Source organism: Streptomyces antnestii, from assembly GCF_004005495.1.
Classification (GTDB): Bacteria; Actinomycetota; Actinomycetes; order Streptomycetales; family Streptomycetaceae; genus Streptomyces; species Streptomyces antnestii.
On record NZ_RZYA01000007.1, the window covers coordinates 338,674 to 394,954 of the forward strand.

The 56,281-nt window shown below is 70.1% G+C and carries 50 protein-coding genes, 1 rRNA gene, 3 pseudogenes and 1 riboswitch; of the genes and pseudogenes, 22 read left to right on the top strand and 32 right to left on the bottom strand.

Features of this window, described 5'->3' with window-relative positions; all coding sequences use genetic code 11:
* Positions 1-149 precede the first annotated feature (149 nt).
* Positions 150-548 (bottom strand): annotated as a pseudogene (locus EOT10_RS17910) (AMP-binding protein); the annotation flags it as partial.
* A gap of 445 nt (positions 549-993) precedes the next feature.
* On the opposite strand from EOT10_RS17910, the gene EOT10_RS17915 reads away from it, so the two are divergent.
* The 4 genes from EOT10_RS17915 to EOT10_RS17930 all read left to right on the top strand — a co-directional run bounded on the left by EOT10_RS17915 (position 994) and on the right by EOT10_RS17930 (position 6,764).
* Positions 994-1,323 (top strand): tyrosine-type recombinase/integrase, encoded by a 330-nt coding sequence (locus EOT10_RS17915; protein WP_189491698.1) that lies wholly within the window; start codon positions 994-996, stop codon positions 1,321-1,323.
* A gap of 378 nt (positions 1,324-1,701) precedes the next feature.
* Positions 1,702-3,030 carry a DUF6801 domain-containing protein gene (locus EOT10_RS17920; protein ID WP_127829222.1) on the top strand — a complete coding sequence of 443 codons (1,329 nt, stop codon included), beginning with the start codon at positions 1,702-1,704 and terminating at the stop codon, positions 3,028-3,030.
* A gap of 97 nt (positions 3,031-3,127) precedes the next feature.
* A complete protein-coding gene (locus tag EOT10_RS17925; protein WP_223281033.1) occupies positions 3,128-3,595 on the top strand; it encodes a trypco2 family protein in 468 nt (155 codons plus the stop codon).
* Position 3,596: 1 nt separating this feature from the next.
* Complete coding sequence (locus EOT10_RS17930; protein ID WP_189491701.1) at positions 3,597-6,764, top strand: NACHT domain-containing protein; 3,168 nt, start codon at positions 3,597-3,599, stop codon at positions 6,762-6,764.
* Positions 6,765-7,667: 903 nt separating this feature from the next.
* Here the strand turns inward: EOT10_RS17930 and EOT10_RS17935 are convergent.
* The 3 genes from EOT10_RS17935 to EOT10_RS17945 all read right to left on the bottom strand — a co-directional run bounded on the left by EOT10_RS17935 (position 7,668) and on the right by EOT10_RS17945 (position 10,928).
* A complete protein-coding gene (locus EOT10_RS17935; protein WP_127829224.1) occupies positions 7,668-8,435 on the bottom strand; it encodes a glucose 1-dehydrogenase in 768 nt (255 codons plus the stop codon).
* A gap of 94 nt (positions 8,436-8,529) precedes the next feature.
* Complete coding sequence (locus tag EOT10_RS17940) at positions 8,530-9,552, bottom strand: zinc-dependent alcohol dehydrogenase family protein (protein WP_223281034.1); 1,023 nt, start codon at positions 9,550-9,552, stop codon at positions 8,530-8,532.
* 140 nt (positions 9,553-9,692) lie between these two features.
* Positions 9,693-10,928 carry an MFS transporter gene (locus EOT10_RS17945; protein ID WP_127829225.1) on the bottom strand — a complete coding sequence of 412 codons (1,236 nt, stop codon included), beginning with the start codon at positions 10,926-10,928 and terminating at the stop codon, positions 9,693-9,695.
* 137 nt (positions 10,929-11,065) lie between these two features.
* On the opposite strand from EOT10_RS17945, the gene EOT10_RS17950 reads away from it, so the two are divergent.
* Complete coding sequence (locus EOT10_RS17950) at positions 11,066-12,019, top strand: helix-turn-helix domain-containing protein (RefSeq protein ID WP_127829226.1); 954 nt, start codon at positions 11,066-11,068, stop codon at positions 12,017-12,019.
* Between the two features lie 220 nt (positions 12,020-12,239).
* Here EOT10_RS17950 and EOT10_RS17955 read toward each other — a convergent pair.
* Both EOT10_RS17955 and EOT10_RS17960 read right to left on the bottom strand, forming a co-directional pair.
* Positions 12,240-13,416: pseudogene (locus tag EOT10_RS17955) on the bottom strand (Cmx/CmrA family chloramphenicol efflux MFS transporter).
* A 475-nt stretch (positions 13,417-13,891) separates the two neighbouring features.
* A complete protein-coding gene (locus EOT10_RS17960) occupies positions 13,892-14,539 on the bottom strand; it encodes an SMI1/KNR4 family protein (RefSeq protein WP_189491706.1) in 648 nt (215 codons plus the stop codon).
* Positions 14,540-14,667: 128 nt separating this feature from the next.
* On the opposite strand from EOT10_RS17960, the gene EOT10_RS17965 reads away from it, so the two are divergent.
* Entirely contained in the window at positions 14,668-15,264 is a 597-nt protein-coding gene (locus tag EOT10_RS17965; protein WP_223281035.1) for a hypothetical protein, read from the top strand.
* Positions 15,265-15,445: 181 nt separating this feature from the next.
* Here EOT10_RS17965 and EOT10_RS17970 read toward each other — a convergent pair whose 3' ends face one another.
* Together EOT10_RS17970 and EOT10_RS17980 are read right to left on the bottom strand one after the other, a co-directional pair.
* Positions 15,446-16,321 (bottom strand): glycosyltransferase family 2 protein, encoded by an 876-nt coding sequence (locus EOT10_RS17970; RefSeq protein ID WP_127829228.1) that lies wholly within the window; start codon positions 16,319-16,321, stop codon positions 15,446-15,448.
* Between the two features lie 792 nt (positions 16,322-17,113).
* On the bottom strand, positions 17,114-17,596 hold the full coding sequence (locus EOT10_RS17980; protein ID WP_127829229.1) for a GNAT family N-acetyltransferase: 483 nt from the start codon (positions 17,594-17,596) through the stop codon (positions 17,114-17,116).
* A 459-nt stretch (positions 17,597-18,055) separates the two neighbouring features.
* Here EOT10_RS17980 and EOT10_RS17985 point away from each other — a divergent pair, with 459 nt between their 5' ends.
* Complete coding sequence (locus EOT10_RS17985; protein WP_223281036.1) at positions 18,056-18,424, top strand: DUF899 family protein; 369 nt, start codon at positions 18,056-18,058, stop codon at positions 18,422-18,424.
* A gap of 37 nt (positions 18,425-18,461) precedes the next feature.
* Here the strand turns inward: EOT10_RS17985 and EOT10_RS17990 are convergent, their stop codons facing one another.
* Complete coding sequence (locus EOT10_RS17990; RefSeq protein ID WP_127829230.1) at positions 18,462-18,845, bottom strand: DUF3037 domain-containing protein; 384 nt, start codon at positions 18,843-18,845, stop codon at positions 18,462-18,464.
* Complete coding sequence (locus EOT10_RS17995) at positions 18,842-19,669, bottom strand: HipA family kinase (RefSeq protein WP_127829231.1); 828 nt, start codon at positions 19,667-19,669, stop codon at positions 18,842-18,844. Before EOT10_RS17995 ends, EOT10_RS17990 begins: the two co-directional genes overlap by 4 nt.
* Before the next feature lie 223 nt (positions 19,670-19,892).
* Between EOT10_RS17995 and EOT10_RS18005 the strand changes: the two are divergent.
* Together EOT10_RS18005 and EOT10_RS18010 are read left to right on the top strand one after the other, a co-directional pair.
* A pseudogene (locus EOT10_RS18005) lies at positions 19,893-20,867 on the top strand (ABC transporter permease); the annotation flags it as partial.
* Between the two features lie 184 nt (positions 20,868-21,051).
* Positions 21,052-21,540 carry a Rieske (2Fe-2S) protein gene (locus EOT10_RS18010; RefSeq protein WP_127829233.1) on the top strand — a complete coding sequence of 163 codons (489 nt, stop codon included), beginning with the start codon at positions 21,052-21,054 and terminating at the stop codon, positions 21,538-21,540.
* Positions 21,541-21,743: 203 nt separating this feature from the next.
* On the opposite strand, the gene EOT10_RS18020 is transcribed toward EOT10_RS18010, so the two are convergent.
* Complete coding sequence (locus tag EOT10_RS18020; RefSeq protein WP_189491709.1) at positions 21,744-22,388, bottom strand: cysteine hydrolase family protein; 645 nt, start codon at positions 22,386-22,388, stop codon at positions 21,744-21,746.
* 124 nt (positions 22,389-22,512) lie between these two features.
* On the opposite strand from EOT10_RS18020, the gene EOT10_RS18025 reads away from it, so the two are divergent.
* Positions 22,513-22,980, top strand: a complete 468-nt coding sequence (locus EOT10_RS18025; protein WP_127829235.1) for a pyridoxamine 5'-phosphate oxidase family protein — start codon at positions 22,513-22,515, stop codon at positions 22,978-22,980.
* 252 nt (positions 22,981-23,232) lie between these two features.
* On the opposite strand, the gene EOT10_RS18035 is transcribed toward EOT10_RS18025, so the two are convergent.
* Complete coding sequence (locus EOT10_RS18035; protein ID WP_127829236.1) at positions 23,233-24,150, bottom strand: LysR family transcriptional regulator; 918 nt, start codon at positions 24,148-24,150, stop codon at positions 23,233-23,235.
* 75 nt (positions 24,151-24,225) lie between these two features.
* Here EOT10_RS18035 and EOT10_RS18040 point away from each other — a divergent pair, with 75 nt between their 5' ends.
* Complete coding sequence (locus tag EOT10_RS18040) at positions 24,226-25,233, top strand: DMT family transporter (RefSeq protein ID WP_127829237.1); 1,008 nt, start codon at positions 24,226-24,228, stop codon at positions 25,231-25,233.
* Here the strand turns inward: EOT10_RS18040 and EOT10_RS18045 are convergent.
* On the bottom strand, positions 25,224-26,555 hold the full coding sequence (locus EOT10_RS18045; protein WP_127829238.1) for an aminotransferase class I/II-fold pyridoxal phosphate-dependent enzyme: 1,332 nt from the start codon (positions 26,553-26,555) through the stop codon (positions 25,224-25,226). The two genes, EOT10_RS18040 and EOT10_RS18045, sit on opposite strands and share 10 nt — an antisense overlap.
* Positions 26,556-26,590: 35 nt before the next feature.
* Here EOT10_RS18045 and EOT10_RS18050 point away from each other — a divergent pair, with 35 nt between their 5' ends.
* On the top strand, positions 26,591-27,289 hold the full coding sequence (locus EOT10_RS18050; RefSeq protein WP_223281037.1) for a pyridoxamine 5'-phosphate oxidase family protein: 699 nt from the start codon (positions 26,591-26,593) through the stop codon (positions 27,287-27,289).
* Between the two features lie 139 nt (positions 27,290-27,428).
* On the opposite strand, the gene EOT10_RS18055 is transcribed toward EOT10_RS18050, so the two are convergent.
* Positions 27,429-28,292, bottom strand: coding sequence for an ABC transporter permease (locus EOT10_RS18055; RefSeq protein ID WP_127829240.1), 864 nt, complete (start codon positions 28,290-28,292; stop codon positions 27,429-27,431).
* Positions 28,289-29,200 (bottom strand): ABC transporter ATP-binding protein, encoded by a 912-nt coding sequence (locus EOT10_RS18060; protein WP_189491712.1) that lies wholly within the window; start codon positions 29,198-29,200, stop codon positions 28,289-28,291. The genes EOT10_RS18055 and EOT10_RS18060 overlap by 4 nt, the downstream gene beginning before the upstream one ends.
* 133 nt (positions 29,201-29,333) lie before the next feature.
* Here EOT10_RS18060 and EOT10_RS18065 point away from each other — a divergent pair, with 133 nt between their 5' ends.
* Both EOT10_RS18065 and EOT10_RS18070 read left to right on the top strand, forming a co-directional pair.
* Positions 29,334-30,548, top strand: coding sequence for a sensor histidine kinase (locus tag EOT10_RS18065; RefSeq protein WP_189491714.1), 1,215 nt, complete (start codon positions 29,334-29,336; stop codon positions 30,546-30,548).
* Complete coding sequence (locus tag EOT10_RS18070; protein WP_127829242.1) at positions 30,545-31,204, top strand: response regulator; 660 nt, start codon at positions 30,545-30,547, stop codon at positions 31,202-31,204. The genes EOT10_RS18065 and EOT10_RS18070 overlap by 4 nt, the downstream gene beginning before the upstream one ends.
* Before the next feature lie 33 nt (positions 31,205-31,237).
* On the opposite strand, the gene EOT10_RS18075 is transcribed toward EOT10_RS18070, so the two are convergent.
* Both EOT10_RS18075 and EOT10_RS18080 read right to left on the bottom strand, forming a co-directional pair.
* Positions 31,238-32,266, bottom strand: a complete 1,029-nt coding sequence (locus EOT10_RS18075) for an EamA family transporter (RefSeq protein ID WP_223281038.1) — start codon at positions 32,264-32,266, stop codon at positions 31,238-31,240.
* Between the two features lie 114 nt (positions 32,267-32,380).
* The gene (locus tag EOT10_RS18080; protein WP_431313298.1) at positions 32,381-32,917 is read right to left on the bottom strand and encodes a Clp protease N-terminal domain-containing protein; all 537 of its coding nucleotides are present in this window, start codon (positions 32,915-32,917) and stop codon (positions 32,381-32,383) included.
* Positions 32,918-33,115: 198 nt separating this feature from the next.
* Here EOT10_RS18080 and EOT10_RS18085 point away from each other — a divergent pair, with 198 nt between their 5' ends.
* Positions 33,116-33,304: a hypothetical protein gene (locus tag EOT10_RS18085; RefSeq protein ID WP_127829288.1), complete on the top strand. Its 189-nt coding sequence runs from the start codon at positions 33,116-33,118 to the stop codon at positions 33,302-33,304.
* A 128-nt stretch (positions 33,305-33,432) separates the two neighbouring features.
* Complete coding sequence (locus tag EOT10_RS18090; RefSeq protein ID WP_127829244.1) at positions 33,433-33,861, top strand: type II toxin-antitoxin system Rv0910 family toxin; 429 nt, start codon at positions 33,433-33,435, stop codon at positions 33,859-33,861.
* 96 nt (positions 33,862-33,957) lie between these two features.
* Here the strand turns inward: EOT10_RS18090 and EOT10_RS18095 are convergent, their stop codons facing one another.
* Positions 33,958-34,572, bottom strand: coding sequence for a PadR family transcriptional regulator (locus EOT10_RS18095; RefSeq protein ID WP_127829245.1), 615 nt, complete (start codon positions 34,570-34,572; stop codon positions 33,958-33,960).
* A 124-nt stretch (positions 34,573-34,696) separates the two neighbouring features.
* On the opposite strand from EOT10_RS18095, the gene EOT10_RS18100 reads away from it, so the two are divergent.
* Both EOT10_RS18100 and EOT10_RS18105 read left to right on the top strand, forming a co-directional pair.
* Positions 34,697-35,125 (top strand): VOC family protein, encoded by a 429-nt coding sequence (locus EOT10_RS18100; protein ID WP_127829246.1) that lies wholly within the window; start codon positions 34,697-34,699, stop codon positions 35,123-35,125.
* Between the two features lie 74 nt (positions 35,126-35,199).
* The gene (locus EOT10_RS18105; protein WP_127829247.1) at positions 35,200-36,009 is read left to right on the top strand and encodes a PhzF family phenazine biosynthesis protein; all 810 of its coding nucleotides are present in this window, start codon (positions 35,200-35,202) and stop codon (positions 36,007-36,009) included.
* Between the two features lie 104 nt (positions 36,010-36,113).
* Here the strand turns inward: EOT10_RS18105 and EOT10_RS18110 are convergent, their stop codons facing one another.
* A complete protein-coding gene (locus tag EOT10_RS18110) occupies positions 36,114-36,914 on the bottom strand; it encodes a CPBP family intramembrane glutamic endopeptidase (protein WP_127829248.1) in 801 nt (266 codons plus the stop codon).
* A 165-nt stretch (positions 36,915-37,079) separates the two neighbouring features.
* Here EOT10_RS18110 and EOT10_RS18115 point away from each other — a divergent pair, with 165 nt between their 5' ends.
* Positions 37,080-38,852, top strand: coding sequence for a substrate-binding and VWA domain-containing protein (locus EOT10_RS18115; RefSeq protein WP_127829249.1), 1,773 nt, complete (start codon positions 37,080-37,082; stop codon positions 38,850-38,852).
* A 20-nt stretch (positions 38,853-38,872) separates the two neighbouring features.
* Here EOT10_RS18115 and EOT10_RS18120 read toward each other — a convergent pair whose 3' ends face one another.
* Positions 38,873-40,396, bottom strand: coding sequence for a glutamate-cysteine ligase family protein (locus tag EOT10_RS18120; protein WP_127829250.1), 1,524 nt, complete (start codon positions 40,394-40,396; stop codon positions 38,873-38,875).
* Positions 40,397-40,885: 489 nt separating this feature from the next.
* Here EOT10_RS18120 and EOT10_RS18125 point away from each other — a divergent pair, with 489 nt between their 5' ends.
* Both EOT10_RS18125 and EOT10_RS18130 read left to right on the top strand, forming a co-directional pair.
* The gene (locus EOT10_RS18125) at positions 40,886-41,473 is read left to right on the top strand and encodes a hypothetical protein (protein WP_127829251.1); all 588 of its coding nucleotides are present in this window, start codon (positions 40,886-40,888) and stop codon (positions 41,471-41,473) included.
* A 351-nt stretch (positions 41,474-41,824) separates the two neighbouring features.
* The gene (locus EOT10_RS18130; protein WP_127829289.1) at positions 41,825-42,022 is read left to right on the top strand and encodes a DUF5999 family protein; all 198 of its coding nucleotides are present in this window, start codon (positions 41,825-41,827) and stop codon (positions 42,020-42,022) included.
* A gap of 84 nt (positions 42,023-42,106) precedes the next feature.
* Here EOT10_RS18130 and gcvP read toward each other — a convergent pair whose 3' ends face one another.
* Positions 42,107-44,992 carry an aminomethyl-transferring glycine dehydrogenase gene (gene gcvP / locus EOT10_RS18135; RefSeq protein WP_127829252.1) on the bottom strand — a complete coding sequence of 962 codons (2,886 nt, stop codon included), beginning with the start codon at positions 44,990-44,992 and terminating at the stop codon, positions 42,107-42,109.
* Positions 44,993-45,176: 184 nt separating this feature from the next.
* A riboswitch (glycine riboswitch) is annotated at positions 45,177-45,273 on the bottom strand.
* Between the two features lie 115 nt (positions 45,274-45,388).
* Here gcvP and EOT10_RS18140 point away from each other — a divergent pair.
* Positions 45,389-45,832 carry a PRC-barrel domain-containing protein gene (locus EOT10_RS18140; RefSeq protein ID WP_189491720.1) on the top strand — a complete coding sequence of 148 codons (444 nt, stop codon included), beginning with the start codon at positions 45,389-45,391 and terminating at the stop codon, positions 45,830-45,832.
* Positions 45,833-45,836: 4 nt separating this feature from the next.
* On the opposite strand, the gene EOT10_RS18145 is transcribed toward EOT10_RS18140, so the two are convergent.
* The 11 genes from EOT10_RS18145 to rrf form a co-directional block, all read right to left on the bottom strand.
* Positions 45,837-47,258 (bottom strand): DNA polymerase IV, encoded by a 1,422-nt coding sequence (locus EOT10_RS18145; protein WP_127829253.1) that lies wholly within the window; start codon positions 47,256-47,258, stop codon positions 45,837-45,839.
* 56 nt (positions 47,259-47,314) lie between these two features.
* Positions 47,315-47,959, bottom strand: coding sequence for a MerR family transcriptional regulator (locus EOT10_RS18150; RefSeq protein WP_127829254.1), 645 nt, complete (start codon positions 47,957-47,959; stop codon positions 47,315-47,317).
* A gap of 207 nt (positions 47,960-48,166) precedes the next feature.
* On the bottom strand, positions 48,167-48,640 hold the full coding sequence (locus EOT10_RS18155) for a bifunctional nuclease family protein (RefSeq protein ID WP_006123076.1): 474 nt from the start codon (positions 48,638-48,640) through the stop codon (positions 48,167-48,169).
* A gap of 96 nt (positions 48,641-48,736) precedes the next feature.
* Positions 48,737-49,480 carry a transcriptional regulator FtsR gene (gene ftsR, locus EOT10_RS18160; RefSeq protein ID WP_127829255.1) on the bottom strand — a complete coding sequence of 248 codons (744 nt, stop codon included), beginning with the start codon at positions 49,478-49,480 and terminating at the stop codon, positions 48,737-48,739.
* Positions 49,481-49,496: 16 nt separating this feature from the next.
* Positions 49,497-50,453, bottom strand: coding sequence for an FHA domain-containing protein (locus EOT10_RS18165; protein ID WP_127829256.1), 957 nt, complete (start codon positions 50,451-50,453; stop codon positions 49,497-49,499).
* 82 nt (positions 50,454-50,535) lie between these two features.
* Positions 50,536-51,453 carry a DUF881 domain-containing protein gene (locus EOT10_RS18170; RefSeq protein WP_127829257.1) on the bottom strand — a complete coding sequence of 306 codons (918 nt, stop codon included), beginning with the start codon at positions 51,451-51,453 and terminating at the stop codon, positions 50,536-50,538.
* A gap of 5 nt (positions 51,454-51,458) precedes the next feature.
* Positions 51,459-51,791 (bottom strand): small basic family protein, encoded by a 333-nt coding sequence (locus tag EOT10_RS18175; protein ID WP_008749169.1) that lies wholly within the window; start codon positions 51,789-51,791, stop codon positions 51,459-51,461.
* Positions 51,788-52,696: a DUF881 domain-containing protein gene (locus EOT10_RS18180; RefSeq protein WP_127829258.1), complete on the bottom strand. Its 909-nt coding sequence runs from the start codon at positions 52,694-52,696 to the stop codon at positions 51,788-51,790. The genes EOT10_RS18175 and EOT10_RS18180 overlap by 4 nt, the downstream gene beginning before the upstream one ends.
* 90 nt (positions 52,697-52,786) lie before the next feature.
* Positions 52,787-55,282: a mannose-1-phosphate guanyltransferase gene (locus EOT10_RS18185; protein WP_127829259.1), complete on the bottom strand. Its 2,496-nt coding sequence runs from the start codon at positions 55,280-55,282 to the stop codon at positions 52,787-52,789.
* A gap of 115 nt (positions 55,283-55,397) precedes the next feature.
* Positions 55,398-56,006 (bottom strand): cardiolipin synthase ClsA, encoded by a 609-nt coding sequence (gene clsA / locus EOT10_RS18190; protein ID WP_127829260.1) that lies wholly within the window; start codon positions 56,004-56,006, stop codon positions 55,398-55,400.
* Between the two features lie 157 nt (positions 56,007-56,163).
* Positions 56,164-56,280, bottom strand: a 5S ribosomal RNA gene (rrf, locus tag EOT10_RS18195).
* Position 56,281: the final 1 nt, after the last annotated feature.

A 56,281-nucleotide genomic window follows, 5' to 3' on the forward strand; every position in this document is an offset into this window, starting at 1 on the left:
TAGGTGAGGCGGCCGTCCGCACCGCGCACCGCGAGGTCACCGGTGCGGTAGCGGCCGTCGGCGAAGACCCGCGCCGTGCGCCGCTCGTCGCCGACGTATCGGCGCATCAGGCCGAGCGGCCACTGCGACGACTCCAGCTCCAGGCAGATCTCGCGCGCTTCACCGTCCACGACGGCACGTCCGGTCCCGGGGTCGACCAGGGCCACCGCGTAGCCGGGCAGCGGGAACCCCATGCTGCCGGGGACCGGGGTGCGGCCCGGCGGGTTGCCGATCTGGCCGGTCGTCTCGGTCTGCCCATAACCGTCGCGCAGGTCGATGCTCCAGGCGCGGGCGACCTGTTCGATCAGCGCCGGTTCCAGTGGCTCGTCGGCGGCGGTGGCCTCCCGCAGCGCGGGCGGAGCCCAGCGCAGGCGCAGCGCCCTGACAACACCACCCGCTCGTACGCCTCGGAGTGGAAGACGTGGACGGCGTTCTGCGAACAGATGGGCGTCCCCTCCACCGCGGCCACCCGTGGCACGCTGCGGGCCTTCGTCGACTTCCTGTGGCATCGCGAGAAGCGCGCATACGCGCCACCATCGACCGCAAGCTCGCCGGCGTCTCGGTCACCCTGCGCACGCAATACGGCGTCGCCATCGATCCTGAAGCCACCAAGTCCGCACGGGAGTTGCTCAAGGATTACCGGCGTACAGCCAGGGAGAACAAGGAGCCCGAGCGCGGCCGCGGCAAAGCACCGGCCATGCGGCTCAAGGCCCTTCGCCTGATCGTGTCCAAGTGCGACGACGACATCTTCGGCATCCGTGACCAGGCCATGGTCCTGATCGGCTTCGCCATCGCCGCCCGCCGTGCGGAACTGGCTGGTCTGCTGCTGCGCAACATCCGTGAGGACCCCAAGGGGCTCCTGGTCGACGTCATGGTCTCCAAGGTGGACCCGCGCACCGTGCCCATCCCCTACGGCGCCCACCCGGCGACCTGCCCGGTGCGGGCCTGGAAGCGGTGGCAGGAAGCAGCACAAGGCACCGACCCGGACCTGCACGCCTTCCGCCGTATCCACCACACCGGCGCCGTCCAGCCGCAGGGTCTGACCCGCAGCGTGCCGGGGACGTCATCACCCCGGCATGCCTGCGAGCCGGTATCGAGGACCTGTTCACCGGCCACTCGGTGCGTTCGGGCATGGCCACCGAGGCCCGCCGGGCCGGCAAGGACCCAAAGGCCATCGCCCAGATCACCGGCCACAAGCCGAACTCCAGCGTGCTCCACGCCTACATGCAGATCGTCGACCAGTGGGACGAGAAGGACAACGCCCTGATCGGAATCGGCCTATGACTCCTTCCGCGTGGAGGTGAGAGATGGCCACGGCCATGCCTCGCATCCGCGGCACGACACCTGCCGTGCGGGTGGCAACTGCCGACGTAACCCTTGCTCAGGGAACTGATCGGTTGGCTGGAAGGCACCCACTGTCAAGGCCCTTTGGGGCGTGTGCGAGCGGTGCATCAAGTCCCTGGAACCAGAGCCGCCTGGGCCACGTCCTCCAGACAACGTCACGAGCCCCGATGGGCGAAACCCTCCGGGCGCCGCAGATCCGGCACGGGGCACGCGATCTGAGCAGCATGCTGATCCTCAGGAAATGAGAGTTGTTCCGTAATCGAGCAACTGAACAGAAACGGGGGCACGCTCATGAATACCAGGTGCGGCACGCCAAGGATGAAGATCATCCTTGGGGCCGCGACGGCTCTGGCAGCGGCAAGCGGGCTGAGCGTCATCGGAGCCGGAACGGCTGCCGCGCAACCGCTGACGCGTACATTCGGCTACACGTGCTCGTCCTCCATGATCGGCGATCAGCCCATCACAGTGAAGATCGACTCGGACGTCCCGAAATCGGTTGCGGTCGGCGAATCCAGCAAGACCATCGCCGTCGACGCGGTAGCGACGGTGGGCGCGAGTTTCACCCAGTGGCTCTCCAGGGCCGGCATGACAACCCTTGAGGGCACGGTGGAGGCGCAGGCCCATGTGGCCGCGCCACAGCATGACTTCGGCATGACGGTCCCCTTCCACATGGCCAAGACCAGCGTCCCGGCGTCCGGTCCCTTCAAAGTCCCGGCAACCGCCAGCGTGGCCACGCCCACCTTCAAGCATCCGGGCAGAGGGACGGTCACCGCCGGCAACCTCACCCTCCACCTCCTCGCGAAGAACGCGAACGGCAGCCAGTGGCTTTCGGCCGACGCGCCGTGCACCCTGAACGCCGGCCAGAGCAATGTGGTGACGTCCTTCGACATCACGACGCCGGTTGCGTCGGCCTCCCCCACTCCGAGGCCGACGACAGCCGCTCCGAGCCCGGCGACCGGATCGGCGGCCTCTCCCCCTCCGAGGCCGACGACCCGATCGACGGTCGCTGGCGTGCCGAAACCGGCGACGTCGCAGGGCACCGGGCCCACAACGGGCAGCGCGACCGCGACCGGCCATCCGAGTGCTCACGCTCCCAGCACCGCACCTCGTACGGACTCCACCCGTCCGACACCGCGGTCGACCACACCCGCGATCGTCGTCAAGTCCTCGGCCGGTGGCCAGGACACCAAGGACCTCATCCTGCTGGCCGTGGGCGTGCTCGTCGCATGCGCCGCCGCCTTCGTTCTGGGCAGGCGAGTGAAAAACCAGCGCCTCAGCGGTGACGACGGAGCGGATCAGCAGCACATCGACCCGAAGCAGGGCTTGCTCATCGAAGGTGTCAAGGACCCCATGCTTGACGTCGTTCGCCACAGCGAGGACGTGAATGCTGCTGACCCCCGGCATCGAGGCCACGGCACAGGGGTGACATCGCGCAGTAGCACGGGCAGGAGGCTCACGGACGGCCAGAACCTTCTGCTGCGGCAGCGTCACGTACTGCACCGGGTACGACATCAGAAGAGCGTCGGTGCGCGGACTTGCGGTGGCGCCGCCGATCCGAACAGCCAACCTCTGAGCTTGCCGCAAGGTGAAGACGTCCATGTCGTGATCGAGGAGCAGCCCAGCACCGGCTACGTTCGCCAGGGGTAGTGACAACCGGAAGCGTGCGCTCAGCCTGGACGGCTCGAGCGCTCCTGGAGCCGAGCGTGGCGGAAGCTGAGCACCCCGCAGACTGCCCCGTCAGTCCGTGCATGATGCCGAACGCGAGCCTGGGAAAGGCCTGTTCGCCGAGATCGAACTCGTGATGTCCTTCACCTTGCACTCGCAGCAAGTTGACATCGCCCACCGGCGCCGGCGCCATTCATTTCCGAATCTCACAGTCGACAGGGAGCAGCCATTGGCGACGATCGGGTTGGCCGCGGCCATCGAGGAACTGCGGCAAGAGCTCTACCAGGCCCAGGCCCAGGGCGCCCAGCAGCAGTTCGCCTTTCAGATCGAGGAAGCCGAGCTGGAGTTGCTGCTGGAACTACGCAATGACGGCAAGGGCGAAGGGAAGCTGCAGTTCGGGGTGGCGACCGTAGGCGGTGGCGGATCGCACTCCTCGGTCCGCGGGCACAAGTTGACACTGAAGCTACAGGTCAAGGACCGGGCCGCGGGCGGAGCCAGCCCTGAGATCAGTCGCCGGCAGCCCGGCTCCTGGGATGACGAGGGCTGAGTTGGACCGTCGAAGACTGGCCCTTGTCCGTTGTGGTGACGTCGATGGCTTCCGCCGCCTCGGGACCGGCTATCTGATTGGGCATCGCCTGGTACTGACGGCCCGGCACGTCGTCGAGGAGAGCAAAGGCACTTCGTGGGCCCGGATCAAGGTGCGTGTGGGGCACCCCCGGGACGCCGCCGTGCACCGCCGCACGGCATCGGTGTGCTGGACCGGCCCGGGAGAGCTCGATGTCGCTCTACTGCTGTTGGACCACGAGATCGAAGTGCCCGGGACGGTGCACTGGGGCCGTCCTGTCGGCAACACCCCGCTGCCCTATCAAGGTCTCGGGTACCCCTCGGCGTCCTTCAAGGACAAGCAGAACAAGGTGGAGCACCTGAGAGGGAAGTTGCCTCCTCAGGCCGGCGGTGTCGGCACCCAGGATCTGTACGTCCTGGACCAGGAGTCCGCACCGGACATGCGTACAGACGGCGAGCGGGCGTGGTCCGGGGCTTCCGGCACCGCGGTCTTCTGCCAAGACCACCTCGTTGGCGTCGTCATCAACGATGACGAGGTGTTCGCGAACCGCCGCCTGCATGCCTGCCCGGCCCGCACCTTCACCTACGACCGCGCGTTCGCCGAACTTCTGCAACGTTACGGCGATGGCCGCCCTGAGCTGGTCGACGTCGACGTCCCCACCCCGCCCAGCACCCCAGGAAGCAGCCACACCTTAAGCCGCCACGCGGCCGCGCTGGCCGAGAACCTCCATACCCTCACGCAAAGGGTCCTCATCGACCTGGGGCAGGACCAGGTTCAGCAGCGATTACTGAGCGGGCATCTGCTGCCCGTGCATTGTCGAGCGGCACCTGAGGATTTGACCGGTCGGAGGAAGGCTGCCCGGGATACCTCGGCGGCACTGGCGGGCGCTTCCCCCCTCGACCTGACAAGTCCGCTGGGCAGCATCGCGGCTGTCTACCTGAAGGAAAAGCGCAGCAAACTGCTGGTGCTGGGCCGGGCCGGTTCGGGAAAGTCCGTCCTGGTCCGGCGCTTCGCGCAGGCCCGGCTGGAGGATGATGACTGGACCGGCAAGGGACCAGTGCCGGTGATCTTCAGTCTGGGATCATGGGACCCCATCACCAGGTCGCTGCGGGGCTGGCTGATCGACCGCTTGGAGCGGGATCACCCCTTTCTGGCCAGGCGAATCCCCGACAGCGGGACATGGGCCACTGAGCTGATCGTCAATGGCCACGTGCTGGCGATCCTGGACGGGTTCGACGAGATGGCAGAGGGCCTTCACAAACCCGCGCTGCGGCAGCTCCGGGCCTTGAACCTGCCGTTGCTGCTGACCAGCCGCCGCGAAGCGCTCGAAGACGTCAAGCCCAGCGAAGGACTCTTTCCGGGGATCGAACTGACGGACCTCACCCTCGATGACTGCTCCACCCGCCTCAACTCCTCGACCGAATGGACAGACTTCCTGAACCGGGTGCGCAGCCACTCCGGCGACGCGGCCGACGCCCTGCTCGCCACCGTACTGACCACTCCCCTGATGCTCACCATGGCCGAGGCCTTTCAGGAGTCCGGCGGCACGCCTGAGTCCGTGCTGCAAATCGCCAAGTCCGGCTCCCAGGGCGCGCTGGAGAAGTACCTCCTGAACGCCTTCGTCCCCACGACGTACGAGAGCACCCTCAACGCCGACGTCCCGAAACGCCGACAGTGGAGCGCAGAGCGTGCAGGACACTGGCTCGGCTACCTCGCCACGCACCTGAAGAAGCAGAAGACGGGCGCACAGGACATCGAGTGGTGGCAGCTGGGCACGACCATGAGCCTGCCCGCGCGCATGGTCGTCTCAGGGGCCCTGTGCGGTCTCGTGTCGGCAACGGCGGTCGCACTCGTCAGCTCCGTCATCTCTAGCGACCCCCCGGCTGTGCTCCTGACCTTGTTCCTGAACGTGCTGGGAATCGGGCTGGCCTTCGGACTCATTCACGGATTCGCGTCGAAATCCGAGGCCAGCCGCGTGTTCAAGCCGTCCCGAATGGAGATCGGAATAGACCGCGGATCGTGGAAGGAGAGGTCGAGCAGAGGGCGGGAGAGCCTCCTCCCCAGAGTCGGTGGCGGGCTGGCCGGCGGACTGGTCTTCGGGATCATCTTCGGTGGCGGAGCCGCGGTCTATGCGATGCTCCTGTCCTACCCCTGGCTCTCGGTCGCCCTGTTCTTCGGGAACTGGCTCGTGGCCGGGGGCCTGCTCGGACTGGGGGCCGGGATCGTCCTTGCGCTGGTGGCCTGGCTCGAGACGGACGCCAAGCCGGAGAAAACAGTCAGCGCCACGGATCTATTGCGCAAGAACCGCACCATCGTGCTCGTCCGGGGGTCCGCGGTGGGGCTGGTCCTCGGGCTCGGATACGGAACCGCTGGCACGTATTTCAACGGCTTCGCCCTCGGCCTCCAGCTCGGGGTCGGAGGCGGACTCGCGGTCGCGGTGGGGGTCGGCACGCTGAGTGCGTGGGGCCGGTGGGTGGTCCTGGTCCGCTTCTGGCTGCCCCTGTCAGGACGCCTCCCCTGGAGGGTGAACGCCTTCCTGGACGACGCCCGCGCTCGAGGCGTACTGCGCCAGGCCGGCGCGGTCTATCAGTTCCGCCATGCACAACTGCGGGACCACCTCGCCGAGCCCCACCCGCAACACGAACCGCCGACGGAAGGCAGGAGCCCACGAGGTGGGAAAGCTATGAGCGATGACGTCCTGTCGATCATTCCGAGTGATCCGCAGTGGCAGCCGGATCGCGATGCGGTTGATCGCGTCGTCGCGCTCGTCGAGGACCTGACTCCCGGAGTTGCCGACGGCGTGGACGTGGAGATCGACGTGACGTGGCACGACGTGGTGACCGCCGTCGGCTGTGGGGAGAACCTGGAGAGGATCGGTTGCCCCTTGTGTCAGACGGCCATCGACACGGAGTGGTGGGGCGACCTCGTTGAGGCTCACTGCGACGACGGGTTCACCACGCTCGCGGTCGAGGTCCCTTGCTGTGGAGGATCAACCACTCTGGACGTGCTGGATTACGACTGGCCCTGTGGTTTCGCCCGTTTCGAGATCGCCATCTGGAACCCCGAACGCCTCTGGTTCAGCGAGGACGAGCTGACGGCGCTGGCGGACCGACTGGGCCATCCGGTGAAGCAGATCCGGGCCCACATCTGAACTTCCGCAGCTCAGCCGAGTGCCTGTTGCTCGGCACGTGCTCGGGTGGAACCGAGCGGTCCCGCCGCTGAGCAACAGACGCTCCTGAGACTCGCCAACAAAGCCAGCTGGGCGAGGCGGGTCTGATGGATGCCGTCTGCGACACCTTGTCCTGGGATGACGAATCAGGCCATGGGGATCAACCTGCAGTTGCACGACAGCCGTCCAAACTGGCCCGGCCGACGCTCGAAGCGCAAGCCGACTTCTGATCCGCCAGTCCCCCGAGCACGGCGAAGCGCTGGCTCAGCTGATCGCCAGGCTCCCCGCAAACACGTCTGGAAAACTCTGGGCGGTCGACCCGTACAACAACACCGTCCTCAACGAGCAAGAGGCCGAGGCCGCACACCGCGAGATCCCGGATCTCCTGGACCGCTGCACAGGCGACTCCCGAACCAAGGCAGTCCGCGGACTCGCCGTCTACTCGCACGACTGCGCCGCCACTCCCATGACGGGGCAATCCGGGACAGCGCAACGTATGCGATGTTCGCCTTGGAGTGGCCGGACATTCGTAAGGTCCTGGAAGCGTCCCTGCACTTCTGAGGCGGGTGCAGTTTGAAGGGAAGTGGGTTGAGTAGGCCGCTGTGCGTGGCGGGCCACGGTCACCCGCCCTCGATTCACTGGGCGAGGAAGGCACTCATTCGATTCTGGACGTGCATCGCATAGTCGAGACGACCGAGCCCTCGGACTACTTCAACCGGCTCTTGCGTGCACGCGGACCGACATCCGCGGGGGAGGCGGCAGCCCGAGCCAGGCCGATTACGGCCCAGGCTGCCGACGCCACCATGCCGACGGCGTTCGCTCCACCGTCCGCCGCATCCACCCGCTGGCTGTACCAGGCCCGCGGCTGAGCCGGCCTGAATGATCTCAGTGGGTGGTGAAGCCGCCGTCGACGGGCAGGGCGACGCCAACCACGAAGGCGGCGCCCGGGCTGCACAGCCACAGGACGGCGCCCGCGATCTCGTCGGCGGTGCCCAGGCGGCCGATGGGCTGCTGTTTCATGATCTCGGCCATGGCTTCGGCCTGGCCTTCGAGCATGTCGGCGACCATCGGGGTCTCGATGACGCCGGGGCACACGGCGTTGATGCGGATGCCCCTGGGGGCGTATTCCACGGCGGCGCTCTTGGTCAGGCCGATCACGCCGTGCTTGGAAGCGTGGTACGCGGCGCGTTCCGGGAGGCCGACCAGGCCGCCGAGAGAGGAGCAGTTGACGATCGCTCCGGAGCCTTGGTTGCGCATCTGTCGAAGTTCGTGCTTCTGGCACGTCCAGATGCCGCGGAGGTTGACGGCGTTGACGCGGTCGAAGTCCGCGGCCGTCTCGTCGGCGGCGTCGGCGGGAGGGGCCTGGATGCCGGCGTTGTTGAAGGCCATGTCCAGGCGGCCGAAGGTTTCCACGGTGCGGGCGACCATGGCGGCGGCCTGGTCCTCGTCGGCCACGTCGCAGCCGATGCCGAGGGCCTGGTGGCCGGCGTCGGTCAGCTCCTTGGCCGCACGCTCGGCGGCCTCCTGGTCGAGATCGGCGAGGACGACGGCGGCGCCGGCCCGGGCGAAGGCGCGGGCGGTGGCCAGGCCCATGCCGGAGGCGGCGCCGGTGACCAGGGCGACCTGCCCGGTGAAGTCGTAGGTGGGGTTCATCGGTGAAGGGTCCTGTTCGGGGATGGGGATGCGGATGGGGACGGGAATGGGGATGGGGATGGGTGACTGGGGTGAGCGGGGGCGCGCGGGTGGCTCAGGGGCGCAGGAGGGCCTTGATGGCGCGGCGCTCGTCCATGGCCTTGTAGGCCTCGGCGGCCTGTTCCAGCGGGAGTTCGAGGTCGAAGACCTTGCCGGGGTCGATCTTGCGGTCCCAGATGAGCTGGATGAGTTCGGGCAGGAACCGGCGGACGGGGGCGGGGCCGCCTTCCATGTGGATGCCGGCGAGGAAGAGTTCGAAGCCGGGGATGTGGACGTCGTAGTTGACGCCGACGAAGCCCATGTGGCCGCCGGGGCGGGTGGCACCGATGGCCTGCATGGTGGATTCGCGGGTGCCGACGGCCTCGACGACCGAGTGCGCGCCGAGGCCGCCCGTGAGCTCCTTGATCTTTGCCACGCCCGCGTCGCCGCGTTCCTCGATGATGTCGGTGGCGCCGTAGTAGCGGGCCAGTTTCTGCCGCTCGGGGTGGCGGGACATCGCGATGATGCGCTCGGCGCCGAGCTGCTTGGCTGCCAGGACCGCCATCAGGCCGACGGCGCCGTCGCCGACGACCGCGACGGTCTTGCCGGGGCCGGCTTCCGCGGCGACAGCGCCGTACCAGCCGGTGCCGAGTACGTCGGAGGCGGCCAGCAGCGAGGGGATCAGGTCCTCGTCCGGCTGCCCGGGGGTGGCGACGAGGGTGCCGTCCGCGTACGGGATGCGGGCCTTCTCGGCCTGGGTGCCGATCGTGCCGGCCACGAACGCGCGGTGCACGCAGCCGGACTGGTAGCCCGAGCGGCAGATCTCGCAGGTGTTGTCGGAGATGACGAACGACCCGACGACGAAGTCACCGGCCTTGACGGTCCTGACCTCGGAGCCGACCTCTTCGACGACGCCGACGTACTCGTGGCCCATGAGGGTGTGGTCGGCGGGCTCGATCCCGCGGTAGGGCCACAGGTCGGAGCCGCAGACGCAGGTCGCGGTCAGCCGGATGACCGCGTCGGTCGGCTCGATGATCTCCGGGTCGTCTCGGTCCTCGACCCGGACGTCTCCGGCGGTGTGCATGACTACTCCACGCATGTGGTGCTCCTTGCTTCGTGTTCCCGGCGCCTCGGGCGCCTGTGTGTGTGATCAGGAAGGCATGGCTTCCTGCGAAATGAAGGGAAATGTTCAGGTGTGGCGTTGTGGTGCCGCCGTTCTGCGGTCTCCCAGCTGGTGCCCTAGCCGAGGGCGGGCCTCCCACGACGCCCCTGGATGAGCGCGATGGTGATCGTGGGGACGAGGGCCAGAGCGGCCATGGCGGCGCCGACCAGGGCCGGCCCGGCGGCCCGGAAAGGCGAGTCGAGGGCCTGCCCGGCGATCCAGGAACCGGCCGCCGTGCCGAGGTTGAACGCCGACACGGTCAGGGCCGAGCCCAGGGTGGGGGCCTTGCCCGCGAAGCGGACGCCGAGGGCGATCAGGACCGGGGTGCCGAGGAAGCCGACAAGCCCGAGCAGGGCGACCAGCACCACCGTGGGGACGGCGAAGGCCGACAGGAGGCCGAGCGCCAGCAAGACCAGTGCGGCCGACGCTGCTGCCGTGATCGTGGTCGCGTACGGGCGGACGTCGCCGGCTCGGCCGCCGACGAGGAAGCCGGCCAGGGCGCCGGCACCGAATCCGACGAGGACGAGCGGCACGAGCCCTGCGGCGATTCCCGCCCGGTCGGTCAGCAGCGGAGCGATGTAGGTGTACGTGCCCAGTACGCCGGCGCTCATGGTGGCGCAGCCCGCGAGGACCAGCCATAGCCGGCCCGAGCGCAGCGCGGACAGCTCCGAGCGGATCGACACCGTCTGCCCGCCGCGGGGCTCGTTCGGGACCGAGCGCGCGATCAGCGCCATCGCGGCCACCGCCAGGACGGCGAGGATCCAGAAGGGTCCGCGCCAGCCCATCAGCTGTCCAACGAACGCGCCGAGCGGCACGCCGACGACGTTGGCGAGCATGGCTCCGGAACCGACCACTCCCACGGCGCGCGAGCTCGCGGCCGGGCCGGCCGCCCTGGTGGCCACGACGTTCGCCACCGCCCAGAACGCCCCGGTCGCCAGCGCGGTCAGGAACCGGGCGGCGAGCAGCAGCCCGAAGCCGTCGCCGACAGCGGCGATCACGTGTCCCGCGGCGAAGACGCCCAGGGCCAGCACCAGCGTCCACCGGGCGGGCAGCCGCAGGGTCAGCATCGACATCAGCGGGGCACCGATGATCATCCCGACCGCGAACACGGTGATCGCCAGACCGGCACGGGCCACGCTCACCCGCAGGTCGCCCGCGATCTCCGGCAGCAGACCCGCCACCACGAACTCGGTCGTGCCCATCAGGAACGTCCCCAGGGCGAGGACGTAGACCACGGAGGGAAGACGGCGCGAGGCAGGTGGCCGTTCCTCGATGCGTTCGTCGACGGGGGCGTGGAGGGTCGCTCCTTGCATGGTGAAGCTCCAAAGGGGTGTCACTGCGGTGTCGTGCATCCCAGAGAACCCGTATTCACGCAGGTCAGGAAGGTCGCGCTTATAGGGGGTACAAGCTCCACCTCCCTTGTCCACGCCGCGCGCCTACCGTGGAAGGCATGGACAAGCAACCCGACAACCGCTCCGACATCCGGGACTTCCTCGGCACCCGGCGCGCCAGGATCACACCGGAGCAGGCCGGGCTGCCCACCAGCGGGCGACGCCGTGTGCCCGGCCTGCGGCGCGAGGAGGTCGCCGTTCTCGCCGGCGTCAGCACCGAGTGGTACACCCGCCTGGAGAAGGGCCACATCAACGGTGTGTCCGAAGACGTCCTCGACGCGGTCGCCCGCGCACTCCACCTCGACGACGACGAACGCACCTACCTCTTCGACCTCGCCCGCGCCGCCCAGCCGGCGGGCCGCGCGCCCCGGCGCCGCAAGGCCGTCGACGTCCCGCCGCGTGTCCAGTGGCTGCTCGACTCCATGACCCTGTCCGCGGCCTTCGTCACCAACGGCCGCCTCGACATCGTCGCCGCCAACGCGCTCGCCCGTGCGGTCCTGTCACCTATGTTCGACAGCGACACCGTCGACGACCGCGGCCGCCCCAACTGTGCCCGCTTCTTCTTCCTCGACCCGGGCGCGCAGGACTTCGTCGCCGACTGGGACCAGGCCGTCGCCATCACCGCGGCCCTGCTGCGCGCCGAGGCCGGCCGCTACCCGAACGACAAGGCACTGCGGGAACTCATCGGAGAGCTGTCCACCCTGAGCACCGAGTTCCGCACCCGCTGGGCCGCCCACGACGTCCGCATCCACCACGGCGGCGTCAAGACCTTCAACCACCCCGACGCCGGCCCGCTGGAACTCACCTACCAGCCGCTGGACCTGCCCCTGTCCACCCGCGAGGCGCACTCCCTGACCATTTACACCGCCGAACCGGGCTCCCCCGACGAAGACCGGCTCAAACTCCTCGCCAGCCTGGCAGCCACCCCCGCCGTCCCCCAGTCGCAACCTTCCACTGCCACCCCCACAGACCGCCGGGACAGGGAAGGCGACACCAGCGACTCACCTCAGTAACGGCGCCGGGACCGCCAGCCGCATGCCGGCGATGCCATACACCGTGACTCCACGACCTGGTGCATCCACGCGCACGTCGCGGCCGGCACCGAGCCCTGCTGCTCTGCTGCCCTGCTACACCTCCGGCCTTGGGGACTGGTGGTCGACGATCCCGGGCGGGATCTGAGCCGGTGAGGAGTGCGGGACGCTGGAACGGTGTCCAAGGGGGCGTTCGCGTGCGTCACTGGACCACCTCGGCGCTTCGGCCGACCGCAACCACAGTGCGGAAGGGAAACGCGATGAGCAGTGCGACGGCGACGAGCAGCCCACTTGCCCACAGCGGCCCGACGTTCCCTTCCTCAGTGCTGAGGGTGGTCGCGGCGATGAGGGGGCCGACGGCGGCACCGATGTTGAGTGCCGCCGTGGCATACGAGCCGGCCATGGTGGGAGCGCCCGCGGCCTCGTAGAGGACTCGCGTGATCAGCGTGCTGCCCAGCGCGAACGACAGCGCGCCCTGCACGAACACAAGGGTGCACAGGGCGACCGGCTCGTCGGCCAGCATCGCCAGGGCCGGCCAGCCGATCAGCAGCAGGGGACCACCGATCGCGATGACCAAGCCGGGACGCTGGTCGGACAACCGGCCGGCGACGCTGACCCCGGCAAGGGCACCGGCACCGAAGAGCACCAGAACGACAGAGATCCACAGCTCGCCCAGCCCGGCGACGTCGGTGACGACAGGGGCGAGGAAGGTGAAGCTTGCGAAGGTTGCCGCGTTCACCAGCGCGCCGAGCAGCATCACCAGAATCAACGGCGGCCTTGTGAGCTGGAAGAGCTCGGCTCGCAAGGCCGGCCCGCCGGCCGTCTTCCTGCCCGCGCCCCGCCGGGATCCCCTTCAGGATGCCGAGAGCTGCGGGCAGACAGAGTGCGGCGACGACCCAGAATGTGGTCCGCCAGCCGAGCAATGTGCCGAGTGCCGACCCACCGGGGACACCGGCGATCGTGGCCACCGTGGTGCCTGACAGCAGCACGGCAAGGGCGCGGCCCTTCTTGTCCGGCGAGACCAGCGTGGCGGCAGCTGTCAGAGCGACCGCGAGGAACCCTGCGTTCGCGAGCGCGGCGACGACCCGGCCGGCGAGCAGCACCGGGAAGCTCGTGGTGAGGGCGCCCATGGCGTGGGCTGCCGCGAAAGCGAGGATGAACGCGAAAAGGCTTGAGCGCCTTGGCCAGTTGCGGGCAAGCGCGGCTACGAGGGGGGCGCCGACGACGATGCCGATGGCGAAGGCCGAGGTGAGCATGCCTGCTGCCCCGACTGTGACGTCGAGATCTGAGGCGATGTCCGGCAAGAGGCCGGCGAGCATGAACTCCGAGGTGCCCATGGCGAAGACGGCCATGGCAAGCAGGTACAGCGGGAAAGGCATCGAGTGGCTCCGAGGTGAGGAGAGGTACGAGAAAGGTCATCTCGTCACCGCGGCCGGCCCCAAGGGCACGCTCGGCCCGCCACAGAATGCGGCGCGACGGCAGAGCTACGAACTCAGTGGTTCAGGGGGCTGACGGCGTGACCGAAAGCCCCCACCTTGTCTGACTCAGGACTCGACATGGCTCGCACGCTACCGGACAGATGCCCGTCGAAACACCTCGTTTCACCGGCATTGGCCCCTGCCACCAACGTCATGGCCAGCAACACCTGGTGCTCTGGCCGTGAACGTTCGCCGGGTTCGAGATCGTCAACGGCGGCTGATCAGGCTGCAGTCGGAAGCGGGCGTCCGCCCCAGCGGATGCCCTTCTCGCTGCGGATGCGGGCGCGCTCCTTGCGTTGGGCGACCAGGACTGAACGGTGTGGTTCGGATGGCGTGGCGGGCCACGGTCACCCGCCCTCGATTCACTGAGCTTCCCTCACCGGACTTCCCTCTCGCGTTGCTCAAGCCACTCGAGGTACCAGCTGCGGAAGGTGTGACGGTTTCCGTTCGCATCGACGTACGGCTCGAAGGGCGGGTTGACCGCGCAGTCCCGGTCGCGGAGTTCCCCACGGTGCGGGCCGACGACGATGAGCCAGCCGGTCATCCCGCATCCGTTGTCGCTGATGTGGATCGCGCCCCGCCCCCGTTCCAGGACCCAGACCTCTTCGCCGGCGTCGCCGAAGACCTTGCGGTAATCGTCCAGATAGTCGTCGTCGACGTCCCGGGTGGTGGGCTCGTACCCGGCGGCGCGAAGGGTCGCTGTCTGCTGGTCGGCCCAGTCTTCGGTTTCGACGAACGGCCCACTGGGGTCCAGCAGCCAGGGCTGGTCCTCGCTCTCCCAGATCCATCCCCACTTCCCGTCGACCCGGTGCAACGACGTGAGATTGAGAGCCGGCCCGGGGCCGCCGGCCCCCACCTCTGCCAGAAACGTGCGGTACTCGTCGGGGAGCGAGACACCAAGCTGCGCTTCGACCTCGACGAGCTCGGCGGGCGTCAGGACAGGTTCGAACGTCGGGTATCCATACGGCGCACGGCCACGGGCTCGACGCTCGGCCTCCTCCACTGCGATGACGCGTTCCCGCACTCCCGACCACTGCATGTGCGTGCTCACGGCTCTCCAAATCGACGGCGGACGGCGAGCACGGACATTAGTCCCTGCCACCGACATCCGAATTGTTTTAGCGGCCGCTCGTCTCTCTCCCTCTCCCCCCCGTGACGGCGGACGAGGAGTGGCAGACGGGCTCGCTGCTCAAGGAGTTGGAAGCCCGCGAGTCAGATCGCGTGTCAGACCCAGGCTCTACCGTGAGGCCTCGCTACGTGGCAACTACAGGAAGAGGGCGGGGCATGGGTGCCAGTGGGTGGGGTTACGTCACTCCTTACAAAGGAAGCGTCGAGGCGACTCTCAAGACTCTGCACGACGAGGTCTTCCAGGAGCTGTTCGGCGACAGCGACAAGTACCGGAGCCTTGACGAGCTCTACGCCGATGAGGAGTTCATGGGCGAGGAAGGCACTCATTCGATTCTGGACGTGCATCGCATAGTCGAGACGACCGAGCCCTCGGACTACTTCACGGTCCGCCCGCTCCCCACCGCCCGACTTGCACACCACTTCGGCACGGATCGCCCCACCGTGGAGCACTACGAAGACGCGATGGACCGGGCATACGAGGCCCTGCGTACCAGGCCTCTTCGGGACAAGGACACGACTTTGCTCGGTGAACACCAGATGCGCTGGACGGGCGTCTACGTAGTCCTCTACACCGACAGCCAACCTACCCACGTCGGATTCTTCGGTTCTTCCGGGGACTGAAGATCACCACCGCGTAGAACTTCCGCTCAGGCCACTCGAGCGGCCGTGACTATACGCCCGCCGGAGCAGAGAGCGCCGACCATGCCACTCAAGAGGGCGTAGCCCGCGACACGCGATGGATCAAGCGGACCCCGAGCGCGCTGCCTGCGTGGCTGCACGCGGAAGCCGGCACGACGCGGGCCTAGATGACGGGCGGGCGGCCGAGGCGCGCCATGCGTACGACAGTGCGCCAGCGCATGGGCTGCCGTCGACCACCGGAGGTGAACACGCCCTCCCGAAAGCCGCCGAACCACGCCCGCAACCCGCCCCAGGAGCGTGTCCTGGCCAGAGTGAGAGCTGCCCAGACACTGAGGTAGACGGGAACGAGGACGGCGGGGAGATGGCGCTTGGCCAGCCACACGCGGTTCCGGGCGGTCATCCGGTAGTAGACGGCGTGCCGGGCCGGGGAAGTCTTCGGGTGCTGGAGCAGCAGCGCCGGTTCGTACACCACACGCCACCGCGCATCCAAGGCCCGCCACGCCAGATCGGTCTCTTCATGGGTGAAGAAGAACGCGTCCGGCCAGATCCCGGTCTCATCCAGCATCCGCATCGACAGTGCGTGGCCGCCGCCGAGGAACGTGGTGACCTCACCGCCCTGCATCGGGTCCTTCGCCCGCAGCCGGGGCACGTGCCGGCGCTGCGTCTCCCCGTGCTCGTCGGCGATACGGAACGACACGATGCCCAGCCGGTCGTCGGCGGCGTACATCCGGGCCAGATGGCTGAGCACATCGGCGTCCACCAGCAGGCCGTCGTCGTCCAGGTCCACCACCACGTCCACGTCGCCGAACCGGCGCAGCTCCTGGATGGCGACGTTGCGCCCGCCGGACACTCCGAGGTTCTCCTCGAGTTCCACCCCGTGCACTCCGGCGGGCAGTTCGGGCAGCGGCGCACCGTTGCCGACCACGACGACCCTCGCCGGCTCCAGATCCTGCTTGGCCACCGAATCCAGCAACGCACGCAGCTCGGCGGGCCGATTGCCCATGGTCAGGATCGCGATGCCGAAGCGCGGGTGACTCACGAGCGAACTCCATCCATACGCCGCCTGAGGCCGGCGAGCCTATCGGCTGCTCAGGGCCCGCGTCCGCACCACGCCCGGCCACGCGCCGGCAGGAGACCCCTAGGCCCGCACTACCGCTGGGTGACTACATCCGGCCCCCGCAAGACCCCGACCTCGCCCGCACCCCCTACGGAGAACTCGCCGACCGGGACCTCGCGCAATTCCTCGCCCACTGGCCCGACCTGCACGCCGACGCCCTCCAGCAGAGCCGGCACCGCATCCACCCGACAGCCCGCATCCACCCGTACGCCATCGTCGGCAACGACGTGATCGGACCTGGTCCTTCCACCCGTACTACCGCTACCGCCGGTACTGAGCTCCCCTCTCGGGGCTCTACACCCAATTCGCCCACCCAAAAGCGAAGAGATAGGCCCGTCGCCCCGCGTCCAGGCCTCGAATGCCCCGAATGAACATGACCACCAGCGCAACGAGGAACAGACCGCCAAAGGCTCCAGCCACGAGGGCCCCGGCGACTGGCCCTACGAGCAAGCTCACGATCACGCCCGCGACGATGACGATGCCCAGACCAAAGTGCGCGGTAGGTACATCCGCCCTGCTCACATCGCGCAACGCCTTGCGAACCGACCCCATCCCGGAGTCATACCGCTCCCGCGCTGCTTCCGGATCAGCAGCGGAACCCTCAGGCCACCGTTCCATCATCACCCCCCGGCTCAGCCTGAACGGAGCGTAGCGCGGAAGGAGCTGCTGACCGCCGACCCGGGCAGGCGCCCGAGGGCACCCGCCCGGGAGATGTCAGAGCTGACGGAAGTAGACGGTGAGTGGGTGGGGAGTGCACCCGAGCGCCTCGTAGAGGGCTCGTGCCGGTGCGTGGAACTGGTCGCCTCCGGTGCCGATTTCGACGACCTCGGCGCCGAGAGCTCGCATCTGTGCGAAGGCGTGCTCGCACAGTGCCGTGCCCACGCCCTGTCGTTGGTGCTGGGCCGAGACGGCGAGGATCGTCACCTCACCCTTGTTGCGGGCCGGATCGACGCTCCACGCCACGTAGCCGGCGATGCTGGCCTCGGCTTCGGCGATGGCGACGTACGCGTGCCGTTCGGGTGCGTGGAGTTCGGCGACCTGTTCGCGGTAGTCGTCGCGCCAGTTGCCGTGCTGAACGGCGAAGACGGCCTCGCCCATCACAGGGCGGAAGGAGTCTTCGTAGAACGGCCGGAAGGTGTCGATGGTCAGTTCGGTGAGTGGTGCCAGGTCGTGCTGGGTGAATGCGCGGATGAGCACGGAAGTGTGCCTCTCAGGCTGAGGGCTTGATACCCGGGGGAAAACACGGACATCGTTCGGCCCGCCACCTGCCACAGGATCGGCGGTGAGACGGGCCCCTCAGCGACGCGTACGCCAGGCGTCAAAACACTCCATGTCCCGCAGCGTAGCGCCCGGCGTGTGCTCCGAATCCTTCGATCACAGCCATCGTTGATGGCTGCGATGAGGACGGTCGCCTCCGTAGGCGCAGTTCTTGGCGGGGCGTCGAGGATGTGCCCGCATCCGGGACCCTTCCGTACAGGGGCTGGCTTTCTCGGTCCGCTCGCTGATCAGCGCAGAGCTGACCTCAGCTCAACTGTTGGCGGGCCGTGGAACCGCAATGGACCCAAAAGATCAGTTTGGGAGCTTGTGATCCGGACTGGGGACCGGGGGGGGGACGGCCACCCGAGGGGGACGGCCACCCCACCCCAGGAGGACGCGATGAGCGAGTTGTTCACCGCCAAGGACCGCCCGCTGATCATCTACCACTTCATGTACGGCAAGCTGCAGACCGACCCCTGCCCGATGTGCACCCTGTGGATCGACGGCTTCAACGGCGTCGCCCACCACATCGCCCGCAACGGCTGGCACCGGCTACGGCTGCTGAGCTGTGGCGACAGCACGTTCACGTACGACATGGGCAGCGAGAACAAGGACGGCGAACAGGACTGCGCCGTCTCCGTCTTCACCCGCGACGGAGACGGCGCGGTTCGGCACTTCTGCTCCACCCACCCACGCATGGCCGACGACAGCGACCAGCGCGGTCGCGGTATCGAGCTCCTAGCCCCCGTCTGCACCTTCTCGACCTGACACCGCTGGGCCGCGACGACTGGTGCGGTGCGCGCGGTCACCGCACGAGAAGGTCCAGAAGCCGCTCGGCCTCGGCGCCGGGGTCCGCCGTGAGGCCGGTGTGCACGGGCCCCGGCTGCACCACCGTGGAGCGCGGCGCGACGAGCCAGCGGAAGCGCCGGCCCGCATCGTCGTCCGCCGCCTGGCCCGCGGCGCCGCCCCCTCTGCAGTGGTTCTCGACGGCCGCGAGGGAGGCGCGGACGCCGGTCACGTCCGCCTCGGGGTCCAGGGCGCGCAGCCTCGCCTCGTCGAGGTGCGTGAGCGCGCGGACGTAGGACTTGGCCCGGCAGTAGACGACCACGCCGGCGTTGATCTGTTCCCCGCGCTCGACGCGCGGGACGACGCGCAGCAGCGCGTACTCGAAGACGTCTCGTGTGGTCATCGGGTGCCGCCGTTCAGGGTGGCCGTGCCCGTCAGCCAGCCCGGGGTGCGCGGAAGGCGGTCCGGATCCGGCTCGGGCAGGGTGATCCGCTCGTGGACGGTCGCCGCGCGGGGCAGCAGCACGCCCGCGTAGGCGCGGCGCACGGCGTCCGGGTCGTCGAAGCCCGGCTCGTCGGCGAGCCAGGCGTCCGGCACGTCGGCGGTGACCTCGGCGAGCAGGTCCTCGGTGAGGCGGGGCGCGAGTTCGGCGGCGGCGGCCGCGACATCGGGCGCGAACGCGGCGAGCGCGTGGTCGCCGGCGTCGTACGGCCTGGCCGCGGCGGCCCCGGCACCGCGCCAGTTGTGATGCCAGATCATGCTCGCGCCGTGGTCGATGAGCCACAGGTCGCCGTGCCAGACCAGCATGTTGGGGTTGCGCCAGGACCGGTCGACGTTGTTGATCAGGGCGTCGAACCAGACGACGCGGCCCGCCTCCACGGGGTCCACCTCGTAGGCGAGCGGGTCGAAGCCGAGCGCTCCCGAGAGGAACTCCATCCCGAGGTTCACTCCACCGCTCGACTTGAGGAGGCCCTGCACCTCCTGGTCGGGTTCGCCGAGGCCGATCACGGGGTCGAGGTCGATCCGCACGAGGCCCGGCACCCGGAACCCGAGCCGCCGCGCGAGCCCCCCGCAGATCACCTCCGCCACGAGCGTCTTGCGCCCCTGCCCCGCGCCGGTGAACTTCATGACGTACGGCGCGAGATCGTCGGCCTCGACGAGCCCGGGCAGCGAGCCGCCCTCCCTGAGAGGGGTGACGTATCGGGTCACGGTGACTTCATTCAGCAATTTCCCGGCCTCCGCAGCCCACTAGCCTTGTCTCTGGGGGATTTCGGCCCGTACCTCCATCCCCTGCCTCCGGCACGAAGTGAGCATAGTGACCAAGCGTGACGGCCGGCATCGAGGGCTTCCGGTCGGGGTCAGGCCCGGAGGTACGTTCCGGGTCAGGCCCGGAGGTACGTGAGGACGGCCAGGACCCTGCGGTGGGTCGTGTCCGTCGGAGGCAGATCCAGCCACCGAGATCCGAGGCCGGACGGCCGCCGACTTCGTGCTCACCCCGGCGAGCGACGCCGGCTTCGACGACGCGAGGCTGAAGCGGCTCCGGGCCGTGTCCGGTGCCGAGGTCTCCGCGAGCTCGTCGGGCGCCGTGTACGTCCTGGAGGACGGCATGGCGCTCATCAGGTCCGAAGCCAGGGCCGCCGACCCGGAACCTCTCGCGGCAACGGCGCATCTCCCGCTCGCCGCGGGGAAAGTGAGCGACCTGGACGACGACTCGGTCATCGTCAACGAGGAGTGGCAGAAGCACTCCGTGGGCGAGCGGGTGGACGTATGGCTCGCAGACGGTACGACGAAGTCCCTGAGGATCGCCGCGGTCATGACCATCGGCACCGGCAACAACGGCGTCTACGTCACCCCGCGCAACGCCCCCGAAGCGCCCGCCGACCGGGCCGACGTACGCCTCGCGGACGGTGCCGACACGGCCACCGTGGCCGCCGGTCTGCGTCAGGCGGTGCGAGCGTCGGGCGGGCAGGTTCTCACCAGGGACGCCTGGGTGCGAGCGACGTCCCCCGAGACCAACCGGACGACCCGGACGGGCCTCTTCCTGGTCCTCGGAATCGCCCTCCTCTGCACCCGCATCTCACTGGCCAACACGATGGTCATGGCGACCTCCGACCGGGTTCGCGACCTCGCGGTGCTGCGGCTGGCCGGCACCACCAGGTGGCAGGTGCTTCGGCTGGTGGGCGCCGAGGCGCTGATGGTGGTCATGGTCGGCGGGCTGCTGGGGGCGCTGGTCGCCGGAGTCGATCTGCTGGGCATGTGGGGCGCGCTTGGCCTGCTGTCGGTGCGGACGTCCATCGAGATCCCGTGGGCGACGCTCGCGGCAGCCACGGGCGCCTGCGCGGTACTCGCCGTGCTCTCGGTGGTCGTCCCGGCCGCCCTCTCCCTGCGCCGCGGGGCGGTGGAACTGGCGGGCATACGCGAGTGACCTCAGCGCCCGTCGGCCCGCACGCCCGTACACCCGTACGCCGGATGCGTGCGCCGTCCACGAACGGGTGCCGCCACTCGCCACACCGGCGTGACATGAAAGTCCGCCCTCCGGTTGAACGCTCCGGCCAGGCGGCCCGTACGAGACGTGGCCACCCCTCTCCAACCGAAGGGAAACACCGGTAATGACCGCTTCGCAGGAGTCCGTCCCCTCCCCCGCCCGCCGTACCGTCGTCGCGGCCGTGGGAGCCGTCGGTGTCGCCGCAGCGCTCAGCGCGTGCGGGAGTTCCGGCGACGCCTCGTCCAAGGGAAAGGGAAGTGAAGGGGGCGGGGGAGGCAAGACGGACACGGCCGGGTCCGGGGCCGCGGCCGGGAAGGAGAAGGGGAAGCCGCTGACCAGGACGGCGGACATCCCCGTAGGGGGCGGCAAGGTCTTCGGTGACGCGGGCGTGGTCGTCACCCAGCCGAAGAAGGGCGAGTTCAAGGCGTTCACGAACATCTGTACCCACCGCCAGTGCCCGGTCTCCGCCGTCGAGGGCGGCACCATCAACTGCCCTTGCCACCACAGCAAGTTCTCGATCGAGGACGGCAGCCCGCAGCCGGGCTCACCGGCCACGCAGCCGCTGGCCGCCAAGCAGATCACGGTGTCGGGCGACTCGGTCGAGCTGGCCTAGGGCGTGTCCGGCGGATCAGGGTCGGACAGGTCGCGGCATCCGGTGCGGTGCATCGCAAGGCGCCGGAGCGTCCTGACAGCGGAGCTGTCCGGACGTTTCGGCAACGCGACGAGGTGCCGTGCGAACGGGGACACCTCCCAGCGGTAGCCGGGGGAGTCGCGACCCCGGCCATGATCCGCCGGACACGCCCTAGCACCCGCCCCTCACCCCTCCCGGCGCGGGCGCTTCCAGCAGGTGAGCACGTCCTCGGTGGACGTGACCGTGGCGACGAGGGCGAGCGTGTTGCGGACCATCGCGGGGGTGTAGTCGGCCGGCACCCCCGCGATGGCGTCGGCGGGCACGGCGACGGTGTAGCCGCGGTTCACCGCGTCGAAGACGGCGTTCGGTACGGCGACGTTCGACGAGACGCCGGTCACGATCAGCGTGCGGCAGCCGAGGTTGCGCAGCAGGGCGTCGACGTCCGTGCCCGCGATGGGCGAGAGGCCGTGCAGCCGGCGTACGACGATGTCCTCGTCGGCGACCTCGACGGGCGGTGCGATCTCGACGGCCCTGGTGCCCGAGAGCTGCTGCACGGGCAGGCGTTCGGCGGCGCGGAACAGGCGGCCGTTGCGGTTGGCGCCCCGCCCGTCGGGCCTGCGCTCCGCCACCGCGTGCAGGACCTGCACACCGCTGTCGTGCGCGGCCGAGACGAGCCGCGCCACATTGCCGAGCGCCCCGGACTCCCTGGCCTCCTGGGCGAGTTGAGGCAGGGCACTGTCGGGGCCGACGACCCCCTGCTGGCACTCGACGGTCAGCAGCACCGTGGTGGCCGGGTCGAGCAGGTCGGCGAGCTCTTCGTACGACGGCACGGGGTCCCCCTGTCGCAGGCGTCCTGAGCGGCGAGAGACTAGCCACCATTGCGTCACGGCGGAAGAGACCGCATGCTTCTGATCTGACACACCGTCAGTGAGACGCCCGCGAAGGGAAGCACCCATGACCGTCACACAGCGCCGGGGCCGCCGGATCATGATGACGCCGGCCGAGCTGGACGAGTTCCTGGGCTCCCAGCGCACCTGCCGCGTCGCCACCGTCTCGCCCGAAGGTTCCCCGCACGTCAGCACCCTGTGGTTCGCCTGGGACGGCACCTCCCTGTGGCTGTACTCGATCACGCGCAGCCGCCGCTGGGCCGATCTGCGCCAGAACCCGCGGATCGCCGTCGTGATCGACGACGGCGAGGAGTACGGGGAACTGCGCGGCGCCGAGCTGTCGGGCGCGGTCGAGTTCGTCGGGGAGAGCCCGCGCACCGGCGAGCCCGTGCCCGAACTGGACGCCCCCGAACGACTGTTCGCCCACAAGAACTTCGGCCTCGACGAGATGTTCCACGACGGCCGGCACGCCTGGGCCCGGCTCACGCCGGACAAGATCGCGTCGTGGGACTTCCGGAAGCTGGCGTCGCTCTAGGGCGTGTTTCGAAAGTCCCGCCTGCCCCGCGACGTCTGGCACGCACTCCCCCACTCTCGGCTTCGCTCGAGCGGGGGGACCCCCATGCGGCGTTGCCGAAACGTCCGAGTGGCTCCGCCACTAGGACGCTCCGGCGCCTTGCGATCGCACGCACCAGACGCCGCGGGGCCCGCCCTCCGGGCGGACGACGCTACTTTCGAAACACGCCCTAGGTGAATTGGCCCGCAGGGTCAGACGCGCCCTGGACCCCTATTACCTCGCCGGTACGCCGCCGAGGCTCTCCCCCACTGCCCGCAGCGCCTTCACCGCCGCCCTGATGGACGGGCGCCGGTCGGCGTCGGCCCGCCACACGACGTAGACGTGCCGGCGTACGCGCTGCCGTACCGGCACGGTCACCACCCCGTCCGGCACCGGGTCGCGCCCGAGCAGCGGGGCCACGCACACGCCGAGCCCGGCGGCCACGAGGCCGAGCTGGGTATGGGTCTCGGCGGCGCGATGGCCGATGAGGGGTTCGACCCCCTTGGCGCGCAGCGTGAACAGCAGCCACTCATGGCAGAACTCGCCCTCGCCCCAGGTGATCCACTCGTCGCCGGCGAAGTCCTCCAGGCCCACCTCGCTGCGGCCGGCGAGGGGGTGGTCCGCCGGCATCGCGACATCGGCGGGGTCGTCGAGGATGGACGCCTTGACGAGGCCGTCGGGGAGCGGCATCGGCTTGTTGTACCAGTCGAGCACGACCGCGAGGTCGAGGTCGCCGCGCAGGACCCCGGCGATCCCCCTTTCCGGCTCCAGCTCCTGCGAGCGCAGCCTCAGCCCCGGGTGCTCCGCGCGCAGCGCCGCGAGGGCGTGGGGGAAGAGCCCGCGGGCCGCCGTCGGGAACGCCGACAGTCTCAGCTCTCCCACGACCTGCCCCCGGTGCGCCTCCAGCTCGGACTGGGCGAGCTCGACCTGGGACAGGATCCGTCCCGCGTGTTCGGCCAGCAGCCGCCCGGCGTCGGTGAGCCGCACACCCCTGCCGTTCTTGGCGAGGAGCTGCTGCCCGACCTCGCGTTCCAGCTTGGCCATCTGCTGGGAGACGGCGGACGTCGTGACGTGCAGCCCGGCGGCCGCACCACTGACGGACCCGTGGCGGGCGAGTGCGTCGAGGGTGCGCAGGCGCTCCAGGTTCAACATGTAAGTGATGCTAAGCGACACTCGGCAATAAATCTCGCTTGTGCTAAGAGGTTGCGCGACGGCATGGTTACGGCCATGAGCACCGTCGCCTCCTCGTCGTCCCGCACGACTCCGACCACCACCACTCCCGGCACGAACACTCCCGGCACCACCATTCCCGGCACCCCTACAGCCGAGCGGCCCCGCCGCATCCTCGACTGGCGTCTGCGCTTCGGCGTGCTGTCGCTCATCTGGGGCTTCAGCTTTCTCCTGATCAAGGTCGGCACGGAGGGCTACGCGCCGTTCCAGGTGACGCTCGGCCGGCTCGCCTTCGGCACGGTGGTGCTCGCCGTCGCGATGGCCGTGAAGCGTGAGCGGCTGCCGCGGGGCGTGCGGACGTGGGGCCACATCGCGGTGGCGGCGCTGCTCCTGAACTCCCTGCCGTTCTCGCTGTTCGCCTTCTCCGAGCAGACGATCCCGTCGACGCTCGCGGGCATCTGCAACGCGACGTCCCCGCTGTGGGGCATGGCCCTGTCGCTGGTGGCGCTGTCAGAGGACCGGCCCACGCGGCGCCGGGTGGCGGGGCTCGGCATCGGCTTCCTGGGCGTGCTCACGGTCCTCGGGGTGTGGCAGGGCTTCCACGGTCTCGACCTGGCCGGCACGGCGATGGCGCTGCTCGCCTCGCTCAGCTACCCGGTCGGCTGGATCTACCTGCGCCGCACCCTGGCCGGGACGGGCCACTCGAACCTGTCGCTCTCGGGCGCGCAGCTCCTGATGGCCACGCTCCAACTGGCCGTCGTCACCCCGCTGTTCACGACGCTCCCGGACCGTCTGCCGGTCGTCCCGCTGCTCGCGATCGTCGCCCTCGGCGCACTCGGCACCGGTCTCGCCTTCCTCATCCAGTACGGCCTGGTGGCGGAGGTCGGTCCGACCACGGCCCAGATGGTCACGTACTTCATCCCGGTGATCGCGACGGCCGCGGGCGTCGCCCTGCTCGGCGAGTCCCTGAGCTGGTCCACGCCGATCGGCGCGGTGGTCGTGCTTGCGGGCGCGGCGCTCACCCAGTCGAGGCCGCGGAACCCCCGGCGCAACGCTCAGCCGTAACGGCGTGCGGGGGCCGGCCCCGTGGCGGACGCGACGGCGTCGGCCACGGGGCCGATGTCGTCCTCGCCGAGCGTCGACACGGTGATCCGCACCCCGGGCGCCGCCCCCATGCGGAAGCGCGCCCCGGGCGCCACGGCCCACCCGGCGTGCAGCAGCCGGGCGACCGCGCCCGTCTCGTCCGGGACGGGCACCCACACGTTCATGCCGCTGCGCCCGTGCGCCGCGACGCCGCGCTCGGCGAGCGCCGCGATGAGGGCGTCGCGCCGCCGCCCGTACGAGGCCGCGACGGCCCGCGTGTCGACGGCGCCCTCGGACCACAGCCTGACCACGGCCCTCTGCAGGATGCGGCTGACCCAGCCGGGGCCGAGGCGCTGGCGTCCCTGGACCCGGTCGACCGTGACGGCGTCGCCGGTGAGGACGGCGATGCGCAGGTCGGGCCCGTAGGCCTTGGCGGCGGAGCGGACGAACGCCCAGTGCCGCGTCACACCGGCCAGCGGGCGCAGCGGCAGGTCGACGATCCCGTGCCCGTGGTCGTCCTCGATCAGGAGTACGTCCTTGTGGGCGGCCAGGACCTTCCGCAGGGCACGCGCGCGTGGGGCACTGACGGCGGCGCCCGTGGGGTTCTGGGCGCGGTCGGTGACGACCAGGGCCCGCGCCCCCTCGCTCAGCGCCCGCTCCACGTCGTCGGGGAGGGGGCCGTCGTCGTCCACGCCGACGGGCACCGTGCGCAGCCCGAGCGCCGGGACGAGGTCGAGCAGGCTGCCCCAGCCCGGGTCCTCGACGGCGACGGCGTCGCCCGGCTTGAGGTGTGCGGCCAGCACGCGCTCGATGGCGTCGAGGGAACCGGAGGTCACGGTGACGGGGCCCGCCGGGACGCCGTCCTTGTCGAAGGCCTCGCGCGCGCGGCGCGCCAGCTCCGGCTCCAGGGCCCCGTCTCCGTAGAGGACGGGTTCCTCGTCGCCGCGCGCGGCCGCCCAGGCGAAGGCCTCGGCGAGCGGGGGCAGGAGGGCCGTGTCCGGGTTCCCGTTCGAGACGTCGCGGACCCCGGCCGGCGCGTCGACACGGATCAGCTCGCGGGCCGTCGTGGCCGGCTTGGACCGCACGCGGCTGCCGCGCCGCCCGCCGGTCTCGATCACCCCGCGCTCACGGAGGGTGCGGTACGCGGCCGCGACCGTATTGGGATTGACCCCGAGCTGCTGGGCCAACTCCCGCATGGGAGGCAGCAGTTGCCCGGGCTGCAGGTCACCGCTGCCCACCGCGCGTTCCACGCTCGCCGAGATGTCGGCTGCGCGACGGCCTTCGATCCGATACTCTCCTAGCACAAAGCAGATTATGCACTAGTGCAATGGAGTTTGCAATGAGCGTGGCATCCGAGTCCGGCACCGTCGCTTCCGGGGAAGCCGCCGGCTCCTACCCGGCGACCGAGCGCACCGTCCCGGCCCGCATGCGTGAGCGGACGTACTACGACCGCGAGCTGGTCCACTCGATACTCGACGAGGCCTACATCTGCCATCTCGGCTTCGTCCGCGACGGCTCCCCCGTCGTGCTGCCGACCCTGTACGGCCGCGTCGGCGAGACCCTCTACGTGCACGGCTCCACGGGAGCGCGCGTCCAGCGCCTGGCGGGCGCGGCCGACCCCGGCCTCCAGGTCTGCCTGACCGTCACCCACGTCGACGGCCTGGTCCTCGCCCGCTCCGCCTTCCACCACTCGCTCAACTACCGCTCCGTGGTGGTGCACGGCCTCGCCCACCAGGTGACCGACCCCGACGAGAAGCGCACGGCGCTCGACGCGCTCGTGGACCACGTGGTGCCCGGCCGTTCCCAGGACTCGCGCCCCGGGAACGACAAGGAGCTCGCGGCGACGTCCGTGCTCCGCCTCGACCTCGCGGAGGTCTCCGCCCGCGTCCGCGCCGGCGGCCCGAACGACGACGAGGAGGACCTGGGCCTGCCCCACTGGACCGGTGTCGTCCCGCTGACCAAGGGCCACGGCACCCCGGTCCCGGCCGACGACCTCGCCCCGGGCATCGCCCTGCCGGACTACCTGACCGCGCTCTGACCCGGCCCGCACGCGTCTTACCCGGTCCGTACGTGTCTTACCCGGTCCGTACGTGTCTGGCCCGGCCCGTACGCGTCTGACCCGGCCCGCACGCGTCTGACCCGGCCCGTACGCGGGTGGCCGCCCGCCGCGCGCGCCGTCACACGTCCCGGCGGTCCACGACCACCAGTGCGACGGCGACTGCCACGAGCGGCCACAGCACGTACACCGCCCACGCCCCGCCGACCGTCGCCGGGTAGGGGACGTGTTGTGGCACGGCGTCGACTTCGGAGAGCCGCTGCCACGCACGCTGGGGCAGCGCATGACTGATCGCGGCCGACCAACGGCGGTCCTCGGAGACCATGTTGGGCAGCAGCAGGAGCACCACGGCGCTCGCCACCATCGTCGTCGCGCTGTGCCGGATCAGGGCGCCGAGGCCCAGGCCGACGAGGGCGCAGACCGGGGCGAGCAGCGCGGACGCCACGATGCCGCGCCACGCTCCGGGGTAGTCGAACGGCAGGCCGAGGTGACGCCCGGACAGGATGGCCTGGCTGACGGCGAACGACGCCGTGGAGGCGACCGCCCCGTACACCAGCGTCACCCCGGTCAGGACGATCGCCTTCGCCGCCATCACCGAGCGCCGCGCCGGGACGGCCGCGAACGTCGTGCGGATCAGGCCCGTCCCGTACTCGCCGACGACCGTGATGGCGCCGACGCTGCCCATGATCAGCATGAGCACGAGGCCCGCGTTGTTGGTGAACGTGTCGTTGTACGACCACTCCGGGACGAAGACGGCCTTGATCCTGGGGTCGTAGTGCGGCCAGTTCTGGTAGTCGGCGAGGGCCGCGTTCGCGTTGAGGGCGACGAGGCCGAGCGCCGTGAGTCCGAAGGTCCAGCGCATCGAGCGCAGGGACCACAGCTTGAGCCACTCGGCGGCGAGCAGGTCGGCGAACCGGGCGGCGCGGGGCGTGGCCGCCGGCCGGGCGGGGGCGGCGGCGGACGTCTGTGGTGTGGTCGCGGTCATCGGGTGTCTCCGGCGAGGTATTCGACGCTGTCGGCGGTGAGTTCCATGAACGCCTCCTCCAGGGAGGCGGTCCGGGTGGCCAGTTCGTGGAGCATGTGGCGGTGCCGGTGGGCGAGTTCACCGATGCGCCGGGCGCTCAGGCCGGTCACGGTGAGCCCGCCCGTCCCGTCGGGCCGCACCGACGCGCCCTCGGAGGTGAGGAGTTCGGCCAGCGCTGTGGTGTCGCGGGTGCGGACGTGCACGGTGCGCCGGGTGCCCCGGTCGGCGAACTCCGCCAGGGTCTCGTCGGCGATGAGTGTGCCCCGGCCGATCACGACGAGCCGGTCCGCGGTGTTCTCCATCTCGCGCATCAGATGGCTGGAGACGAACACGGTGCGGCCCTCGGCGGCGAGGCGGCGGAACAGTCCCCGTACCCACAACACCCCTTCCGGATCGAGCCCGTTGACAGGTTCGTCGAAGAGCAGCACGGGCGGGTCGCCGAGGAGTGCCGCCGCGATGCCGAGCCGCTGCTTCATGCCGAGCGAGAACCCGCCGATCCGGCGCCGGGCCGCGTCGGTGAGGCCGACCTCGTCGAGGACCTCGTCGACCCGGCGGCGCGCGATGGCGTTGCTGCGGGCCAGGATCGACAGATGGGCCGCCGCGGTCCGCCCGCCGTGCACGTCGCCCGCGTCGAGCAGCGCTCCCACGTGCCGCAGTCCGCGCGGATGGTCGCGGAACCGGTGTCCGTCCACGGTGACGCCGCCCGAGGTGGGCTCGTCGAGGCCGAGGGTCAGGCGCAGGGTGGTGCTCTTGCCCGCGCCGTTCGGGCCGAGGAACCCGGTGACGCAGCCGGGGCGCACGGTGAAGGTGAGGCCGTCGACCGCCATGGTGCGGCCGTATCGCTTGGTCAGTTCGCAGACTTCGATCACGCGGTCAACGCTGCCGTGCGGGCCCGCGTCCGTCATCGGACCGACGGCGGCATTCCCCGGCGCCCGGGATCGACCCAGGGTGTACACCCACGGTCCGATGCCCACGCGCCACCGCCCTGGCTACGATCACCGCATGCCCGCCGCCCCGACCCTGCCCCTGCCCCTGCCTCTGCTCAGACGCGTTCCCCCGGGTGCCTGGACGGCCCTGACCTGGTGCGCCTCCACGGTGTACGCGTGCGTGGTGCTCGTCACCACGCCGGGCGAGGGCACCGTGGTGCCCGACCACGGGCTGATGCGGCCGCCGGGCAACTGGGCCTATCTGGCCGTGGCCACGGCGTTCGCGCTCGCCGGCAGCGCGGTCCTGCGCCGGTTCCCGCTGCCGGCCGTCGGCCTGCTGCTCCTCGGCTCGCTCTGCGGGGCCATGGCACTGAATTCGATGGAGATCAACTTCCTGCAGTTCCTGGCCGTCGACGTGGCGTTGTGCGTCATCGCGGCCGGGTCCTCGCGCCGGTCCTCCCTCACCGCGCTCGCCATGGCGATCGCCCTCGTGACCGGCTACGCCGTCGTCCGGCTGCTGCTCGGCTACGGGATCGGCACGTCGACGGACATCGCCGTCTGTCTGACGGCCGTCGTCGCCTGGTTCATCGGCCACTCAGGCCACGAGGCCCGTGAGCACGCCGAACAGGTACGCGCGCAGGCGGCGGCCGCGGCCGTGAACGGTGAACGGCTGCGCATCGCGAGGGAGTTGCACGACATGGTCGCGCACAGCATCGGCATCATCGCCCTGCAGGCGGGAGCCGCCCGCCGGGTCATCGACACCCAGCCCGACCGGGCGAGGACCGCGCTGAGCGAGGTGGAGACCGCGGGCCGGGAAACGCTGTCGGGCCTTCGCCGGATGCTGGTCGCGCTGCGCGCCGCCGACTCGGACGAGCCCGGGGAAGGGGCGCCGCGGCACCCCGCGCCGGGCCTCGCGGACGTGGACCGCCTCGCCGCGGCGACGACGGCCGCCGGGGTCCGGGTGGACGTGCGGTGGCAGGGCGAACGGCGGGCGCTGCCGCCGGAGATCGACCTGTCGGCGTTCCGCATCATCCAGGAGTCCGTGACGAACGTGGTGCGGCACGCGGGCACGGCCTCGTGCCAGGTGTCGATCGCCTGCCAGGACGAGGAGTTGTCCATCGAGGTCGTCGACACGGGGCGGGGCGAGGGTGCCACCGGGGGCGGCGGGTTCGGGCTCGCGGGCATGCGCGAGCGGGTCACGCTGCTGCACGGCGACTTCTCGGCCGGCCGGCGTCCCGGGGGCGGCTTCCGCGTGGCGGCCAGGCTGCCCGTCCCGGAGGCCGTCCGATGAGCGTCCGCGTCGTCCTCGCCGACGACCAGGAACTCGTCCGTACCGCCCTGCAGATGGTCATGGCCGACACCCCCGACCTGACGGTGGTGGGCGAGGCGGGCAACGGCGTGGAGGCGGTCGAACTCGCCGGGAGCGCCGCGGCGGACGTCGTGGTGATGGACATCCGGATGCCGGGCATGGACGGCATCGAGGCCACCCGGCGGATCACCGCGGGCCCGAGCACCGCCCGCGTCCTCGTCCTGACCACGTTCGACGACGACGATTACGTGTACTCGGCACTGCGCGCGGGAGCGTCCGGATTCCTCGTCAAGGACATGGCCCTGGACGACATCCTCGCGGCGGTCCGCGTGGTGGCGGCCGGTGACGCCCTGATCGCGCCGAGCGTCACGCGCCGACTGATCGCGGAGTTCGCCGGACGCCCCGAGCCGGTGCCGGGCCCGCGCCCGGTCCAGGGCATCACCGAGCGCGAACGGGAGGTCCTGACCCTCGTCGGCCGCGGCATGTCGAACACCGAGATCGCTCAGGCCCTGTTCATCTCGGTGGCCACCGTCAAGACGTACGTGACCCGCCTGCTCGCCAAGCTCACGGCCCGCGACCGGGTCCAACTCGTGATCATGGCGTACGAGATGGGACTGGCGTCGGCCCCGCCCCGGTGAACGCCGTGGACTAGGAGGGTGTCCGACAATTCCCTAGTTCGCGCTGCCGTGGCCCGACAGGGTCCGGTCCGGTGCGGTCCGCTCCGCGGTCTGCGGGCCGCCCTCGCCGACGGCGACGACCTCGGGCTTCGCCGGGGCCGACGACTGGGCGATGAAGGCACCGACCAGGACGACCGCCCCGCCGAAGATCTGCGGGGCCGACAGGTGCTCGCCGAGGAGCACCCAGGCGAGGACGGTCGCGATGACCGCTTCGAGGCAGGCCACGACCCCGGCCACCTGGGGCGAGAGCCGGCGCACGGAGAGGACGCCGGTGACGTAGGCGACGACGGTCGCGAGCAGCACGATCCAGCAGAGCAGCAGCCAGGCCGGCACGGAGGTGCCGTTCATCGAGGCGCTGCCGCCGAGCACGGACCAGTCCATGGTCCAGGGCCGTGCCACGGCCGTCAGGACGAGGGCGCCCACGAGCAGCCCGTACGCGATCACGCCGAGCGGGTCCGGTGCCTGCTCCCCCGCGTCGCTGCCCTGGTCGGACAGGACGAAGTAGCCGACCTGGCAGCAGGCGGCGCCGAGGGCGAGCAGCAGGCCGATCAGGTCGACGCTGAGGCCCGCCCACACCTCGACGACGCAGGCGAGGCCGCCGACGGCGAGAACCACGCCGAGGGCGGCGGCGCGGGTCACGGGCCTGCGCTGCACGAAGCGCACCCAGCCGAGGACGAGCGCCGGCGCGAGGTACTCGATGAGGAGCGCGACGCCGACCGGAATCCGGGAGATCGCCGCGAAGTAGCAGGCCTGTACACCGGCGACGGCGAGCAGGCCGAAACCGGCGAGCAGCGCGGGCCGCCGGACCAGCAGGGAGCGGTGCCGCCAGGCGACCGGCAGCATGACGAGCGCGGCGCCCGCGACCCGCAGCCACACCACGTGGAGCGGGTCGAGACCCGCCTCGATCAGCGGCTTCGCCGCCACACCCGAACCGCCGAAAGCGAGCGCCGAGCCGAGGGCGAGCCCCAGTCCGACACCTCGTCCACGATTCGCCTGAATCCCCTGAGACGCATGCACCGGCACATCATGACAGCCGCCGTCATGACCGTCACCCCCGATAACCCCTGTCTCACGTGGCGGACGCCCCGCGCACGCCGAGGAGCCCGGCAGTTCACCCGGGCGCTGGAGCAGGGGCCCTCAGCACCCCGCCTCGACGCGCTGCCGCAGGCTCTCCGTGTCGATGCCCGCCCGGGCCAGCACCTCGACCGCGCGGCAGTCGCGGTCCGCGGCCAGCGCGGCGAGCAGGTCGACCCCGCGCGCCCGCCGGTCGCCGCGCCGGACGGCGCGGTCCAGGGCCGCCTCCATCGCGGCGGCCGCGGCGGGCGACCAGCCGAGCTCCGTCACGACGGGCACGGCGCCGGAGTCCTCGACGGTGCCCTGCCACTGGAGCCCGTACCCGATGCTCCGCTGCACGAGGTAGCCGAGGAGGCGGGCGAGCTGGGGTCCGCCACCGAAGGCCTCGCGCACCCGCGGGTCCGTCTCGAGGAGCGAGTGCAGGAGATGGGCGGTGTCGATCTGGCCGTCCCCGTCACGCACGGCTCTGCGGCGCGCGCCGGCCTGCACCGAGGTCAGCTCGGGACTGAGCTCGGGACTGAGCTCGGGACTGAGGAAGCCGTCGACATCTTCACGGTTGCGGCCGCTTGCCGCGGCCTCCGACGGGGTAGGGCTCTGCACATCTCCCACCTCATCAGCCCCTGTCCGGCCGGGCATCCCCGGCGGGAAGCATTTCCACGTCCGACAGAAGGTGGGCACGTCCGGGCGGGTTCTCCTCCTTACGGATGAGATCGCGCCGTTTCACCCCGAGGAGCGCGCGCCGCCTTGCATCACGCGTCGGACGCAACCGGACACAACCGGAAGACGTCCTTCACTGATATGGAGAGCAGGTGCTGGCTCGTCGCCCTGCCCGCGATCGACGGCCGACAATACGTGTACCGGGTATACGCACCCGACGACGCGCTCCTCGCCGACCTGTTCTGGGACGCGTGGCACTGCCACGACGAGGGGCCGCACCCGCGCGCCTCGGACCTCTTCGACGCCGCGGTCATCGAGAAGCTCGCCTGACGGCCCATCTCGCCGACGGCTGACCACTTCTGACGGTTCATCAGTATTGAATGTTCGAGGCCCTGCGGCTACTTTCCGCGACACCACGGCTGCGCCCGCCGCAGCTCTCGTCGAGAAGGGGTGGTCGCATGGCCGAAGTCAGCGCGGAAGCACGGATCGGGGCGCCCGCGGAGAAGGTCTGGGCCCAGCTCACCGACTTCACCGCGTTCGGAGAGTGGAGCGCCACGCACACGAGCTTCCCCAAGGGCGCCCCCACGGCGCTCGAAGTGGGCGGCACCTTCGAGGAGAACATGAAGCTCATGGGCTTCCCGGCGGAGGTGACCTGGACCGTCGAGGATCTGGAGGCCGCCCGCACCCTGGCCATCCGCGGCAAGGGACCGATGGGCGTGAACATCGGCACGCGCTACACGCTGACCGCGGACGGCGACGCCACCACGGTCCGTATCGACGGCGAGTTCACGGGGGCCGCCGTGTCGCTCATGGCGGGCAAGCTCAAGGACTCGGCGACGGCCGCGCTCAACGAGTCGCTGCGCAAACTGGCCGGCCTGGTGGCCTGACCCGACCCGTACGCACGAAGGCGCCCCGCACACCAGGTGCGCGGGGCGCCTTCGTCTGTCGGTACGGGGAATCCCTCCGACCGAACTCAGTCCTCGTCAGTCCTCGTCGGCGAGGATCAGGTACAGCTTCTTGCGGGCTTCGTTGATGACGGTCAGCGCCTTCTCGCGCTGCTCCTTGCTGCCGGTCTTCCAGACCTGCCCGAACGCCTCCATCAGACCGAAGCCGGCCTGTCGGATCTCGTTCAGGGAGTCCCAGTCGACCCCGCGCCCGGCCTCTTCCCAGGGAGCGTCCGGGCCCTCGTCGGCCGCGGAACGGCCCGGCTCGGTGAGGGAGAACAGCTTCTTGCCGCCCTCGCTCTCGCTGGCGATGAGGCCCTCGTCCTCGAGCAGCTGGAGGGTCGGGTACACCGATCCCGGGCTGGGCTTCCACGCCCCGCCGCTGCGCTCGGCGATCTCCTGGATCATCTCGTAGCCGTGCATCGGACGGTCCTTCAGGAGGGCCAGGATCGACGCGCGTACGTCACCGCGCCGTGCCCTTCCGCGAGGTCCGCCCCGGCCGCCGCGCCCGCCACCCCAGGGTCCCGGGCCGAAGCCGGGCCCGAAGGGGCCGAAGGCGGAGCGCCGCCCTTCGAAGCCGCCCCGACCGGGATGGCCGGGCCCGCACTGTCCGTGTCCGTGTCCGTGCTCATGTTCGTAGCCATGGGGACGCATCGACATCATTCCTTCCATCGTTGATCGGTCGCGATGCGTCAACGATATATCGGAACTGTTCGGCTGACAACCCTCCTCATCTGACAGGCCTCCTCACTGACAACCCTCCTCATAGGGTGGGCCGATGACGTCGATCAAGAAGTTCCAAGTCACCTTCGACTGCGCAGAGCCTGAGCGCCTCGCCCGCTTCTGGTGCGAGGTGCTGGGGTACGTCGTACCGCCGCCGCCGGAGGGGTTCGTCACCTGGGACGACTTCAAGGGCTCACAGCCGCCCGAGCAGCGGGATTCCTGGTTCGCCTGCGTCGATCCCTCGGGGGTGGGCCCGCGGCTGTACTTCCAGCGCGTCCCCGAGGGGAAGGCCGCCAAGAACCGGGTGCATCTCGATGTGCGGGTCGGCACCGGACTCGTGGGTGAGGAGCGCCTCGCCGCACTCGAGGCCGAATGCGCACGGCTGGTCCCGCTCGGCGCGGTACACGTGCAAACGCTGTACGACGGAAACGATTCGTGCATCCCGATGCTGGACATCGAGGGCAACGAGTTCTGCATCGACTGAGGACCGCGCACCCGGTCCAGAACTCCCGAATTGGCCTTGGCCTGCGCGTTCGCCGGGCCCGTAGCGTCGGCCCCATGCGTATTCGAATCGTGGACGCCTTCACCGACCGCCCCTTCGCCGGCAATCCGGCCGGCGTGCTCCTCCTCGACGCCTTCCCCGACGACACCCGCCTACAGTCGATCGCCACCGAGGTCAACCACGCCGAGACGGCCTTCGCCCACCCGCTGCCCCCGGGCGGCGACGCGGACTGGGCACTGCGCTGGTTCACGCCCGCCACCGAGGTCGACATGTGCGGCCACGCCACCCTGGCCACCGCGCACGTCCTGCACAGCACCGGGACGACCGAGGGCCCCGTCCGCTTCGCCACCCGCAGCGGCGTGCTCGTCGCGTCCCCGGGCGAGGACGGCACCATCACGCTCGACTTCCCGACCGCGCCGCTGACGCAGGTCGACACTCCCGACGGCGTCGCCGCCGCCCTGGGCGCCGAGCCGCTGTCCGTCCACGACACCGGGCGCCAGGTCGGTGACCTGCTCGTCGAGCTCGCGGACGAGAAGACCGTGCGCGCCCTGGCACCCGACTTCAAGGCGCTCGCGGCCTACTCCTCGCGCGGCGTCATCGCGACCGCCCGCGCCGAGGACCCCGACGGCGGCTACGACTTCGTCTCCCGCTGCTTCTTCCCGAACGTCGGCATCGACGAGGACCCGGTCACCGGCAGCGCCCACACGGCCCTCGCCCCGTTCTGGTCCCCGCGTTTCGGCCGCGCCGAACTCACCGGCCTCCAGGCCTCCGCCCGCACGGGTCTCGTCCGCACCGAACTGCGCGGCGCCCGCACCCTCTTGACCGGCCGCGCCGTCACGACGATCGACGGCGACCTGCTCGCGTAGCGACGCCGTAGCGACACCCGTGGCGACGCCCGTAGCGGCGACGACACAGGGGGCGTACGAGAATCTCGTACGCCCCCTGTGTCCGTCCGCCACCCCTGTACGCCTCAGCCGGTGGGCAGCCAGCCCACCTTCCCCGCCAGCAGCGCGTAGCCGACGAACGCGCCGATGTCGAGCAGCGAGTGCGCCACCACCAGCGGGCCGACCCGCCCCCACCGCCGGTACAGGTACACGAAGACCAGACCCATCACGAGGTTGCCGAAGAAACCGCCGACGCCCTGGTAGAGGTGGTACGAGCCGCGCAGCACCGAGCTCGCCACGATCGCGGCGGCGGGCGTCCAGCCCAACTGCCCCAGCCTGCGCAGCAGATAGCCGACGACGATCACTTCCTCCAGGACGGCGTTCTGGATCGCCGAGAGGATCAGGACCGGGTACTTCCACCACACGTCGGGCAGGGCCTCCGGCACCACCGTGAGGTTGAATCCGAGGCCGCGCGCCGCCAGGTAGAAGGCGATGCCCGTACTGCCCATGACCGCCGCGATCAACGCGCCGCGGGCCGTGTCGAAGAGCGGTCTCGTGCGGTCGAAGCCGATCGTCCGCAGCCCGGAGCCCTCACGCAGCAGCAGATGCGCGACGAGCGCGACCGGGACGAGCGCGGTCGTGATCCCGAACAACTGCCAAGCGAGATCGAGCCACGGCCGCCCCGGAGCCGCCGAGGCGTTCATGGTCGCCGCCTGGTGCTTCAGACCCCCCGGTTTGGTGACCGAGCCGACAAAGCTGATCAGCGCGGACACTCCGCTCGCACCGAGCGAGAGCGCCAGCACGAGCAGCGTCTCGTCCCGGAGAATCCGTCGTGAGAGCCGCTCCTTCGGAAAAGAATCGGCCACCGCACCCACCTCCGCCTGCACACCTGCCTCCAGTTGAGTAATCCCGCCTCATCCCCCACGCCGCCCCGCTAGGGTCTCGAATGCAGGTACGAAGATCGCGCGCGACAGGCCGGGGGGACGGACGCCGTTCTTTGGTGTACCTCTCTCCCTTTCCTTCGGGCCATGCCGAGGAGGGGCACCACCGCCATGGGACGTCACAGCTTGCCCGACGAGTATGGGACCGCCGCGGTCGGCCCCCGCACGCGTGCACGCGGCCGGACCGTGGCCGTCGCCACCGCCGTGGTCCTCGTCGTCGCCGCCGGGACGGCTCTGGCGGCGCGCAGCGGCCTGCTCTCCTTCGGCGGGGCCTGCGACGGCCAGACCATCCGCCTCGACGTCGTCGCCTCACCCGATGTCGCCCCGGCCCTGCGGGACGCCGCGGACCACGCCCGCCGCGACCATCTGACCTCCGACGGACAGTGCCTCGACACCCGCGTGCAGGCGGCCGACTCGTACAAGATCGCCGACACCCTGCGGCGGGGCGGCAAGGGCACCTCCCGGTACGAGGCGTGGGTGCCGGACTCGAGCTTGTGGCTGAAGCGCGCCGGACTCGGCGGGAACGCGACCCCGGTCACGGCGATGGGCAACATCGCCTCGTCGCCCATCGGCATCAGCATGGTGCCGTCGGCCGCGAAGAGCATGGGCTGGCCCGCGAAGACGTACACCTGGGGGCAGTTGACCGGCGCGGCCATGGAGGGCGACAAACTGCGGCTCGGGACGGCCGACCCGGCGCGCAGCGCGACCGGCCTGCTCGCCCTGACGCAGCTGGGCGCCTCCGCGAAGAAGGTCGGGCCGGGCGGTGACACCCAGGCCGCCGCCATGGCCAAGGCGCTCTCCCAGCGCACGAGCGACAGCGACGCGCAGCTGACCGACACCCTGGCCCGCGACTCCTCCGGCACGGAACAGGGCAACCCGCGCCGCAACCAGGCGCTGATCGTCTCCGAGCAGTCCTCGTTCCGCTACAACGAGTCCGCGCCCGACCGGGACGGCCTCGACCTCTTCTACCCGAAGGACGGATCGCCGCAGCTCGACTATCCGTTCGCGCTGCTCGACGAGGGCGCCGAGACGACGGACCAGCGGCGGGCGGCGCTCCGCTTCATGACCCTGCTGGGCGAGGACGCCGGCGTGCGGATCCTGCAGAAGCACGGTTTCCGGACGGACGACGAGGAGCCCTCGGACGCCCTGATCGCCGGTGCGGGCGGGCGCAGCCCGCAGCCCTACGCGACGTCCGACTCGGAGCCTCCGACCGACAAGGAGCTCCAGGAGACCCTCGGCATGTGGACGATCACGGTGCAGAGCGCTCGGATCACCGTCGTCGTGGACGCCTCGGGCTCGATGGCGAACATCGTGCCGGGCCGCGGCCAGTCCCGCATGGAGGTCACGAAGGCGTCGATGCTCCAGGCCCTGGCCACGTTCACGCCCGAGGACCAGATCGGCCTGTGGGAGTTCGCCACGCATCTGGACGGCAGCCGCGACTACAAGAAGCTCGTGCCGACCGAGCGCCTCGGCGACCGCAAGGGCAACGGCACCCAGCGCGACCGGCTGTCCGAGGCCTTCAGCGGCCTGCAGCCGGTGCCCGGCGGCGCCACCGGCCTCTACGACACGACGCTCGCCGCCTATGAGCAGTCCACGTCCTCCTACACGGACGGCAAGTTCAACGCCCTAGTCGTGGTGACCGACGGCGCGAACGAGGACCCCGGGTCCATTTCACGCAGCCACCTGATCTCCCGCCTCCAGGACCTCTCCGATCCGCGGCACCCGGTGCCGATCATCGCCATCGCGGTCGGCCCCGAAGCGGACAAGGACGAGGTCGAGCAGATCGCGGCGGCCACCGGCGGCTCGGGCCACCAGGTCAACGACCCCGCGCAGATCCACGCCGTGATCCTCAAGGCCATCATGGAGGCGGGCGCCAAGAGCTGACCTGCCTCGTCGAACACGCCCTACGTCCCCAGCCGTACCGCCGGTGCCGGGAGTCCCACCGGCCACGTGTGCACCGGCTCCCCCGCGTGCATCAGCTCGCCGTAGCGCCGGGTGGTCGCGGCGAGCGCCGCGTCCCGCTCCAGACCGCTCTCCAGGGCGCGATGGAACGTGGCCGCCTGCCACGAGGCGCCGTTGACCCGGCGCCGGCACCGCTCCTCGATCACCCCGAGGTAGAAGTCGCGGTCCGCGGCCTCCACGCCCCACGCGTCGAGCCCGGCCGCGGCCAGCGGCAGCAGCTCGTCCCGTACGAGCGAGACGGCCGCCACCCGTTCGACCCCGCCGAACCGGCCCCGGCGAGGCCAGTCCAGGCGGGCCTCGATGCCGTACCGGCACGCCTCGTCGAAGTTCCGTGCGGCGACGTCGAAGGGCAGGCGGGTCCAGACGGGGCGGGCCTCCTCGGCGAGGGCGCGCACGAGGCCGTAGTAGAAGGCGACGTTCGCGATGACGTCGGTGACGGTGGGGCCGGCGGGCAGGACGCGGTTCTCCACGCGCAGGTGGGGCACGCCGTCCACCAGGCCGTACACGGGCCGGTTCCAGCGGTACACGGTGCCGTTGTGCAGGACGAGTTCGCCGAGCGCCGGCACGCCGCCGTCGTCCAGGACCCGCAGCGGCTCCTCGTCGTCGCACAGCGGCAGCAGGGGCGGGAACCAGCGCAGGTTCTCCTCGAAGAGGTCGTACGCGCTGCTGATCCAGCGCTCCCCGAACCAGGTGCGCGGCCGTACTCCCTGGGCCTGCAGCTCGGGCGGGCGGGTGTCGGTCGACTGCTGGAACAGGGGCGGCCGGGACTCCCTCCACAGCTCATGGCCGAACAGGAACGGCGAGTTGGCGCCCACGGCCACCTGCACCGCGGCGACGGCCTGCGCCGCGTTCCACACGTCGGCGAAGCGGGCGGGCGTGACCTGGAGGTGCAACTGCACGGACGTGCACGCCGCTTCGGTCGCGATGGATCCCGAGCTGCAGCGCAGCCGCTCCACGCCGTCGATGTCGACGACGAAGTCCTCGCCGCGCGCGGCCACCATCTGCTCGTTGAGGAGGCTGTAGCGGTCGACGTCCGACAGGTTCGCCGAGACGAGGTCATCGGGCGCGAGCGTCGGGAGAATGCCGATCATGACGATCCCGGCATCCACCTCGCTCGCCTTCCGGTGGGCATAGGCGAGCCCGGTCCTGAGCTCCTCGGCGAGCCGGTCGAGAACGCGGCCCTCCAACCGGTGCGGAGCAATGTTCACTTCCAGGTTGAACATTCCGAGTTCGGTCTGGAAATCGCGGCTCGCGATACGTTCGAGAACTTGCGCATTCATCATTCTCGGCATGCCGTCGGGGCCCGCGAGATTCAACTCGATCTCCAGCCCCATCAGATTCTTCGGCCGGTCGAACCTCTCTTCTTCCAGAAGTCTCGCGAGCCCCGCCAGACACTGCTGCAACTTCCTGCGGTAGTGCCGCCGATCGGCCAGGCCGAATGCGCCCGCCGCGACCTTCTCCCCCATGGAAGCGTCCCTCCTCGCATGGCCGGCCCGACCCCCCGGCCGGGTGTCACGGTGGATGATGCCCAGGCGATGTGATCGATAACGCCCGCGCTCCGGCGCGGACGGGTAGGCTCGGAGCGCATTCCCCGGGGCACATTCACCAGGCATGCGGCACCCCGAAGTTTCGCTTCCCACGGGCCTCGTGAAAAACACCGAAAGGAATCGGCCGTCCGCTCGCCGTGAAGATTCCGAGGTCACGGACCCGGCCCCGCCGGAAATCGGGAGATTTCCCTCGTCTCGGCGACCGGATAACGCCTTGCCGGGCATTTTCGCGACGGCTAGACGAAACACCGCGTGAACGCGTGTCGTATAAACTCCGCGAACGAGGCAGAGAGTTGGCGCTCGCGGTATCCGCCCCCGCCTCCTCTGGCCGGATCAGCTGACAGCGCCGTCCGCCCGTCCCGCCACGGCCTCGATCCACCGTGCCTGTCGAACGAGAGGCGACCCACCATGCCGCTGCATGTCCCTCCGGCCCCCGCACCCGCCCTGCGCACCGTCCTGACGGCCCTCGGTTCACCCACAGCCGTCCGCGAGGCCCGCACCCCGTCACTGCGTTCCGCCCGGGGCCCGGCATGCCCCGAACTCCCGTTGCCCGTCCACGTACTGGACCGCGTCTCGGGGACCGCGGGACCCGCGCCGACCCGGCTCGCCGGCTGGCGCTTCCTGATCCGCTGCGGGGAGCACGCGGTGGCCGCCGCCGACACGATGCTGACGGCGGACGGCTGGGCGTTCTCGCACTTCTTCGAGGGCCCGTACGTCACGGCCACCGAACTCGCCCTGCGCCAGGCCGAGTCGCTGCCCGCGGCCTACCAGCCGCGCCTGCTATCGGTCCCGGAGCTGTACATGCTCACCCTGTGGCTGCACGGCGACTGCACCGCCGACGCCGCCACCGGACATCCCGCGGCCGGCGATCTCCTGGTCCCGCTCGCGCCCGCGCCGCCCGGAATCGCCGCCCACCGCCCGCACCCGGTCGCCGAACTGCTGCCCGTCCTCACCCACCGGCTGACCCCCGCACCCCTCCTGAGCTCACCCGCCTGACGCGACCGGACCGCCTGAACGACCTCTCGGGCACGCGCCCCGCCACCGACGCCGAACGGTCGCGGGGCGCCGCCGTCCCCCCGTCCTGCCCATCCGGACTAGCCCGGTCCGGCCACCCCGAACCACCCGAAGGGACAGTGCAGTTGGGCTGAACCGTCCGCACGGGTGACGCGTCCTCATCGAGTGAGGACCGCTGTGACGAAATACCTGCGGATCAGCGCCCGTGGGGCAACACTGGGTTCCGGACCGACTGACAAACGGGGGGCGGCCATGAACAACGATTCGAGCCGCAGGACAGACGCCTACATCGCACCCATCACCGACATCACTTCGCAGGGAAAGATCCCATCCATGTGCCAGCACCAGCCACCGTGCCCGTCCGCAGACTCCGCCGACCGGGAAGCCGCGCTCCCTGTGGCCCACCACCCCGAACAGGGCTGGAGCCTGCTCTGCAACGGCGTCCTGCTCTTCGAGGACACCGGTGAGCTGCTGCCGAACGGCCAGATCATCGCGCCGCACCGCCCGGTGCAGATCGTGACCGCGGCCTGAGCACACAGCGCGGCAGCACATACGAAAGGGCCGGCCCCGGGCAACCCCGGAACCGGCCCTGACTCATGTCAGCTCACGCGCCGATCAGTCCTCGTACGCGTCCATGGGCGGGCAGGAGCACACCAGGTTGCGGTCGCCGTACGCCTGGTCGATGCGGCGGACCGGCGGCCAGTACTTGTCCGCGGCCACGACACCGGCGGGGAAGACAGCCTCCTCGCGGCTGTACGCGTGGCTCCACTCGCCGCCGAGCGCGGCCGCGGTGTGCGGCGCGTTGTGCAGCGGGTTGTCCTCGGCGGGCCACTGGCCCGAACCGACCTTGTCGATCTCCCCGCGAATGGCGATCATCGCCTCGCAGAACCGGTCGAGCTCGGTCAGGTCCTCGGACTCGGTCGGCTCGATCATCAGCGTCCCGGCCACCGGGAACGACATCGTCGGCGCGTGGAACCCGTAGTCGATGAGCCGCTTGGCGATGTCGTCGACGGAGACGCCGGTCTCCTTGCTGATCGGCCGCAGGTCGATGATGCACTCGTGCGCGACGAGGCCGCCGGGGCCCGTGTACAGCACCGGGAAGTGCGGCTCGAGGCGCTTGGCGATGTAGTTGGCGCTGAGCACCGCGACCTGCGTGGCCCGCTTGAGCCCCTCGCCGCCCATGAGACGCACGTACGCCCACGAGATCGGCAGGATGCCCGCGGAGCCCCACGGAGCCGCGGAGATCGGGCCCACGCCCGTCTCGGGCCCGGCGGCCGGCTGCATCGGGTGGTTGGGCAGGTACGGCGCGAGGTGCGCGCGGACACCGACCGGGCCGACGCCCGGGCCACCGCCGCCGTGCGGGATGCAGAACGTCTTGTGCAGGTTGAGGTGCGAGACGTCGCCGCCGAAGTGGCCCGGCTTGGCGAGGCCCACCAGGGCGTTGAGGTTGGCGCCGTCGACGTACACCTGGCCGCCGGCGTCGTGCACCTGGGCGCAGATGTCGGCGACGTGCTCCTCGAACACACCGTGGGTCGACGGGTAGGTGATCATCAGGACGGCGAGCTCGTCGGCGTACTGCTCGATCTTGGCCCTCAGGTCCTCGACGTCGATCTCGCCGTCGTCGGCGGTCTTCACGACGACGACCTTCATACCGGCCATCACGGCGCTCGCGGCGTTCGTGCCGTGCGCGGAGGACGGGATGAGGCAGACGGTGCGGCCCTCGTCGCCGTTGGCGCGGTGGTAGCCGCGGACGGCGAGGAGACCGGCCAGCTCGCCCTGCGAACCGGCGTTTGGCTGGAGCGACACCTTGTCGTAGCCGGTGACCTCCGCGAGGCGCTCCTCGAGCTCACGGATGAGCGTGAGGTAGCCCTGGGCCTGCTCGGCGGGCGCGAAGGGGTGCAGCTGGCCGAACTCGGGCCAGGTGACCGGCTCCATCTCCGTGGTCGCGTTGAGCTTCATCGTGCAGGAGCCCAGCGGGATCATGCCGCGGTCGAGCGCGTAGTCACGGTCGGCCAGCTTGCGCAGGTAGCGCAGCATGGAGGTCTCGGAGCGGTGCGCGTGGAACACGGGGTGCGTGAGGTAGTCGTCGCCGCGCAGGAGACCCGCGGGCAGCGTGTCCTCGGCGGCCGCGTCGAGCGCCTCGACGTCGGCCTCGACACCGAAGGCGGTCCAGACGGCGCCCAGCTGGGTGCGCGTCGTGGTCTCGTCGCAGGAGATCGACACGTGGTCGGCGTCCACGAGGTGCAGGTTGACCCCGCCCACGCGGGCGGCGCTGACGATCTCGGCGGCCTTGCCGGGCGCCTTCACCGTCAGGGTGTCGAAGTACGCGCCGTGCACGACCTCCACGCCGCCGGCCTTCAGGCCCGCGGCGAGCAGCGTCGCGTACCGGTGCGTGCGCCGCGCGATGCCCTTGAGGCCGTCGGGCCCGTGGTAGACGGCGTACATGCCGGCCATGACGGCGAGCAGCACCTGAGCCGTACAGATGTTGCTGGTGGCCTTCTCGCGGCGGATGTGCTGCTCACGGGTCTGCAGCGCCAGGCGGTACGCCTTGTTGCCGTCGGCGTCGACGGAGACGCCGACGAGGCGGCCGGGCAGGCTGCGGGCGAACTTCTCGCGGACCGCCATGTAACCGGCGTGCGGGCCGCCGAAGCCCATCGGGACACCGAAGCGCTGGGTCGTACCGACGGCGATGTCCGCGCCGAGCTCGCCGGGCGAGGTCAGCAGCGTGAGCGCGAGCAGGTCGGCCGCGACGGTGACGATCGCGCCGAGCTCGTGGGCCTGCTCGATGACGGGCTTGATGTCACGGACGGCACCGGAGGCGCCCGGGTACTGGACGAGCACACCGACGACGCCGCGCTCGGCGACCTCGGCCGGGATGCCCTCGCTCAGGTCGGCTACGACGACCTCGACACCGGTCGGCTCCGCGCGCGTCCGGATCACGGCGATGGTCTGCGGCAGCGCGTCCGCGTCGACCACGAAGGCGCCGTTCTTGACCTTGCCGATGCGGCGGGACAGCGCCATGGCCTCGGCGGCGGCCGTGCCCTCGTCGAGCAGCGATGCACCCGAGGTCGGCAGGCCCGTCAGCTCGGCGACCATCGTCTGGAAGTTGAGCAGCGCCTCGAGGCGGCCCTGCGAGATCTCCGGCTGGTAGGGCGTGTACGCCGTGTACCAGGCCGGGTTCTCCATGACGTTGCGCAGGATGACGGGCGGCGTGAACGTGCCGTAGTAACCGAGGCCGACCATCGAGTCGAGGACCTGGTTCCGGTCGGCGAGCGAACGCAGCTCGGCGAGGACCTCGGCCTCGGTGCGGGCTCCGGGCAGGGCGAGCGCCTCGGCGCTCTTGATCACGTCCGGCACCGCGGCCGCCGTCAGCTCGTCGAGCGAGCCGTACCCGACCTGCGCGAGCATCTTGGCCTGCGCGGCTTCATCCGGACCGATATGGCGCTGCTCGAAGGGGATTCCCTGCTCCAGCTGGGAGAGCGGAATACGGTTGGCGGTCATTGCGGAGGCCTCCTGGTCACTGCGACCTGCGAGGGGCACCACGGCGCGGGTGCCCGGACGGCCTCCCCCTCTGTCATCTCAACCTGAGAGTTTCACCGGCCCGCCCCTCCTGACGAAGGGCATGCCGGCTTTCACCGTCGGTGAGAGCGGAGGCCTGAACACCCGCCCTGCTTTCCAGAGTGACCTCGTCCGTGCGGTACAGGGGCCTGAGAGATTCCGGGGAGGATTTGCTCCTTCGGCGTCCTCCGATGTCATCCGGAGGACTCTCCCGCACAGGGTCAGCAGCCGTAAGCCAGCCTACCAGCGGCGACAAGGCCCCCGGCCTCGAGTGGCCGCCTTCTCCAATGTGCTCTTTTCTAGTGCTTACGGATGAGTTGCGAGCAGCTGGAGGGCCCCGTGCAGACCGATGTCGATCCGCGCAACCTGATCGGCCGCAAGGCCTTCGACCGCAACGGAGCCAAGATCGGGACCGTCGACGAGGTCTACCTCGACGACGCGACCGGCGTCCCGGAGTGGGCGGCGATACGGACCGGCCTGTTCAGCCGGGACGCGTTCGTCCCCCTGGAGCCGAGCGAACTGGTCGAGGGCACCCTGCGGATCCCCTTCGAACGCTCTCTGATCAAGGACGCCCCCGACTTCGGGGTCGGCCGCCACCTCTCCCCCGAACAGGAGCTCCAGCTCTACCACCACTACGGGCTCCACATCTCGGCCCCCGACGACCTCGATACCCCGCCGGACCGCGACTTCGGCCATCTCGCCGGCAACGGAAACGGCAAAAGCAACAACGGCAAAAGCAACAACGGCAAGAGCAACAACGGCAACGGCCCGGACGACACCTGACCCGTCACCGGCCCGACCCGCCACCCGACGCCTCCGACACCCCGGCCCGCCCCGCGTCGCCCTCCGCCACCAGCGGCAGCGGCTCCGCGGGAACGAGCGCGGGGTCGTCGGTGCGGAACGTCCGCACCCGCCCGGGCTCCGAGTACGGCGTCTCGAAGCGCACCGTCACCCTCCCGAGCCCGCTCCCCTGCACCCACCCGTGCCCGAACTCCTCGTGCCGCACGTCGTGCCCCGCCACCCAGCGCCGGTCGGCGGGCTCCACGACCTCTTCGGCCGCCGCCTCACCCTGCTCCACCGCACCACCCGCCCCGTCCGCCTCACCCTCGGCCGCGTGCGCGTCGGCCTCCGCCTGCGCCCGCGCCTGCGCGAACAGGTCCTCCTGCGTGTAGTCGGCCAGGCCGGTCACCCCGACCCCGAGCAGCCGCACCCCACCCGTCGTGTCCACGGACTCCAGCAGCCGCGCGGCCGCCTCGCTCACCACGGCGGGGTCGTCGGTGGGCCCGCGCAGCGTCTCGGATCTCGTCAGCGTGGAGAAGTCGTAGCGCCGCACCTTGAGGACGACGGTCCGCCCGGACCGCTCCGCGCCCTTCAGCCGCTGCACACACCGCTCGGCGAGCCGCTGCACCTCAAGCCGCACCCGCACCCGGTCGTGGATGTCCACGTCGTACGTGTCCTCGACCGACACCGACTTCGTGTCCCGCTCGGCCACCACGGGCCGGTCGTCGTGCGCGAGGGCCATGGCGTACAGCGAGGCCCCGTGCGACTTCCCGAGGAGCCGTACGAGCTCGTCCTCGCCCGCCTCGGCGATCTCCTCGACGGTGGTGATCCCGGCCCGCCGCAGATGGTCCCCGGTCGCCGGCCCCACCCCGGGCAGCGTGCGCACCGGCATGGGCCCGAGCAGCGCCCGCTCGGTGCCGGGCTCTATCAGCCGGAGCCCGTCCGGCTTGGCCTCCTCGGAGGCGATCTTCGCCAGCATCTTGGAGGCAGCGAGACCCACCGAGCCGGTCAGCCCCGTCACGACCCTGATCTCGGCCCGCAGCCGCTCACCGGCCAGCCGCGCCGACGCGGCGTCCCAGGCCACGTCACCGGCCTCCAGATCGACGAACGCCTCGTCCAGGCTCAGCGGCTCCACGAGCGGCGACAGCCCCCGCAGCAACCCCATCACCTGCTCGCTGACCTCCCGGTACAGCTGGAAGCGCGGCACGAGATAGGCGGCGTTGGGCGCGAGGCGGCGTGCCTGCCCCATCGGCATCGCCGAGTGGACCCCGAACACCCGGGCCTCGTACGAGGCGGTGGCGACCACCCCACGGGGCCCGAGCCCGCCCACGACCACGGCTTTTCCGCGCAGGCTCGGCTTCGCCGCCTGCTCTGCGGAGGCGAAGAAGGCATCCATGTCGAGATGCAGAATCGTCGGGGCGGTTCTCACATCCCCGATGCTGCCCTACGGCACTGACAATGCGGCTTCAGGCGCATCGGCGCCGCTCACACCGCGCGGTTGCGCCGCCTCGCCAGCTCGTCCGCCGGGTTGTTCCCCATCAGGGTCTCGCCCGTGTCGATGCGCTCCCCGTGCAGCTGCGACAGGGCGCTCTCGACGTCCCGCCACACCACACCGACCGCGATCCCGAAGATGCCCTGACCGCCCTGGAGCAGGTCGTGCACCTCCGTCGGCGAGCTGCACTCGTAGACCGTGGCGCCGTCACTCATGAGGGTCATCCGCTCCAGATCGCTGAAGCCGCGCTCCCTGAGGTGCTGCACCGCGGTACGGATGTTCTGCAGGGACACACCGGTGTCGAGGAACCGCTTCACGATCTTCAGGACGACGACGTCCCGGAAGCTGTAGAGCCGCTGGGTCCCCGACCCGTGGGCGGGCCGCACACTCGGCTCGACCAGGCCGGTCCTCGCCCAGTAGTCCAGCTGCCGATAGGTGATCCCGGCCGCCGCGCACGCGGTGGGTCCCCGGTATCCGACCTGCTCGGGCGCCGGGTCGTCATCCCCCCGGACGACCGCCGGCAACACCGTCGGCCGACGCGGAATGTGATCGGCCGCGTGGCCGTGAAGCGAGTACGGGCCGCTCTCCGCCGGACTGTGTCCGCCGCCCCCAGCCGTACCGTCGCCGCTGCTTCTCACGCCGACCTCCTCTTTGACCTGCCCTCTCGACGGTAGGCAGTCACCAGGGGTGCGTCAACGATCGCCACACTCGGCACGCCGAGTGATAATCACCCTACGAGTGGTTTCCCGTACCTCACCGCGGGGAAAGGCTAGCCGAATGGTCCGACCGGGCCCCGCGCGGCGGCCGCCTTCCGGAGGCCGTCCGCGTCACCGACTTCGTCCGTGTCACTGACTGTTGGTCCCGAAGTCCTCGGGTGAGATCTGGTCGAGGAACTCGCGGAACTTCTCCACCTCGTCCTCCTGTTCGTCCGGGATCGCGATCCCGGCATCGTCGAGCACACCGTCACTGCCGTAGATCGGCGTACCGGTGCGCAGCGCGAGCGCTATGGCGTCCGACGGGCGGGCACTGACCTCGACCCCACTGGCGAACACCAGTTCCGCGTAGAAGACGCCTTCGCGCAGGTCCGTGATGCGTACTTCCGTGAGCTCCTGCCCCACTGCCTCCAGCACGTCCTTGAACAGGTCGTGCGTCAGCGGGCGCGCGGGAGCCATGCCCTGCTGTGCGAAGGCGATCGCCGTCGCCTCCCCCGGACCGATCCAGATGGGGAGGTAACGGTCGCCTCCCACTTCACGCAGGAGCACGATCGGTTGGTTGGAGGGCATTTCGACCCGGACACCTACGACGTCGAGCTCGTTCACACAGCAACCCTAGGACGTGCCCGGCAGGTTTGGGTAGTCGGGCACCCGTCGATCGCCGGTCGCACACCGCGCGGGCCCCCTCACATCAGGCCTGCATCAGGGCAGACGCACGCCGAGCGCGGTCTGCACGAGCGCCCCGTGAAGCTTCACGGTCAGCCCCGCGAGCTCCTTCGCACGGGCCTGCGCGTGCGCCCTGGTCTGGGGATTGCGGTGCCGTCGCAGCGGGGCCACGACCTGGTCGACCAGTCCGGCCTCCCGGTCGGCGGCGGCCTTCATCGCCCGCAGATGCCGGGGCTCGATACCGAAACGGCCCAGTTCCATGACCAGCTCGGCGACCGTGACCGCCTCCGCGTCGTATCCGCCGTCCGGCAGCGGCACGATGAGGCCGTACGACTCCCACTCGTCGAGTTCGGGGGACTCGACGCCGGCGGCGGCAAGCAGCTCGTCACGGCCCACCCGGGCCACTGTCGGGCTGTCACCGCCCTCGCCGCCCCGGCCGTCCTCGCCGTCACCCGGCCGCCCGGGAGAGGGCAGCGTGATCGTCTCTCCCCGCTCCAGGGCGTCGAGCTGCTCCTTGATGACCTTCAGCGGCAGGTAGTGGTCCCGCTGCATGCGCAGTACGTGGGCGAGTCGCTCGACGTCGTCCGGGCCGAACTTGCGGTACCCCGAGGGGGTGCGCTGCGGCTCGATCAGCCCCTCCGCCTCCAGGAACCTGATCTTGGAGATGGTGACTTCCGGGAACTCGTCGCGCAGCACGTTCAGCACGGTGCCGATGCTCATCAGCCGACTGTCCGTGAGGGCGATGCCGTGACCGGCACCGCCCTTCGGTGTTTGAAGCATGGACCTTCCTGACAGGTCAGATGCCCCGCTGGCTCGCGTAGAAGACCAGCCGGTACTTGCCGATCTGCACCTCGTCGCCGTTCGACAGCGTGACCGAGTCGATCCGCTCCCGATTGACGTACGTGCCGTTGAGGCTGCCCACGTCGCTGACGGTGAAGGTGCCGTCGGCTCCGCGACGGAACTCCACATGGCGGCGCGACACGGTCACGTCGTCGAGGAAAATGTCGCTCTGCGGGTGCCGGCCCGCCGTGGTCAGCTCGCCGTCGAGGAGGAAGCGGCTGCCCGAGTTCGGACCGCGTCGCACCACGAGGAGCGCCGAGCCGAGCGGCAGGGCGTCGACGGCGGCCTGGGCCTCCGGGGAGAGCGCCGGCGACAGCGTCTGACCGGTGACTTCGGCGTCGTAGGCCTCAAGGCCCGAAATGGAAATGGTCGAGGTCGTCTCGGACGGACGCTCGGCCCCGCCGCGCAGGGGCGCACCGCAGTTGGAGCAGAACCGGCTCGCCTCGGCGTTACGGTTTCCGCACCTCGTACACACCAGTGCCGACATGGACGGATCCTCCTGCCGCGGCTGCCCCTCGGGGGCATGGGACGCATGCGGATCGGGGGTGAACCCTCCACCCGCACTTGAGGTTGACGGTTCCCCGAAACCTATGCGGCCGGACGCGGCAGGGTCAACAGACGACGCGCCCTGTCCGCCCGAAATGTCACCGCCCTGACCGCCGACCTCATCACGGAACAGCGGGCGCTCCGCCCCCTGCGCCTCGGCGTCCTGGGCGCGCGGCGCACGGTGCCTGGCAGCGGCGTTACCGCTGTCCTCGCGTGCGCTCTTGCCGAACAACTTCGCAAACAACTTCACGGGCGATTCCCCTTGACCGAAACAGACCCGCCCGTGGGGCAGGACGAACCCTGATTGCACACACCGCCGTACATCAGCGGTACAGACATCCTCACAACGTCCGTATCCGCCAAACAGTTTCCACCACGCACCCCGCTTACGGTGCGCCGACCCCCCGCAACCTCATGCCCTCGCCGGACCGCCCTCATGCACCCCCGCCTCACTGGGAGGACGACCGAGCGTAGTCAGGCCGCTTCGCCGGTCGCAAGGCGTCCACGACGATCTTCTGCGCACGGGCCACGGTAACCGTGGCCTGCTCCTTCTCCAGCGTCTGGACCACGCCACCGGGGATGTTGAGCGCCGGCTCCAGGTCCTGCGGCTTGCCGATGACCTTGAAGACGTAGGGCTGGCTGATCTTGTGGCGGTCCACGCTGACTCCCCCGCCGCTCGCGTCCGTCAGATACGTGTCGGCCACGACCCGGACGTCGTTCACCTGGATCGCCTCGGCGCCCGCTGCCCGTAGTTCCTGGATCGCGTCGAGCAGCATGTCCGCCTGCACCGCGCCCTTCCTGTCGCTGACCGTCAGCGTGATCCCGGGGCCCTGCGCCGCCACGGTGCCCGCCAGAATGCCGAGTTGCCGTTCCCTCTCGACCGTCTGCTTGCGGGCCTCCTCGGCCTGGTCCGAGCTGTTCTCCAGCTCGGTGCGCTGCCCCTCGAGACGCTGCTTCTCATCTCCCAGACGCTGCGTACGGTCATCCAGTTCATCGAGGATGCGTACGAGATCTTCCTGGCGTGCCCCGCGCAGCGCGCTGCTGTCGCTGTTGGACCGCACCTGGATGGCCAGACCGAGCCCCAGGACGAACAGCAGGACGGCGACGATGAGTTGCGCCCGGGAGATTCGCGGCGGCCACAGCCCCTTGGCCAGCCGCTGGCGTCCGGTCAGGGACGGGTCCTTAGTCCCCGCCGGCGCGTCCGCGTCGTCCGCCGCCTCAGGGGCGACCTCGGCCGGCAGTTCCCTGCGCAGACGGTGCGGCTCGCCCTCGCCCGTGTCCTCGCTCTTGCTCTCGCTCTTGCTCTTGTTCTCGATCTCGTGCTTGTTCTCGATCTCGTGCTTGTTCTCGTTCTCGTCCTCGGACATCCGCGTCACGCCCGGAAGACGTGCCGCCGGATGGCGGCCGCGTTGGAGAAGATACGGATACCGAGCACCACGACGACACCGGTGGACAGCTGCGCGCCCACGCCCAGCTTGTCGCCCAGGAACACGATCAGCGCCGCCACGACGACGTTCGACAGGAACGAGACGACGAAGACCTTGTCGTCGAAGATCCCGTCGAGCATCGCCCGCAGACCGCCGAACACCGCGTCGAGGGCCGCCACCACGGCGATCGGAAGATAGGGCTCGACCACCGCCGGAACCTCGGGCCGGACGAACAGTCCGACCACGACTCCGACGACGAGGCCCAGTACGGCGATCACGATGTGCCCTTCTCTGTTCTCGGCTGTGCTGTACGTACGATCACGCTCGGCGCGGCAGGCAGGCGGACGTCGTCCTGGGCCGAAATGGCGGTCCTGATCCCGAAGTTCTCCTGCAGGGCGTGCAGGTACATGCCGTCCGGACTGTTCTGGAACCGGGTGCTCAGCCGCCGGCCGTCCCCCACCGCGAGCACCGTGTACGGCGGCACGAGCGGTCTGTTGTCGACCAGTATCGCGTCACCCGCCGCGCGGATCGCGGACAGGGCCGTCAGCCGCTGCCCGTTGATCGCGACGGCCTCGGCCCCGGACTGCCAGAGTCCGTTCACGACCCGCTGCATGTCCCGGTCCCGCACCCGCCCGGTATCGGAGAAGCCGGTGCTCTCACGCGGCCCACCGCCGCCCTGGTCTGCTTCCTTGGCGTCGTCCACCACGAGCTTCACGCCGGGGCCGTGCACCGCTGTGGCCCCGGAGAGCAGACCGAGCAGCTCGCCCTTGTCCCCGCCATGCTTCTTCAGCGCCTCACGCTGCCGGTCGCCCACGTCGTTGCGCAGCATGTCGACCTTGCGCTCGAGCTTGTCCGCGGTGGCCGTCTCCCGGTCGATACGGGCGATGAGCTCCTCGCGCTCCTTCGCCACGACCGGCGCCGCCACGCGCGCCTGCGCCGCCCCCACCGTCACCACGAGCGCCGCGAGAACGAGCCCCGCCGCGAGCCCGAGCTTGGCCCGCAGCGTGCGCGGCATACCGCCGTTGCCCTCGGCCTTTTTACGCGCCGCCGCCTCCGCGTATCCGTCGTCGAGGCTGTGGTCCATCACGTTCGTCAGCAGCGACATGGACGCGTCGGGACGCCTGGGGCGCACGGGGCCTGCGGGACTGCTCCGATCGGGGGGCTGCTGCGGCATGCCGCACATCGTCGCACGTGGTGGCCTCTACCTCCGAATGGCCCCACCCACGTGCCGATCGGCCCCCTTCACGGGCGCCGACCGACACGTACGACGGACTCAGCGACCCGCGCTGTCCACGACCGCGGCCCACTCGTCGAGCAGCTGCTGCGCCGACGCGTCGTCGGGTCCTTCGGCCCACAGATGGGTGACGGCCTCGGCCGGGTCGGGCAGCACCATCACCCAGCGGCCGTCCGCCTCGACGACCCGCACCCCGTCCGTCGTGTCGACCGACCGGTCACCGGCCTCCTCGACGACGCGCCGCATCACCAGGCCCTTCACCGCCCACGGGGTCGCCAGGTCCCGCTTGAGCACATGTGCCCGCGGGATCCGCGCGTCGATCTGGCTCAGGGTCAGCTGGGTGCGCGCCACGAGCCCGATCAGCCGCACGAACGCGGCGGCGCCGTCGAAGACGGAGCTGAACTCCGGAATGATGAACCCGCCGCGACCGTCACCACCGAAGATCGTCCCCTCGTCCCGTCCGACCCGCGTCAGATCGTCGGGCGACGTGGTCGTCCACTCCACCTGGGTCCCGTGGTACGCGGCGACCTGCTCGGCGATACGGGTCGTGGTCACCGGCAGCGCCACCCGCCCGCTGCGCCGCTCGGCCGCCACCAGGTCGAGCATGACAAGCAGCGCACGGTCGTCCTCGATGATCCGCCCCTTCTCGTCCACGAGCGAAAGCCGCTCACCGACAGGGTCGAACCGGACACCGAACGCGGCCCGCGCCGACGCCACGATCTCCCCGAGCCGCACGAGGCCGGACCGGCGCGCGTCCCGTGTCTCCGTCGGCCGCGACTCGTCGAGCCCGGGGTTGATGGTCAGCGAGTCGACGCCGAGCCGCCCGAGCAGGCTGGGCAGCACCAGGCCGGCACTGCCGTTCGACGCGTCGACGACGACCTTGAGCCCCGCCTCGGCGATCCCCGTCGTGTCCACGTTCTGCAGCAGGGAACCGGTGTACGAGTCGAAGACGCTGGACGGGAAGTGCAGGTCCCCGATCTCCCCAGGGAACGCCCGCCGGTACTCCTGCCGCGCGTACACCCGGTCCAGCTTCCGCTGGCTGGCCTGCGAGAGGTCCGCCCCGCGCTCGTCGAAGAACATGATGTCGACCGAGTCCGGCACCCCGGGCGTCGTACGGATCATGATCCCGCCGGCACTGCCCCGCGCGGTCTGCTGCCGGGCGACCGGCAACGGCACGTTCTCCAGGTCGCGTACGTCGATGGCGCTCGCCTGCAGCGCGGAGATGACCGCCCGCTTCAGCGCACGCGCACCTCGCGAGTGGTCACGAGCCGTGGTGACCGTCGAGCCCTTCTTCAGCGTCGTCGCGTACGCGCCCGCGAGCCGCACGGCAAGCTCCGGGGTGATCTCGACGTTGATGATGCCGGAGACGCCGCGGGCACCGAAGAGATGCGCCTGGCCCCTGGACTCCCAGATCACCGAGGTGTTGACGAAGGCACCGGCTTCGATGGTCTTGAACGGATAGACCCGCACATTGCCCTGGATGATCGATTCCTCGCCGACGAGGCACTCGTCGCCGATGACGGCGCCGTCCTCGATGCGGGCGGCCCGCATGACGTCGGTGTTCTTGCCGATGACGCAGCCGCGGAGATTGCTGTGCTGGCCGATGTACACGTTGTCGTGGACGACGGCCTTGTGCAGAAAGGCCCCGCTCTTCACGACGACGTTCGAGCCGACCACCGTGTGCTCGCGCAGCTCGACATCGGCCTCGACCTTGGCGTAGTCCCCGATGTACAACGGACCACGCAGCACCGCGTCCGGGTGCACCTCGGCGCCTTCGGCCACCCACACACCGGGCGAGATCTCGAATCCGTCGATCTCCACGTCGACCTTGCCTTCGAGCACGTCGGCCTGCGCCTTGACGTAGCTCTCGTGCGTACCGACGTCCTCCCAATAGCCCTCGGCGATATAGCCGTAGACGGGCTTGCCTTCCTTCATGAGCTGCGGGAAGACGTCACCGGACCAGTCGACCGGCACATCGGCCTCGACATAGTCGAAGACCTCGGGCTCCATGACGTAGATACCGGTGTTCACGGTGTCGGAGAAAACCTGGCCCCACGTCGGCTTCTCCAGGAAGCGCTCGACCTTTCCCTGCTCGTCGACGATGGTGATGCCGAATTCGAGGGGGTTGGGAACGCGGGTCAGGCAGACCGTCACCAACGCACCCTTTTCCTTGTGGAAATTGATGAGGTCGGTGAGGTCGAAATCGGTCAGAGCATCGCCGGAGATCACAACGAAAGCGTCGTCCTTGAGCGCTTCCTCTGCGTTCTTCACGCTGCCGGCGGTGCCGAGTGGCTTTTCCTCATTGGCGTACGTGAGCTCCATTCCGAGCTCCTCGCCGTCCCCGAAGTAGTTCCTGACGAGCGACGCCAGGAACTGAACGGTAACGACGGTCTCCGTGAGCCCATGACGCTTGAGCAAACGCAGCACATGCTCCATGATCGGCCGGTTGACCACCGGCAGGAGCGGCTTGGGCATACTCGAGGTCATGGGGCGAAGGCGTGTCCCTTCGCCTCCAGCCATTACGACGGCCTTCATGTCGGAAGCGTCCTCCTTGAAGAGACGACTGTCTAGCCGACTTCGCCCGTCCGGATGGACCCGCGTATCTCAGGTTGCGGACCGGTCTGGCCTCGAATACCGCCTCAAGGCGAGCTCAATCGGCCGTGGAGTCCGCCCTGACCAGTCGACGGACTTGTACTACGTACAGGATCCCTGCCCACCAGTAGAGCGTTGTACCCCATCCTGCGAACGCCCATCCGAAAATAGCAGCGAGCGTGTTGATCCAGCCACTTCCGTCACTGAGGAGCAGCAGCGGGAACGCATACATGAGGTTGAACGTCGCGGCCTTGCCGAGGAAGTTCACCTGCGGCGGCGGATAGCCGTGCCGGCGGAGGATACCCACCATCACCAGGAGAACCAGTTCACGGGCAAGCAGTACGGCCGTCAACCAGATGGGCAGAATCTCGCGCCAGGTGAGTCCTACCAGCGTCGACAGAATGTAAAGCCGGTCGGCAGCGGGATCGAGGAGCCGGCCGAGGCTGCTGATCTGATTCCAGCGACGGGCGAGCTTACCGTCGAGATAGTCGCTGACTCCGCTGAGCATCAGGACCAGAAGCGCCCAGCCGTCGCTCTTGGGCCCGCCGAACTCGGGCCTGAGGATCAACCACAGGAACAGGGGTACGCCGACGAGACGCGCCATGCTGAGGATGTTCGGGATGGTGAGTACCCGGTCCGTCTGGACACGGGTCTCCTGGACCTCCACCCGGGGGCCTCCTGTGGGAAACGAGCCAACGATGCCCCCTGACCTTACCCTCCGCACACGCGGGGCCGTGCAGAGGGGTGCGCTGGGGATTTCGACCGAACGCAGAAAACCCCCGTAACAGGATTCTCATCCGTTACGGGGGTTTTCTTCAAAATTAGTTCGGCGGCGTCCTACTCTCCCACAGGGTCCCCCCTGCAGTACCATCGGCGCTGTGAGGCTTAGCTTCCGGGTTCGGAATGTAACCGGGCGTTTCCCTCACGCTATGACCACCGAAA

Excerpts from the sequence above, each read along its gene's own strand:
- EOT10_RS18025 (WP_127829235.1), top strand. The coding sequence starts at position 22,513 with ATGACCGTCACACAGCGCCGGGGCCGCCGGATCATGATGACGCCGGCC.
- EOT10_RS18010 (WP_127829233.1), top strand. The coding sequence starts at position 21,052 with ATGACCGCTTCGCAGGAGTCCGTCCCCTCCCCCGCCCGCCGTACCGTC.
- EOT10_RS18125 (WP_127829251.1), top strand. The coding sequence starts at position 40,886 with ATGCCGCTGCATGTCCCTCCGGCCCCCGCACCCGCCCTGCGCACCGTC.
- gcvP (WP_127829252.1), bottom strand. The coding sequence starts at position 44,992 with ATGACCGCCAACCGTATTCCGCTCTCCCAGCTGGAGCAGGGAATCCCC.
- EOT10_RS18130 (WP_127829289.1), top strand. The coding sequence starts at position 41,825 with ATGTGCCAGCACCAGCCACCGTGCCCGTCCGCAGACTCCGCCGACCGG.
- EOT10_RS18095 (WP_127829245.1), bottom strand. The coding sequence starts at position 34,572 with ATGCGTCCCCATGGCTACGAACATGAGCACGGACACGGACACGGACAG.
- ftsR (WP_127829255.1), bottom strand. The coding sequence starts at position 49,480 with ATGCTTCAAACACCGAAGGGCGGTGCCGGTCACGGCATCGCCCTCACG.
- EOT10_RS17950 (WP_127829226.1), top strand. The coding sequence starts at position 11,066 with ATGGACAAGCAACCCGACAACCGCTCCGACATCCGGGACTTCCTCGGC.
- EOT10_RS18040 (WP_127829237.1), top strand. The coding sequence starts at position 24,226 with ATGAGCACCGTCGCCTCCTCGTCGTCCCGCACGACTCCGACCACCACC.
- EOT10_RS18185 (WP_127829259.1), bottom strand. The coding sequence starts at position 55,282 with ATGAAGGCCGTCGTAATGGCTGGAGGCGAAGGGACACGCCTTCGCCCC.
- EOT10_RS17920 (WP_127829222.1), top strand. The coding sequence starts at position 1,702 with ATGAAGATCATCCTTGGGGCCGCGACGGCTCTGGCAGCGGCAAGCGGG.
- EOT10_RS17940 (WP_223281034.1), bottom strand. The coding sequence starts at position 9,552 with ATGCGTGGAGTAGTCATGCACACCGCCGGAGACGTCCGGGTCGAGGAC.
- EOT10_RS17990 (WP_127829230.1), bottom strand. The coding sequence starts at position 18,845 with ATGACCACACGAGACGTCTTCGAGTACGCGCTGCTGCGCGTCGTCCCG.
- EOT10_RS18070 (WP_127829242.1), top strand. The coding sequence starts at position 30,545 with ATGAGCGTCCGCGTCGTCCTCGCCGACGACCAGGAACTCGTCCGTACC.
- EOT10_RS18170 (WP_127829257.1), bottom strand. The coding sequence starts at position 51,453 with ATGTCCGAGGACGAGAACGAGAACAAGCACGAGATCGAGAACAAGCAC.
- EOT10_RS18035 (WP_127829236.1), bottom strand. The coding sequence starts at position 24,150 with ATGTTGAACCTGGAGCGCCTGCGCACCCTCGACGCACTCGCCCGCCAC.
- EOT10_RS18115 (WP_127829249.1), top strand. The coding sequence starts at position 37,080 with ATGGGACGTCACAGCTTGCCCGACGAGTATGGGACCGCCGCGGTCGGC.
- EOT10_RS18120 (WP_127829250.1), bottom strand. The coding sequence starts at position 40,396 with ATGGGGGAGAAGGTCGCGGCGGGCGCATTCGGCCTGGCCGATCGGCGG.
- EOT10_RS18105 (WP_127829247.1), top strand. The coding sequence starts at position 35,200 with ATGCGTATTCGAATCGTGGACGCCTTCACCGACCGCCCCTTCGCCGGC.
- EOT10_RS17945 (WP_127829225.1), bottom strand. The coding sequence starts at position 10,928 with ATGCAAGGAGCGACCCTCCACGCCCCCGTCGACGAACGCATCGAGGAA.
- EOT10_RS18100 (WP_127829246.1), top strand. The coding sequence starts at position 34,697 with ATGACGTCGATCAAGAAGTTCCAAGTCACCTTCGACTGCGCAGAGCCT.
- EOT10_RS17935 (WP_127829224.1), bottom strand. The coding sequence starts at position 8,435 with ATGAACCCCACCTACGACTTCACCGGGCAGGTCGCCCTGGTCACCGGC.
- EOT10_RS18085 (WP_127829288.1), top strand. The coding sequence starts at position 33,116 with ATGGAGAGCAGGTGCTGGCTCGTCGCCCTGCCCGCGATCGACGGCCGA.
- EOT10_RS18065 (WP_189491714.1), top strand. The coding sequence starts at position 29,334 with ATGCCCGCCGCCCCGACCCTGCCCCTGCCCCTGCCTCTGCTCAGACGC.
- EOT10_RS18055 (WP_127829240.1), bottom strand. The coding sequence starts at position 28,292 with ATGACCGCGACCACACCACAGACGTCCGCCGCCGCCCCCGCCCGGCCG.
- EOT10_RS18180 (WP_127829258.1), bottom strand. The coding sequence starts at position 52,696 with ATGTGCGGCATGCCGCAGCAGCCCCCCGATCGGAGCAGTCCCGCAGGC.
- EOT10_RS18090 (WP_127829244.1), top strand. The coding sequence starts at position 33,433 with ATGGCCGAAGTCAGCGCGGAAGCACGGATCGGGGCGCCCGCGGAGAAG.
- EOT10_RS18050 (WP_223281037.1), top strand. The coding sequence starts at position 26,591 with ATGAGCGTGGCATCCGAGTCCGGCACCGTCGCTTCCGGGGAAGCCGCC.
- EOT10_RS17985 (WP_223281036.1), top strand. The coding sequence starts at position 18,056 with ATGAGCGAGTTGTTCACCGCCAAGGACCGCCCGCTGATCATCTACCAC.